This window comes from Streptomyces sp. NPDC018610 (assembly GCF_044391765.1).
Taxonomy (GTDB): domain Bacteria; phylum Actinomycetota; class Actinomycetes; order Streptomycetales; family Streptomycetaceae; genus Streptomyces.
In genome coordinates, this window is sequence record NZ_JBISAL010000006.1 from 337497 (window position 1) to 394159 (window position 56663).

General features: G+C 72.0%; 49 protein-coding genes, 1 tRNA gene and 1 riboswitch (2 of these 51 cut by a window edge). Of the genes, 29 read left to right on the plus strand and 21 right to left on the minus strand.

The genetic code is table 11. From position 1 onward, the window contains the following. Nucleotides 1-592: the 3' portion of a LuxR C-terminal-related transcriptional regulator gene (locus tag ACH5A8_RS17975; protein WP_399002975.1), read on the plus strand. It extends 80 nt beyond the left edge of the window; 592 of the gene's 672 nt are visible here — the last part of the coding sequence; the start codon falls outside the window, past its left edge; its stop codon occupies nucleotides 590-592. Between the two features lie 271 nt (nucleotides 593-863). On the opposite strand, the gene ACH5A8_RS17980 is transcribed toward ACH5A8_RS17975, so the two are convergent. Both ACH5A8_RS17980 and ACH5A8_RS17985 read right to left on the minus strand, forming a co-directional pair. Further along, nucleotides 864-1190, minus strand: a complete 327-nt coding sequence (locus ACH5A8_RS17980) for a hypothetical protein (protein WP_399002977.1) — start codon at nucleotides 1188-1190, stop codon at nucleotides 864-866. A gap of 21 nt (nucleotides 1191-1211) precedes the next feature. Continuing rightward, on the minus strand, nucleotides 1212-2903 hold the full coding sequence (locus ACH5A8_RS17985; protein WP_399002979.1) for a sodium:solute symporter family protein: 1692 nt from the start codon (nucleotides 2901-2903) through the stop codon (nucleotides 1212-1214). 247 nt (nucleotides 2904-3150) lie between these two features. Here ACH5A8_RS17985 and galT point away from each other — a divergent pair, with 247 nt between their 5' ends. From galT to galK, 3 genes are read left to right on the plus strand one after another with little or no spacing between them, the layout of a single operon-like run. Then, on the plus strand, nucleotides 3151-4212 hold the full coding sequence (galT, locus tag ACH5A8_RS17990) for a galactose-1-phosphate uridylyltransferase (protein ID WP_399002981.1): 1062 nt from the start codon (nucleotides 3151-3153) through the stop codon (nucleotides 4210-4212). Then, entirely contained in the window at nucleotides 4209-5177 is a 969-nt protein-coding gene (galE, locus tag ACH5A8_RS17995; protein ID WP_399002983.1) for a UDP-glucose 4-epimerase GalE, read from the plus strand. The genes galT and galE overlap by 4 nt, the downstream gene beginning before the upstream one ends. Further along, nucleotides 5177-6328 carry a galactokinase gene (gene galK / locus ACH5A8_RS18000; protein WP_399002985.1) on the plus strand — a complete coding sequence of 384 codons (1152 nt, stop codon included), beginning with the start codon at nucleotides 5177-5179 and terminating at the stop codon, nucleotides 6326-6328. Before galE ends, galK begins: the two co-directional genes overlap by 1 nt. A 116-nt stretch (nucleotides 6329-6444) precedes the next feature. On the opposite strand, the gene ACH5A8_RS18005 is transcribed toward galK, so the two are convergent. Then, the gene (locus ACH5A8_RS18005; protein ID WP_399002987.1) at nucleotides 6445-7041 is read right to left on the minus strand and encodes an ALF repeat-containing protein; all 597 of its coding nucleotides are present in this window, start codon (nucleotides 7039-7041) and stop codon (nucleotides 6445-6447) included. Nucleotides 7042-7335: 294 nt separating this feature from the next. Between ACH5A8_RS18005 and ACH5A8_RS18010 the strand changes: the two genes are divergently transcribed. The 3 genes from ACH5A8_RS18010 to ACH5A8_RS18020 all read left to right on the plus strand — a co-directional run bounded on the left by ACH5A8_RS18010 (nucleotide 7336) and on the right by ACH5A8_RS18020 (nucleotide 11116). Further along, entirely contained in the window at nucleotides 7336-8040 is a 705-nt protein-coding gene (locus ACH5A8_RS18010) for an adenosylcobinamide amidohydrolase (RefSeq protein ID WP_399002989.1), read from the plus strand. Nucleotides 8041-8487: 447 nt separating this feature from the next. Next, entirely contained in the window at nucleotides 8488-8934 is a 447-nt protein-coding gene (locus tag ACH5A8_RS18015; protein ID WP_396318754.1) for a hypothetical protein, read from the plus strand. Between the two features lie 4 nt (nucleotides 8935-8938). Next, complete coding sequence (locus tag ACH5A8_RS18020; RefSeq protein WP_399002991.1) at nucleotides 8939-11116, plus strand: hypothetical protein; 2178 nt, start codon at nucleotides 8939-8941, stop codon at nucleotides 11114-11116. A 1127-nt stretch (nucleotides 11117-12243) separates the two neighbouring features. Here ACH5A8_RS18020 and ACH5A8_RS18025 read toward each other — a convergent pair. Continuing rightward, on the minus strand, nucleotides 12244-12687 hold the full coding sequence (locus ACH5A8_RS18025; protein ID WP_399002993.1) for a GNAT family N-acetyltransferase: 444 nt from the start codon (nucleotides 12685-12687) through the stop codon (nucleotides 12244-12246). Between the two features lie 288 nt (nucleotides 12688-12975). On the opposite strand from ACH5A8_RS18025, the gene ACH5A8_RS18030 reads away from it, so the two are divergent. Then, nucleotides 12976-13752, plus strand: coding sequence for a LuxR C-terminal-related transcriptional regulator (locus ACH5A8_RS18030; RefSeq protein ID WP_399002995.1), 777 nt, complete (start codon nucleotides 12976-12978; stop codon nucleotides 13750-13752). Nucleotides 13753-13795: 43 nt separating this feature from the next. On the opposite strand, the gene tamR is transcribed toward ACH5A8_RS18030, so the two are convergent. Continuing rightward, nucleotides 13796-14293 carry a MarR family transcriptional regulator TamR gene (gene tamR / locus ACH5A8_RS18035; RefSeq protein WP_396318971.1) on the minus strand — a complete coding sequence of 166 codons (498 nt, stop codon included), beginning with the start codon at nucleotides 14291-14293 and terminating at the stop codon, nucleotides 13796-13798. 128 nt (nucleotides 14294-14421) lie between these two features. On the opposite strand from tamR, the gene ACH5A8_RS18040 reads away from it, so the two are divergent. Both ACH5A8_RS18040 and ACH5A8_RS18045 read left to right on the plus strand, forming a co-directional pair. After that, a complete protein-coding gene (locus tag ACH5A8_RS18040; RefSeq protein WP_399002997.1) occupies nucleotides 14422-15249 on the plus strand; it encodes a trans-aconitate 2-methyltransferase in 828 nt (275 codons plus the stop codon). A gap of 3 nt (nucleotides 15250-15252) precedes the next feature. Then, complete coding sequence (locus ACH5A8_RS18045) at nucleotides 15253-15615, plus strand: glyoxalase (protein ID WP_399002999.1); 363 nt, start codon at nucleotides 15253-15255, stop codon at nucleotides 15613-15615. A gap of 2 nt (nucleotides 15616-15617) precedes the next feature. On the opposite strand, the gene ACH5A8_RS18050 is transcribed toward ACH5A8_RS18045, so the two are convergent. From ACH5A8_RS18050 to ACH5A8_RS18065, 4 genes are all read right to left on the minus strand, one after another. Then, nucleotides 15618-15869 (minus strand): type II toxin-antitoxin system RelE/ParE family toxin, encoded by a 252-nt coding sequence (locus ACH5A8_RS18050; protein WP_399003001.1) that lies wholly within the window; start codon nucleotides 15867-15869, stop codon nucleotides 15618-15620. Then, entirely contained in the window at nucleotides 15866-16117 is a 252-nt protein-coding gene (locus ACH5A8_RS18055; protein WP_399003003.1) for a type II toxin-antitoxin system Phd/YefM family antitoxin, read from the minus strand. The genes ACH5A8_RS18050 and ACH5A8_RS18055 overlap by 4 nt, the downstream gene beginning before the upstream one ends. 99 nt (nucleotides 16118-16216) lie before the next feature. Further along, complete coding sequence (locus tag ACH5A8_RS18060; protein ID WP_399003005.1) at nucleotides 16217-16891, minus strand: TetR family transcriptional regulator; 675 nt, start codon at nucleotides 16889-16891, stop codon at nucleotides 16217-16219. Beyond that, a complete protein-coding gene (locus ACH5A8_RS18065; RefSeq protein ID WP_399003007.1) occupies nucleotides 16888-17898 on the minus strand; it encodes an acyl-CoA desaturase in 1011 nt (336 codons plus the stop codon). Before ACH5A8_RS18065 ends, ACH5A8_RS18060 begins: the two co-directional genes overlap by 4 nt. 294 nt (nucleotides 17899-18192) lie before the next feature. Between ACH5A8_RS18065 and ppc the strand changes: the two genes are divergently transcribed. Continuing rightward, nucleotides 18193-20934 (plus strand): phosphoenolpyruvate carboxylase, encoded by a 2742-nt coding sequence (ppc, locus tag ACH5A8_RS18070; protein ID WP_399003009.1) that lies wholly within the window; start codon nucleotides 18193-18195, stop codon nucleotides 20932-20934. 161 nt (nucleotides 20935-21095) lie between these two features. Here ppc and ACH5A8_RS18075 read toward each other — a convergent pair whose 3' ends face one another. The 7 genes from ACH5A8_RS18075 to ACH5A8_RS18105 form a co-directional block, all read right to left on the minus strand. After that, the gene (locus ACH5A8_RS18075) at nucleotides 21096-21656 is read right to left on the minus strand and encodes a hypothetical protein (protein ID WP_399003011.1); all 561 of its coding nucleotides are present in this window, start codon (nucleotides 21654-21656) and stop codon (nucleotides 21096-21098) included. Nucleotides 21657-21708: 52 nt separating this feature from the next. Then, on the minus strand, nucleotides 21709-22320 hold the full coding sequence (gene pth / locus ACH5A8_RS18080) for an aminoacyl-tRNA hydrolase (RefSeq protein WP_399003013.1): 612 nt from the start codon (nucleotides 22318-22320) through the stop codon (nucleotides 21709-21711). A gap of 73 nt (nucleotides 22321-22393) precedes the next feature. Then, on the minus strand, nucleotides 22394-22990 hold the full coding sequence (locus tag ACH5A8_RS18085) for a 50S ribosomal protein L25/general stress protein Ctc (RefSeq protein ID WP_399003015.1): 597 nt from the start codon (nucleotides 22988-22990) through the stop codon (nucleotides 22394-22396). Between the two features lie 191 nt (nucleotides 22991-23181). Further along, a complete protein-coding gene (locus ACH5A8_RS18090) occupies nucleotides 23182-24156 on the minus strand; it encodes a ribose-phosphate diphosphokinase (protein WP_009189048.1) in 975 nt (324 codons plus the stop codon). Nucleotides 24157-24302: 146 nt separating this feature from the next. Beyond that, entirely contained in the window at nucleotides 24303-25751 is a 1449-nt protein-coding gene (gene glmU, locus ACH5A8_RS18095) for a bifunctional UDP-N-acetylglucosamine diphosphorylase/glucosamine-1-phosphate N-acetyltransferase GlmU (RefSeq protein ID WP_399003017.1), read from the minus strand. 112 nt (nucleotides 25752-25863) lie between these two features. Beyond that, nucleotides 25864-25936 (minus strand) — tRNA-Gln (locus tag ACH5A8_RS18100). Nucleotides 25937-25944: 8 nt separating this feature from the next. Then, complete coding sequence (locus ACH5A8_RS18105) at nucleotides 25945-26826, minus strand: hypothetical protein (protein WP_399003019.1); 882 nt, start codon at nucleotides 26824-26826, stop codon at nucleotides 25945-25947. 166 nt (nucleotides 26827-26992) lie between these two features. Here ACH5A8_RS18105 and ACH5A8_RS18110 point away from each other — a divergent pair, with 166 nt between their 5' ends. Continuing rightward, nucleotides 26993-28324: a sensor histidine kinase gene (locus tag ACH5A8_RS18110; protein ID WP_399003021.1), complete on the plus strand. Its 1332-nt coding sequence runs from the start codon at nucleotides 26993-26995 to the stop codon at nucleotides 28322-28324. Nucleotides 28325-28531: 207 nt separating this feature from the next. Here ACH5A8_RS18110 and ACH5A8_RS18115 read toward each other — a convergent pair whose 3' ends face one another. Continuing rightward, nucleotides 28532-29065, minus strand: coding sequence for an SUKH-3 domain-containing protein (locus tag ACH5A8_RS18115; protein WP_399003023.1), 534 nt, complete (start codon nucleotides 29063-29065; stop codon nucleotides 28532-28534). Between the two features lie 93 nt (nucleotides 29066-29158). Beyond that, entirely contained in the window at nucleotides 29159-29683 is a 525-nt protein-coding gene (locus ACH5A8_RS18120; RefSeq protein ID WP_399003025.1) for a YwqJ-related putative deaminase, read from the minus strand. Between the two features lie 371 nt (nucleotides 29684-30054). On the opposite strand from ACH5A8_RS18120, the gene ACH5A8_RS18125 reads away from it, so the two are divergent. The 7 genes from ACH5A8_RS18125 (at nucleotide 30055) to ACH5A8_RS18155 (ending at nucleotide 44136) form a co-directional block, all read left to right on the plus strand. After that, nucleotides 30055-31080 carry an SMI1/KNR4 family protein gene (locus ACH5A8_RS18125; protein ID WP_396318839.1) on the plus strand — a complete coding sequence of 342 codons (1026 nt, stop codon included), beginning with the start codon at nucleotides 30055-30057 and terminating at the stop codon, nucleotides 31078-31080. 9 nt (nucleotides 31081-31089) lie between these two features. Then, nucleotides 31090-33963: an SUKH-4 family immunity protein gene (locus tag ACH5A8_RS18130; RefSeq protein ID WP_399003027.1), complete on the plus strand. Its 2874-nt coding sequence runs from the start codon at nucleotides 31090-31092 to the stop codon at nucleotides 33961-33963. Nucleotides 33964-34169: 206 nt separating this feature from the next. Then, nucleotides 34170-35099: a cellulose-binding protein gene (locus ACH5A8_RS18135; protein ID WP_399003029.1), complete on the plus strand. Its 930-nt coding sequence runs from the start codon at nucleotides 34170-34172 to the stop codon at nucleotides 35097-35099. Between the two features lie 542 nt (nucleotides 35100-35641). Continuing rightward, nucleotides 35642-36430: an ABC transporter ATP-binding protein gene (locus ACH5A8_RS18140; RefSeq protein ID WP_399003031.1), complete on the plus strand. Its 789-nt coding sequence runs from the start codon at nucleotides 35642-35644 to the stop codon at nucleotides 36428-36430. Then, nucleotides 36427-39006, plus strand: coding sequence for an ABC transporter permease (locus ACH5A8_RS18145; RefSeq protein WP_399003033.1), 2580 nt, complete (start codon nucleotides 36427-36429; stop codon nucleotides 39004-39006). Before ACH5A8_RS18140 ends, ACH5A8_RS18145 begins: the two co-directional genes overlap by 4 nt. A gap of 549 nt (nucleotides 39007-39555) precedes the next feature. Continuing rightward, complete coding sequence (mfd, locus tag ACH5A8_RS18150; protein WP_399003035.1) at nucleotides 39556-43110, plus strand: transcription-repair coupling factor; 3555 nt, start codon at nucleotides 39556-39558, stop codon at nucleotides 43108-43110. Between the two features lie 198 nt (nucleotides 43111-43308). Next, on the plus strand, nucleotides 43309-44136 hold the full coding sequence (locus ACH5A8_RS18155; RefSeq protein WP_399003037.1) for an HNH endonuclease family protein: 828 nt from the start codon (nucleotides 43309-43311) through the stop codon (nucleotides 44134-44136). Nucleotides 44137-44283: 147 nt separating this feature from the next. Here ACH5A8_RS18155 and ACH5A8_RS18160 read toward each other — a convergent pair whose 3' ends face one another. From ACH5A8_RS18160 to ACH5A8_RS18170, 3 genes are all read right to left on the minus strand, one after another. Next, nucleotides 44284-44727 (minus strand): hypothetical protein, encoded by a 444-nt coding sequence (locus ACH5A8_RS18160; RefSeq protein ID WP_399003039.1) that lies wholly within the window; start codon nucleotides 44725-44727, stop codon nucleotides 44284-44286. Nucleotides 44728-44940: 213 nt separating this feature from the next. Continuing rightward, nucleotides 44941-45303 (minus strand): hypothetical protein, encoded by a 363-nt coding sequence (locus ACH5A8_RS18165; RefSeq protein WP_399003041.1) that lies wholly within the window; start codon nucleotides 45301-45303, stop codon nucleotides 44941-44943. A gap of 64 nt (nucleotides 45304-45367) precedes the next feature. After that, complete coding sequence (locus tag ACH5A8_RS18170; RefSeq protein ID WP_399003043.1) at nucleotides 45368-46081, minus strand: hypothetical protein; 714 nt, start codon at nucleotides 46079-46081, stop codon at nucleotides 45368-45370. A 413-nt stretch (nucleotides 46082-46494) separates the two neighbouring features. Here ACH5A8_RS18170 and ACH5A8_RS18175 point away from each other — a divergent pair, with 413 nt between their 5' ends. The 10 genes from ACH5A8_RS18175 to ACH5A8_RS18220 form a co-directional block, all read left to right on the plus strand. Beyond that, nucleotides 46495-47325 carry a glycoside hydrolase domain-containing protein gene (locus ACH5A8_RS18175; protein WP_399003045.1) on the plus strand — a complete coding sequence of 277 codons (831 nt, stop codon included), beginning with the start codon at nucleotides 46495-46497 and terminating at the stop codon, nucleotides 47323-47325. Between the two features lie 181 nt (nucleotides 47326-47506). Beyond that, complete coding sequence (locus ACH5A8_RS18180) at nucleotides 47507-48139, plus strand: SurA N-terminal domain-containing protein (protein WP_399003047.1); 633 nt, start codon at nucleotides 47507-47509, stop codon at nucleotides 48137-48139. A 113-nt stretch (nucleotides 48140-48252) separates the two neighbouring features. After that, complete coding sequence (locus tag ACH5A8_RS18185; RefSeq protein ID WP_399003049.1) at nucleotides 48253-49230, plus strand: nucleoside triphosphate pyrophosphohydrolase; 978 nt, start codon at nucleotides 48253-48255, stop codon at nucleotides 49228-49230. A gap of 219 nt (nucleotides 49231-49449) precedes the next feature. Further along, nucleotides 49450-50850: a cytochrome P450 gene (locus ACH5A8_RS18190; RefSeq protein WP_399003051.1), complete on the plus strand. Its 1401-nt coding sequence runs from the start codon at nucleotides 49450-49452 to the stop codon at nucleotides 50848-50850. Nucleotides 50851-51009: 159 nt separating this feature from the next. After that, complete coding sequence (locus ACH5A8_RS18195; protein ID WP_399003053.1) at nucleotides 51010-52146, plus strand: transglycosylase family protein; 1137 nt, start codon at nucleotides 51010-51012, stop codon at nucleotides 52144-52146. A 182-nt stretch (nucleotides 52147-52328) separates the two neighbouring features. Next, a riboswitch (cyclic di-AMP (ydaO/yuaA leader) is annotated at nucleotides 52329-52495 on the plus strand. A gap of 4 nt (nucleotides 52496-52499) precedes the next feature. After that, on the plus strand, nucleotides 52500-53219 hold the full coding sequence (locus ACH5A8_RS18200; RefSeq protein ID WP_399003055.1) for a transglycosylase family protein: 720 nt from the start codon (nucleotides 52500-52502) through the stop codon (nucleotides 53217-53219). Nucleotides 53220-53566: 347 nt separating this feature from the next. Next, entirely contained in the window at nucleotides 53567-54874 is a 1308-nt protein-coding gene (gene eno, locus ACH5A8_RS18205) for a phosphopyruvate hydratase (protein WP_399003057.1), read from the plus strand. Nucleotides 54875-55033: 159 nt separating this feature from the next. Next, complete coding sequence (locus ACH5A8_RS18210; RefSeq protein WP_399003198.1) at nucleotides 55034-55507, plus strand: septum formation initiator family protein; 474 nt, start codon at nucleotides 55034-55036, stop codon at nucleotides 55505-55507. Nucleotides 55508-55526: 19 nt separating this feature from the next. Beyond that, nucleotides 55527-56093, plus strand: coding sequence for a DUF501 domain-containing protein (locus ACH5A8_RS18215; protein WP_399003059.1), 567 nt, complete (start codon nucleotides 55527-55529; stop codon nucleotides 56091-56093). Next, nucleotides 56090-56663 carry the 5' portion of an exopolyphosphatase gene (locus ACH5A8_RS18220; RefSeq protein WP_399003061.1) on the plus strand. 368 nt of this gene lie beyond the right edge of the window, so only the first 574 of its 942 coding nucleotides appear in the window; its start codon is at nucleotides 56090-56092; its stop codon lies off the right edge, out of view. The genes ACH5A8_RS18215 and ACH5A8_RS18220 overlap by 4 nt, the downstream gene beginning before the upstream one ends.

Genomic DNA, 56663 nt, shown 5'->3' on the forward strand with positions numbered 1-56663 from the left:
CCGGGTGCTGGCCGCGGCGGCGCCGGCCGCGGGCGCGGCGGAGCTGGTGATCAGCCGTGCGCCGGAGGTGTGCCTGCTGGGCACGGCGGCGCCGGCCGAGCCGGGCGCCTTCGACCCGGTCACGCGGATCAAGCGGGAGCGCCCGCAGGTGGCGGTGGTGGTCCTCGGCCCCGTGCCCTCCCCGCGCGGCATCGCGGCGGCCTTCGCGGCGGGGGCCTCCGGCTACGTACGCCATGACGAGCGGATCGAGGGCGTGGAGCGGGCCATCATGAAGGCGAGGGCGGGTGAGGCCGCGATCGCGCCCGGCCTCCTGCAAGGGGCCTTCGCCGAGCTGCTGAACCCGGCCGCCGAACCGGACGACGAGGGCCGCCGGTTGCTGCGGCTGCTCACCCCGCGCGAGGTGGAGGTGCTGGTCAGGGTCGCCGAGGGCGAGGACACCCGGGTGATCGCGGCCGGCATGGGCATAGCCCCGAGCACCGCCCGCACCCATGTCCAGCGGGTCCTGATGAAGCTCGGCGTGGGCTCCCGCCTGGAAGCGGCCGCCCTGGCGGCCCGCACCGGCCTCCTGGACCGCACACCACCCCGCCCCTGACTCCGGCACCCCACCCCGCCCCCCGCCGCCCTGCCCCGCCACCGCACCGCCGGCCGTCCGCCGGCCGCCCGCGCCGCCGCGCGTCCCCGCCCGCTCACCCGCGGGCCTGCGTGCCGCGCGGGGCGGCACGGGTGGGCGCGGGCGGCGCCCCGTCATCGCCGGGCCGCGTGGAACTCCCCGGCCGGCGGCCGTGGCCACTTCGGCGCCCCCGCCCCGAGGACGGCACCCGCGACGCGAGGTGCCGTCCCGAGCCGCGCCCGTCGGCGCCGGCTCACTCGGACTTCGGCGCCTCCGGCGCCTGGATCGGCCGCAGCTTCAGCCACACCAGGAAGAACACCCCGAGGACCAGCATCCCGATCCCCGTCCACAGGTTGATGTTCACCCCCTGCGCCTTGTCGATCGCGTCCTGCGAGTCGGTGATCCCCGTGATCGTCACGATGACCCCGTACAACACGAACAGCCCGCCGATGATCCGCCGCAGATCGAAGATCCGCGCGGCCGTCGCCGACTTGCCCTCCAGCTCGGTGACTTCCCGCTGGACGTCCTGCTCGGAGTGACCGGAGCGCTCGGACCGTCCGGGGTTCTCAGACTGTGACATGGTCTCTCAATCCTCCCGCGGTCAGAACGAGAACGGGATGTAGCAGACGGCGGCGAGGACGACGGCGCCCCACCCGAGCAGCGCCGGCCGGCGGTACCAGGCCTCGTCGCCGGGCGCCGGCGCCTCCGCCATGCCCGGCGAGGCGGTGCCGTAGACCAGCCCCCGCAGCTCCTCGGCGGGCTTGGGCCTGGTGAACAGCGACACCGCCACCATGACCACCGCGCCCGCGACGAACCCGGCGATCGCGGAGACGAAGTTGGCGCCCTGGTCGGTGGGGATGTCGACGATGCCCTTCTTGTAGAGCACGAAGTAGTTCACCATCGCGGCCGTCGTACCGGCCAGCAGCCCCCAGAAGCCGGACTTCACGGACGCCCGCTTCCAGAACATGCCGACGACGAAGACGACGAACATCGGCACGTTGAAGAAGGAGAACAGCGTCTGCAGGTAGCTCATGATGTTCGAGAACGACGACGCCAGGAACGCCGTGCCGACCGAGGCCAGCACGCCGATCGCGGTGATCAGCCGCCCGAACCGCACGTAGTACGCGTCCTCGCGGTCCTTGACGACGTACTTCGCCCAGATGTCGTTGGTGAACACGGTGTTGAACGACGACACGTTGGCGGCCATGCCGGCCATGAACGCGGCGAGCAGACCGGTCACCGCGATGCCGAGCACGCCGTTGGGCAGCAGCTCCTGCATGAGGTAGGGGATCGCGTCGTTGTACTGGAGCCCGGAGGTGGAGGAGCCGATGTTCGGCACCAGCGCGGCGGCGACCAGGCCCGGGATCATCACCAGGAAGACGATGAAGATCTTCGGGAAGGCGGCGATCAGCGGGGTGCGCTGCGCGGCGGACAGGTTCTTCGCGGACAGCGCCCGCTGCACCTCGGCGAAGTTGGTCGTCCAGTAGCCGAAGGACAGCACGAAGCCGAGACCGAGGACGATGGTCAGCCAGTTCGCGCCGAGCGGGTTGGCGTGGCCGATGCCGGTGCCGCCCCAGGCGGAGGTGAAGTCGTCGCCGTGGGCGGCGTTCAGCTTGTGGGTCAGGCCGTCCCAGCCGCCGACCTTCTTCAGGCTGAGCACGACGAGGGGGATGAGCGCCGCGAGGATCACGAAGAACTGCAGCACCTCGTTGTAGATCGCCGACGACAGGCCGCCGAGGGTGATGTAGGCGAGGACGAAGAAGCCCGCGACCACGATCGCCACCCACTGCGGCCAGCCCAGCAGCGCCTCGACGACGATCGCGAGGGCGTAGAGGTTCACGCCTGCGATCAGGATGGCCGCGAAGGCGAACAGGATCGAACTGAGCAGGTGGGCGCCCTTGTCGAAGCGCAGCAGCAGGAACTCGGGGACCGAGCGCACCTTGGAGCCGTAGTAGAAGGGCATCATCACCAGGCCGAGGAAGACCATGGCGGGGATGGCGCCGATCCAGTACCAGTGCACCGTGTACGCGCCGTACTGGGCGCTGTTGGCGGCCATGCCGAGGATCTCGGTGGCGGCCAGGTTGGCGGAGATGAACGCCAGACCGGTGATCCAGGCGGGCAGGGAGCGCCCGGACAGGAAGAAGTCGAGGCTGGTCCTGACCGAGCGACGGGCGGCGAAGCCGATGCCCAGGACCACGGCGAAGTAGATGCCGAGGATCGTGTAGTCGAGGCCGTTGGTGGGGAGACGTAGCTCCGCCGCAAGGTACGCGGGTGCGTATGGGGGGGTTTGCATGAGAACTCGCTTCGTCGCGCGAACTGATCCAGCGGGGAACCTACGCCTCCGCGTTCATAAATTGAACACTTTTGTTGGTTGTCTTTGTTTGATTGTGATGTAGCCGTCGGCGTGACCTTTCGGCACGCCACCACGCCCGCGCCCCGAACCCTTCGATGATTGGTTGTGACGTGTTATGTTTGATTGTGTTGAGTGATTGGGTGATCGGGTGCGGTGACCCGGGCTTGGACCGACAGGGAGTCCGACAGTGAAGAAGACCTCGACCCGGCTGGCCGACGGTCGTGAGCTCATCTACTACGACCTGCGTGACGACACCGTCCGCGACGCCGTCGACCGGCGTCCGCTGGAGCCGACCGTCACCACCTCCGAGATCCGCCCCGACGTGCTGCTCGGCGACGCGGTCGCCGTGGCCTCGCACCGCCAGGGCCGCACCTACCACCCGCCGGCCGACGAGTGCCCCCTGTGCCCGACCCGGGGCGAGCGGCTCACCGAGATCCCCGACGCGTCGTACGACGTCGTGGTCTTCGAGAACCGCTTCCCCTCGCTGGCCGGCGACTCGGGCCGCTGCGAGGTGGTCTGCTTCACCTCCGACCACGAGGCGTCCTTCGCCGACCTGACCGAGCGGCAGGCACGGCTGGTCCTCGAGGCGTGGACCGACCGGACGTCGGAGCTGTCGCATCTGCCCTCCGTCGAGCAGGTGTTCTGTTTCGAGAATCGTGGCGCCGAGATCGGCGTGACCCTGGGTCACCCGCACGGCCAGATCTACGCCTACCCCTTCACCACCCCGCGCACCGCGCGCATGCTGCGCTCGCTCGCCGCCCACAAGGAGGCGACCGGCGGACAGAACCTCTTCGACGCCGTCCTCGAACGGGAGCTCGCCGGCGAGCGGGTCGTCCTGGAGAGCGAGCACTGGGCGGCCTTCGTGCCGTACGCCGCGCACTGGCCCTACGAGGTCCACCTCTACCCCAAGCGCCGCGTCCCCGACCTGCTCGCGCTCGACGAGGCGGCGCGCACAGAGTTTCCCCAGGTGTATCTGGAACTGTTGAGGCGCTTCGACCGGATCTTCGGCGAGGGTGAGCCCCCGACCCCGTACATCGCGGCCTGGCACCAGGCCCCGTTCGGCGCGTCGGCGGAGTCCGAGGGCGTGGTCCGCGAGGACTTCGCGCTCCACCTCGAGCTTTTCACCATCCGCCGCACTTCCGGCAAGCTGAAGTTCCTCGCGGGTTCCGAGTCCGGCATGAACGTGTTCATCAACGACGTGCCGCCGGAGCGCGCGGCCGAGCGACTGCGAGAGGTAGCGAGTTCATGAGCGGGAAGTACCTGGTGACGGGCGGCGCGGGATACGTCGGGAGCGTGGTCGCCCAGCACCTGCTGGAGGCCGGCCACGAGGTCGTGGTCCTGGACAACCTCACGACGGGCTTCCGCGAGGGCGTCCCGGCCGGCGCCGCCTTCATCGAGGGCGACATCCGCGATGCCGCCAAATGGCTGGACGTCTCCTTCGACGCGGTGCTGCACTTCGCGGCCTTCTCGCAGGTGGGCGAGTCGGTGGTGAAGCCGGAGAAGTACTGGGACAACAACGTCGGCGGCACCATGGCGCTGCTCGGCGCGATGCGCGCGGCCGGCGTGCGCAAGCTGGTCTTCTCCTCCACGGCGGCGACCTACGGCGAGCCGGTGAACACGCCGATCACCGAGTCCGACCCGACGGCCCCGACCTCGCCCTACGGCGCGTCCAAGCTGGCCGTCGACCACATGATCACCGGCGAGGCGGCGGCCCACGGCCTGGGCGCGGTCTCGCTGCGCTACTTCAACGTGGCGGGCGCCTACGGCGCGTACGGCGAGCGCCACCAGCCCGAGTCGCACCTGATCCCGCTGGTCCTCCAGGTCGCCCAGGGCAGCCGCGACGCGATCTCCGTCTACGGCGACGACTACCCGACCCCGGACGGCACCTGCGTGCGCGACTACATCCACGTCGCCGACCTGGCCGAGGCGCACCTGCTCGCGCTGAAGGCCGCCGCCCCGGGCGAGCACCTGATCTGCAACCTCGGCAACGGCAACGGCTTCTCGGTCCGCGAGGTGATCGAGACCGTTCGGCAGGTCACCGGTCACCCGATCCCCGAGGTCACCGCCCCGCGCCGGGCCGGCGACCCGGCGGTCCTGGTGGCCTCCGCCGCCACGGCCCGCGACAAGCTCGGCTGGAACCCGTCCCGCGCGGACCTCGCGGGCATCGTCGCGGACGCCTGGGAGTTCGCGCAGAACATCACGAGGGAGCAGTAGTGGGGGCACAAGAGGTCCGGGACGGCTTCACCGCGCTCTACGGCGCCGAGCCCGACGGAGTCTGGGCGGCGCCGGGCCGCGTCAACCTCATCGGCGAGCACACCGACTACAACGACGGCTTCGTCATGCCGTTCGCGCTGCCGCACGAGACGGTCGCGGCGGTGGCCCGCCGGGACGACGGCGTGCTGCGCCTGCACTCGGCGGACGTACCCGGCGGCCCGGTCGAACTGCGGGTGGCCGACCTGGCCCCCGGCCGTGACCAGGACTGGACGGCGTACCCGGCGGGCGTGGTGTGGGCGCTGCGCGAGGCGGGCCACGAGGTCTCGGGCGCGGACGTGCACCTGACCTCGACGGTGCCGTCCGGCGCGGGCCTGTCCTCCTCGGCGGCCCTGGAGGTCGTGGTCGCCCTCGCCCTCGACGACCTGTACGAACTCGGTCTGAAGGGTTGGCAGCTGGCCCGCCTGTGCCAGCGCGCCGAGAACGTCTACGTCGGCGCGCCGACCGGCATCATGGACCAGACCGCCTCGGCCTGCTGCACGGCGGGCCACGCGCTGTTCCTGGACACCCGCGACCTGTCGCAGCGTCAGATCCCCTTCGACCTGGCGGCCGAGGGCATGCGTCTCCTCGTCGTCGACACCCGCGTCAAGCACGCCCACAGCGACGGCGAGTACGGCAAGCGCCGCGCCGGCTGCGAGAAGGGCGCGGCGCTGCTCGGCGTCGACGCCCTGCGGGACGTCCCCTTCGCCGGGCTGGACGAGGCGCTGGCCCGGCTCGACGACGAGCCGGAGGTACGCCGCCTGGTCCGCCACATCGTCACGGAGAACGAGCGCGTCGAACGGGTCGTCGCGCTCCTGGAGTCGGGCGAGACCCGCGCGATCGGCCCGGCCTTGACCGAGGGCCACGCCTCGCTGCGCGACGACTTCCGCATCTCCTGCCCGGAACTGGATCTTGCCGTCGACACGGCGCTGGCCGCCGGCGCGCTCGGCGCCCGCATGACCGGCGGCGGCTTCGGCGGCTCGGCGATCGTCCTCGCGGAGGAGACCGACGTCCCGTCGATCACGAAGGCCGTCGAAGAGGCCTTCACCGCGGCGGACTTCACGTCCCCGCGCGTCTTCGAGGCGGTGCCTTCGGCGGGGGCGCGACGGGTGTGACACCCGGCGGGCCGACGTCACGTCCGGCGCCGTGCACACCCACGGCGCCGGCCGACACGACGGGCCCGCGAGCCCCTGTGTGATCCACCGAGGATTGCGGGACAGCCCTTAGAGGCTTAGAGGTCCACCTCGTACTGGCCGACCTCCAGGAAGTGGCGCAGCGCCTCCGGGGAGCCGTCGTCCAGGACCTGATTCACCGCGGCGCGCAGGGCGGGGCTGATGCCGGGCCGGGCGAGGATGGCGACGATCGCGACGCTGTCGTCCTCGGCCTGGGCGAGGCGGTAGCCGGTGGTGAGGAAGGCGCGGAGGGCTTCGGGGGAGCCGTCGGTGAGGGCCTTCTCGGCCTCCCGGTGGACGGCCTTGCCGCTTTCGGGCTGGGCGAGGACGCGGAAGATGGCGACGCTGTCGTCCTCGGCCTGGGCGAGGCGGTAGCCGGTCTTCAGGAAGGCGCGCATGTCCTCGACCGTGCCGTCCAGGGCCTTGTCCGCCGCGTAGCGGACGCCCTTGCCGGTGTCCGGGGCGGCCAGGACGCGCAGGATCGCGATGCGCAGGTCCTCCTCCGGCATCGTGTCGTACGGCGAGGACTCATCCGGGGCGGCCGTCGCGGTGACGGACGGCGTCGTCGCCCCGGCGGCGAAGGCCGGGGTCGACAGGAGCAGCGCCGGGGCCAGGGCGATCGCGGCCGCGGTCAGTGCCGCACGGGTCGGTCTCATGGGAATCCACCTGCTGTCGAGAAGTCGTCGGGCACGGAGCACCGGCCGGACACGCGCAACAGGACGGAACACAGCGCTGCTCGGCGCGCGATCCGGGTGCGACCGGCCGGGGCGCGCTCATCGTGCCCGGCGGCGGCGCCCGGGTTCATTGCCCGGACCCCGCAGTCTTCACCGGCGCTTCGTTGCCGACCCGAGGCCGTGAGGGGCTTCCCCGGCGGGGTGCCCCGGCGAGCGGGGGAGGCGACCGCCGCTCGCATACGATCGCCCGGTCCCCCTCCGAAGGAGCCACGCCCGGTGACCGCCACCCTCCCCGCGTCCGCCACGACCACCGGCCCGCGCTCCGCGCGGCTGCTGACCCGCTCGGAGGACGGTGAGCGGCTGCACGCGCTGCTGTGGGCACCGGGACCGGGCTGGCGGATGATCAGCAGCGCGGTGCTCGGCGGCGGGATCGGCGAGCGCGGCTGGGTGCTCAACGCCCAGGTCGCCCACGGCTACCGCCGCACCGACCCGGACCGCCACCTCGCCGAACTGGCCACCGGGGCGGGGGCGGAGGGACCGGGCGTGGGGCTGATGACGGCGGCCGACGTCTCGCGCCACGGCCATGCACAGGACGGCGGCGTGGAGGCGGTCGCCACGGCGGGCATCGGCGTACGCGGCTGGGCCGCCTCCCCGGCCGAGGGCACCGTCCTGCCCCCGCGGCCGGGCACGATCAACATCGTCGCCGCCCTGCCCGTGGCGCTGACCGACGCCGCCCTGGTCAACGCGGTCGCCACCGCCACGGAGGCCAAGGTCCAGGCCCTCCTCGACGCCGGTCACGACTGCTCCGGCACCCCCACGGACGCCGTGTGCGTCGCCGCCCGCGTCCCCGGCCCCGGCACCGACCTCCACTCCTTCGCCGGCCCCCGCTCCCTGTGGGGCGCCCGACTGGCCAGGGCGGTCCACGGCGCGGTACTCGCCGCCGCACCGCCCCACCGGGCCCCGAGCGCCACGTCCGCGTGACCGACGGACCGCGTCACCGCGGCCGTTCGGGGAAGGGCACCGCCCACCTCGCCTACAGCGGCGGCGCGAGCGGCGAGTTCACCATCAAGAGCGTCAGCTGTGCCGTGATGAGTGAAGAGCTCACCGCCATCACCACACGGGACGTCGACGACGCCTCCTCCTCGACCCCGGCGTTCACCGCCGCGATGACTCGTCGACACGGATGCGGTCCGGTGCGGGGTCTCGTCCGCCATGGGCGACTGTCCGCGGTGGGTGCAGCGAGGCCTCAGGTTTTCGGCCTCCATATCGATCTCGCGTGCGGTCAACGTGTTCGGAACCGCACTGCCCTTTCCAGCCAGGCACTGAGCGGTCAACCAGTCATGGCGGCCAGGCGAACTGATGCTCCCGGTAATGTGCATGGGCGCATCGCTCTGTCCGGCGGTGCGGTGTCGAAAACGGGGGCCACACATGGCATGGGACGAGTGGGAACAACTGAAGGCGCAGGCAGCCAGGCGTCATTCCACGCGGATGCAGCTGAATCACATCCCGAACGACCCGGGGGAGGGGGGCGGCCGGGGTGATCTAGTAGCTGGGCACAAGGACCTCGAAGCGGTCGGCAAGGCGGCTCATGACCTGTTCGACCACTTCACGGACTACAGCGGTCATGCCCGCGTGGCCTCCGAGGCGGCAGCGGGGGGACTCAAGGGTGAGGGATTCGCCCTGGGGGGTGCGCTGGAGTATGTGACGCAGCGGTGGAGCGAGCAGACGAAGACGCTGCTGGATTCCTGTGCCCACATTTCGAACCACTTGCGGTTCACCCAGAACCAGCACGCCGCCGACGAGTCCTACATCGCAGGCGCGGTCAGCAGCATCGCGACCCTCGACAAGGGTTTCGACGACCGGAAGGGCCACTGACGCGATGGACCTCGACGCACTGCGCCACGGCAACTTCTCCAAGCTCGGTGAAGCGGTCACCGACTGGGAGCAGATGACGAAGAAGCTCGCGGACCTGAAAAAGGATGCCGAGGACAACCTCAAGGCGAAGGCTGACAAGGCGAACTGGGAGGGTGTCAACGCCGGCGTCAGCCGTGAGTTCATCGCGAAAACCGCTGCCGAGTTCGCTGACGCGCACACCCAGGCCGACTCGATCGCGAAGATTCTCAGTGATACGCGCGGGGAGCTCATCAGCTGTCGGACCCAGTTGAACGATGCGATCAGGCGAGCGACTGAGCAGCACCTGACTGTGGTTGATACAGGCGATGGCGCGTTCACCGTCGCAGGGAACACCAGGCCCGACTGGGCGTCCGACCCGAGCGGCAAGACCGGCGTGACGGATCAGAAGGTGGTGGATGCTTTCTGCAGCGAGATTCAGGGCATTCTGACCAAGGCGACACAGAGTGACAACACCGCCGCACAAGCCCTGCAGCTCATCGTCGACCAAGCCAAATACGGCTTTTCCGACGCCGCATACGTGGACCGTGACGAAGCTGCCGAGGCCGTCGCTGCTGCCGAGAAGTTGGCGAAGATGGCGAAGAAGCCGGATTCCATGTCTCTGGACGACATCGCCGCATTCAACCGTACGATGGCAAAATACCGCGACGACCCCCTGTTCGCGGAGCAGTTCGCGAAGCAACTGGGGGGCAGGGGGACGCTGCAATTCTGGACAGAGATGTCCCAGGCCCACGCGGGTGTCAGGGGATCAGAACTGGACACGATGAAGGACCTGCAGAAGAATTTGAGCCTGACCCTGGCTACGGCGTCCTTCTCGGACTCGGACGGCATGCAGGCCTGGAAGAAGGATCTGATCGCCGAGCGCAACACCAGCTTCCATTCCACAGGCTCCTCCGGTGCGATCGGGGCTCTCGGCTCCCAGGTGATCAGCAGCCTCATGCACCAAGGTCAGTTCGACACGGAGTTCCTCGACGACTACCGGGAGAAGCTGTTCAAGGCGGACAAGGCGGCGGGAAACTCCGGCACCCACGACCTCTGGGTCAAGGGCTACGACTCCCTGGACCTCGACTTCGGTGACGGCAATGGCCGGGATCCGCTGAAGGGCTTGTTCGACGGACTCTCCCACAACCCAGAGGCAGCCGAGCATGCCTTTGAGTCGAAGTCGGACCTGGAGCACATGCTCGGCACGACCAGGTACACGGACCGGGGGGAGTCCCTTGGCCGTGCTCTGGAGAGTGCCGTCACCGGAGTCGCGGTCGGTGACACCTCCTCGAGCGCGCCACCACACAGCACGGCACAGGTCCAGATCATGGCGAACATCATGGAGGCCGTGGCTCAGCCTGACGGAGGTGCGGATCTCCCGAGCAAGGGGTTGGGCGAGAGCTTCGGGAACATGGCTGCTGCTTACATGCCGGAGATAAGCCAGGCACTGTCCGGCAGCAAATCAGGATCTGTCTTTCTTACGGGAAGTGAAGCGCCAGAGGCTTTCAGAGGAGGCGGTGTCGCTGATGTAGTGAGGTTCCTTTCCTTGACATCTGCAGATCCTGCGGGAAGAGCGGGGATCATCTATGGTGAAAGCATCTACACCGGTGGACTCCTTGAGGCGCACCTTTCCGACCCGTCTCTCTTCGATGGTACGCGGGATCAGGTTCTCAAGGATATCGGTAAAAATGCGGGCATCATCGAGGGTATTGTTGGACATTCCGTTGCCGACGGTGAAGTGAAGGGCTTCATCGACGGCGAGAAGGACTATAACGATGCGTTGAAGCAAAAGGGCGACTTTGCCAAGAACTGGGTCCAGATCGCCTTCTCCGGCCTAGAGGTTCCCGAGCACCTGGGTGGCAAGATCATGGGATCGGCTGTCGGGGGAATGGGTGGCGCCGTCGCCGATTCGGCTATTGACCGCCTGATGGATGGGCAGCAGGCGGAAGGCGCCAAAGACGCGGGTCTGTATGTGAGCGCCAAGGACCTCTATGCGATGCGAGATTCCGTCAGCCTACAGACGCAGTGGTCGACTGAAGATGCTCTTGCTCGGCATCATGTGGATCTGCCAAAGGACGGAACCGATGGCACTATTCGCGATGCTGTGAATGAAGGCTGGGATGCCAGTAGTCAACTTCTGAGTAACGCGAAGGAGCGGCCTTGATGAAGAATTCGCGGGGTCGGGAAGTGCCGCCCTCCCGGCCTGGCATAAAAACGGTCATCCTCCTCCTGGTGGCTTTCGGGGTGTTTTGTGGAGCCGGATGGGCGTTTCTAAATAAAGGCCTATATCTCCTCCCGGAGAGAATGTGTGAAGGTACGCTCGATCGCGACGCAGTGGAGCAGGTGCTGCCGCGTGCGCGATCTGCTGACAGCGGATCCAGTGATCGAAGTGCCGAGCATGGTCGGACTTTTTCGTGTTACGTCACCACCAGCAATCATTCGAACCTCTCCGGAGGGGCACAGGTTCAGTCGACGTCCAGTGAGAAGTGGCTCAACTACTATCGTGGTTCGAGAGGGGGCAGGGAAATAATCCGCGTAACTTCGGGCGACATGCAAGCCTTGGCTCAAATCGATTCGAGTGCCGGGACGTCATCGGTATACATACCCTGCGTTCCGCTCGGTGTTTCCTCCGCCGGTGCATCGCAGCCGTACGCGGTTGTCGGAGAGGCCCGGGTTTATGGCCGAGCCAAGGCGTCGGGCGTACGGCTGCATCAGACCTTGACCGACTTCTCCTACCGGCTTGCCCAGCACGCCTACGAGCTATCCGGGTGCAAAGCCCCCCGCGCTTTCCCCGAGGAACTGCCCCGCTACAAGGAGCAGTGATGGACGAGGACGAGATCCGGTCCCGTTTCGACGGGCGGGGGTCGGTCGAGATCCGGGGCGAGGTGTCGGTCAGGGCGCGGGCCGAGGCGATCGCGCGCGTGCTCGGATATCGGCTGGTCGCCATCGAACGTCAGCAGGGACCGAACATCGGTCTGGTCTCTCCCGGTTACCGTCCGCCCGCCCGTGTGCGGCTGCTCTTCCGGCGCGATGACGACCCCCGGGGGCGCCGTAGGGCCGAGCTGGCTGTGGAGCGGTTGCGGGCGGGCGGCTCGTTGATGCCGGAGGTGGAAGAGCCCCCGCCCCCGCCTCTGACGCCAGGGCCGCTCGCGCCCCGTCCCCGGCGGTCGCTGGAGCCGCGGCCTCCGCCGCCCGTCGGGCCGCCCAGGCTCCGGATCCCGCCCCGGCCGCCCTGTCCGCCGCCGCCTTCCCCGCCTCCTGCGCTGTCACCGTCCGAGCACTGACGCCCCCTCACCCCAGCGGCTTGACCAGGGTGTACTCCGTCAGGCCCGGGGGGTAGTCCGGGAGGGCGCAGATGACTTTGTAGCCGTGGCGGCGGTAGAAGGCGGGGGCCTGGAAGTCCCAGGTCTCCAGGCGGGCGCCGGTGCAGTCGCGGCGGTCGCGGGCGATGCGTTCGGCGCGGGCGAGGAGGCGGGAGCCGAGGCCCGCTCCGCGGTGGCGGGCGTCGACCCAGAGGTACGTCACGTGCAGCCAGGTCGTCCAGGTGTGGCCGACCAGGCCGCCCGCCAGGGCGCCCGCCGGATCCAGCGCCCAGACGTGGAGCGGGACCTCGCGTTCCCCGGGCGTGCCGCGCAGCGCCGCCAGCACGGGTGACGCCGCCGTGTTCGTGTCGCGCAGCCGGGAGCGGAGCAGATCGCGGCGCTCCTTGTCGACTTCCGCCTCGATACGGAACATGCGGCACACCCTAGACGCGCGGGCCGGTCAGTTCTGCGAATTGCCTTCCCCTCCCGGCGGGCGCCCGTACTCTGAGGAGCGGTGCCGGTGGGGGCCGGCGCCGATCAGGGGGCGAGACAGTCGGGTACGGCGCCCGTCGTGGGGGTAGCAATTCCGCGTGGCGGCGGCCGTGCGGTCGTGCCGGCCCCGGGCGTCGTACCCGCGCCGGCCGGCGGCAGCGCGCCGGCGTCGGCTCCTTCGATGACGGGAATCCCCTGCTCCGCCGGGAGTCTGGGGGAGGGGGGTTCAGTGGTTCGAGTCCGAGTCCTGGTCGTCGACGACCACCGCATCTTCGCCGAGTCGCTCGCCGCGGCGCTGGCGGCCGAGCCGGACGTCGACGTGTCCGCGGCCGGCTCCGGCCCCGCGGCGCTGCGCTGCCTGGAGCGTGCCGCCGCCGAGGGCCGCCGCTTCGACGTGCTGCTCGTCGACGCCGACCTCGGCGGGACCGTGCCCGGCGAGCGGGCCGCCGCCCCCGTCCAGGGGGGCGACGCCGACGGGCTGGTGGACGGGATCTCCCTGGTGGCCGCGGTGCGGACCGCCCATCCGGGGGTACGGACCGTCGTGCTCGCCGAGAAGGACGACCCGCGCCGGGCCGCGCTCGCCCTGCAGGCCGGCGCCTCGGGCTGGGTGGCCAAGGACTGCTCGCTGTCGCGGCTGCTCACCGTGATCCGGGGCGTGCTGCGCGACGAGACGCATCTGCCGCCGGCCCTGCTCACCGGCGTGCTGCGCGAACTGACCGCGGCCCGCAAGCACCGCACCGAGAGCGAGCGGCTGGTGGAGTCGCTGACCCCGCGCGAGCGGGAGGTGCTGCGCTGCATGGTGGCGGGACTGGGTCGTAAGGCCGTCGCCGAGCGGCTGTACCTCTCCCCGCACACCGTCCGCACCCATATGCAGAACGTGCTGGGGAAGCTCGGCGTGCACTCCACGCTGGCCGCCGTCGCACTGGCCCGCCGCGCCGGGGTCGGCCCGGCCGACCTGGGCGCCGTCGGCGGACGCGTCGGGGTGCGGGAGAGCAGCAGCGCCTGAGTCCTTCGGACAGCGGCCGGACCAGGACCTCGCGGTCCGTTCCTCAGCCCGGGATGTTGTCGAACGGCGCCGTCAACTGCCGTAGCAGACCCGCCAGTTCCGCGCGCTGGGCGGCGGACAGTTCACCGAGGATCGCCCGCTCCTGGGCCAGCAGGCCCGCCAGGGACTGGTCCGCGCGGTCGCGGCCCTCGTCCGTGAGCCTGACCAGCACCCCGCGCCGGTCGCTGGGATCGGGTAGCCGTTCGACCAGGCCCTTCTTCGCCAGCCGGTCGATACGGTTCGTCATCGTGCCCGAGGTGACCAGGGTCTGGGTCAGCAGCTGTCCGGGGGAGAGCTGGTACGGCGCCCCCGCGCGACGGAGCGCGGTCAGCACGTCGAACTCCCAGGGCTCCAGGCTGTGCTCGGAGAACGCCAGCCGACGCGCCCGGTCCAGGTGCCGCGCCAGCCTGCTGACCCGGCTGAGCACCTCGAGCGGTTCCACGTCGAGGTCCGGGCGCTCCCGCCGCCACGCCGCGACCAGCCGATCGACCTCGTCCTCCATGCGATCAGTGTAGTGGTTGTGTCGACGTGAAGTCTCTTGATGTCAACATTCTTGACATGGAGAGATGTTGGAGGCGACAGTGGTGATCCACCGAGCGTGTCACCGACGACGAGCCCGAGGAGGCCGCCATGTCCGAGTCCAGCGCCGCACGCCCCGTCTGGGACCCCGCGCAGTACCTGCGCCACGCCGGCCACCGGGCCCGCCCGTTCGCCGATCTCCTCGCCCGGATCCCCTCCCCGCCGGCCGGCGCGCCCCGCGTCGCCGACCTCGGCTGCGGCCCCGGCAACGTCACCGCGCACCTCGCCGACCGCTGGCCCGCCGCGCACATCACCGGGTTCGACAACTCGCCCGAGATGCTGGACAAGGCGGTGGTGGACCACGAGGGCCCGACACCGGGCGGCGGCCGCCTCGACTTCGCCCACGCCGACGTCCGCACCTGGACGCCCGCGGAGCCGTACGACCTGATCGTCAGCAACGCCACCCTCCAGTGGGTGCCCGGCCACGCCGGCCGGTTCGCCGACTGGGTGGCGGCCCTCAGGCCGGGCGGCGCCTTCGCCTTCCAGGTCCCCGGCAACTTCTCCGCCCCCAGCCACGAGCTGATGCGCGTCCTCGCCGGGTCCGCCCGCTGGCGCGACCGTCTCGACGGCGTCCTGCGCCACGCCGACGCCGTCCTGACGCCCGAGGAGTACCTGGAACGGCTCACCTCCCTCGGCTGCGCCGCGGACGTGTGGGAGACGACGTACATCCATCTGCTCCCCGGCGAGGACCCGGTGCTGGACTGGGTGAAGGGGACCGGGCTGCGGCCCGTGCTCACCGCGCTGGCCGACGACCCGGAAGCCCGCGAGGCGTTCCTCGCCGAGTACCGGGCCGCCCTGCGCGAGGCCTACCCGGCCGGGCCGCACGGCACCCCGTTCCCGTTCCGCCGCGTCTTCGCCGTCGCCGTCAAGGAGGGCTGAGGCATGCTCGCCGCCGTCGACCACGTCCAGCTCGCCGCGCCGCCCGGTTCCGAGGGCGACCTCAGGGCGTACTACGCCGGTGTCCTCGGGATGACCGAGATCCCCAAACCGCCGGTCCTCGCGGCGCGCGGCGGCTGCTGGTTCCAGGCCGGGTCCGTGCGGCTCCACCTGGGGGTCGAGGAGGACTTCCGGCCCGCGAGGAAGGCCCACCCGGGGCTGCGGGTGACCGGCATCGAGGCGTACGCCGCCCTCCTGGCCGAGCGCGGCGCGCCGGTGACCTGGGACGACGACCTCCCCGGCCACCGGCGCTTCTACTCCGAGGACCCGGTGGGCAACCGCCTGGAGTTCCTGGAAGCGACCGGGTGACCTCAGGAGGGGGTGCGGCCCAGGTGGGCCACGAGGATGTGGATCACCTGGTCGTCGATCCGGTACAGCACGCGATAGCGACCGATGCGAAGTCGCCTGGCCCCCGGCCCGTATGCGGTGGAGCCGGCGGGCCGTGGCGACTCGGCCAGCGCGTCGACCGCCTCGTAGACGGTGGCGAGGCCGGTCGGGTCGTCCTTGAGGAAGCGGAGTGCCGCGTCCGTGGCGCTCGGCTCCCAGATGATGCGGTGGGTCACGGGCGCAGCCCCAGCATGCGTCCGACCTCTTCGTGGGGGATGCCTTCGCCCAGCTTGCCCTCGGCCTGGCGCCGCTCGTAGTCGGCCAGCGCCAAGGCGTCCTCGAGATCCTCTATCACCTGCGGTGACACCAGCAGTGCGGCCACGTGCCCGTGGTCGGTGAGGGCGATGGTCTCGCGGCTGTGGGCGGCCCGGCGGACCAGGTCGCCGAGCTGGGAACGGGCAGCGCTGATCGCGATCTCAGTCATATGCGAATCATGCCACAAGATTAATCTGGTGCCCCCTAGGTAACACTCGAGCGGGTGACATCCAACCCGATGACCACCCGACCGAGTGACAGACCTGTCTCAGCTCTTCCGGTGCCCTATCAGCCGCGGCCTCGGCTCCAGGCCGTCCAGGCCGTGCCAGGCCAGGTTCACCAGGTGCGCGGCGACCTCCGCCTTCTTCGGGCGGCGCACGTCCAGCCACCACTGGCCGGTCAGCGCGACCATCCCGACCAGGGCCTGGGCGTACAGCGGCGCGAGCTTCGGGTCGAAGCCGCGGGACTTGAACTCGCGGCCCAGGATGTCCTCCACCTGGGTGGCGATGTCGGAGATCAGCGAGGCGAAGGAGCCCGTGGACTGCGGGATGGGGGAGTCGCGCACCAGGATGCGGAAGCCGTCCGTGTACTCCTCGATGTAGTCCAGGAGCGCGAAGGCGGCCTGCTCGCACAGCTCGCGGGGGTGCCCGGCCGTCAGCGAGCTGGTCACCATGTCCAGCAGCCGCCGCATCTCGCGGTCCACCACCACCGCGTACAGGCCCTCCTTGCCGCCGAAGTGCTCGTACACCACCGGTTTGGACACCCCGGCCTTCGCCGCGATCTCCTCCACCGACGTGCCCTCGAACCCCTTCGCCGCGAACAGGGTGCGACCGATCTCCAGCAGCTGCTGGCGGCGCTCGGCGCCGGTCATCCGGGTGCGGCGCGCACGCCGCGGCTTGTCATTGCTGGGAGTGCTGGAGTCGGTCGCCACGGCGTCAATCATGCCGCCTTCGCTGTTTCCCTCCGGCGGCGGGAGCCGCGTTCGTCGGTGTTGCGGCGGGAATCGATACGCGAGCGTGACGGCCAGCGCACGTCGTAGGCCCAGCCCAGCCGCTCGCACCAGCGGATGATCCGCGCCGAGGAGTCCAGCTGCCCGCGCTCCACACCGTGCCGGGCCGAGGTCGGGTCGGCGTGGTGCAGGTTGTGCCAGGACTCGCCGCACGACAGGATCGCCAGCCACCACACGTTGCCCGAACGGTCCCGCGACTTGAACGGCCGCTTGCCCACCGCGTGGCAGATCGAGTTGATCGACCAGGTCACGTGGTGCAGCAGAGCCACCCGGACGAGTGAACCCCAGAAGAACGCGGTGAACGCGCCCCACCACGACATGGTCGCCAGCCCGCCGATCAGCGGCGGCAGCCCCAGCGACACGATCGTCCACAGCACGAACTGCCGGGAGATCCGCCGCATCGCCGGGTCCCTGATCAGGTCCGGCGCGTACTTTTCCTGCGGGGTCTGCTCCTCGTCGAACATCCAGCCCACATGGGCCCACCACAGGCCCTTGAGCAGCGCCGGCACCGTCTCCCCGTAGCGCCACGGCGAGTGCGGATCGCCCTCGTGGTCGGAGAACTTGTGGTGCCGGCGGTGATCGGCCACCCAGCGCACCAGCGGCCCCTCCACCGCCATCGACCCGGCGATCGCCAGCGCGATCTTCAAAGGCCGCCTCGCCTTGAAGGAACCGTGCGTGAAGTGCCGGTGGAAACCGATGGTGATGCCGTGGCAGCCCAGGAAGTAGAAGAAGACCAGCAGACCGAGATCCAGCCAGCTCACCCCCCACCCCCACGCCAGCGGCACCGCGGCGAGCAGCGCCAGGAACGGAACGGTGATGAACAGCAGCAGCGTGATCTGCTCGATCGAACGCTTCTGCTCGCCGCCCAGGGTCGCGGAGGGCGTCGTGCCGTCCGCCGCCCCCGCGGCGTCGTCGATCACATCGGAGGAGCTTGTGGTCATGGGCGTCCCCTGTGGGGTCGAGGGCAGTGACAGTGCCGGAGGCCCTTTCCGGGAGCCCCCGACTTCCTACGGTTGCGTAACCTACGGCAACGTAAGTATGGCAGTGCGTCGCCGCCCGGCAAGAGCCCCTGGCCTGCGCGTCACGCCCGACACCTAGACTTGGTACCGGTCGGACAGCGCGGTCCGCTGAAGAAGATGACTTCCCGGATGCCCGGCCCGTATGCGGCCCTCGCCGCGCGGCACCCTTCCGGGTCCCCCTCCAGACGAGCTTCAACACTGCAAGGAGCCGCACCTGTGAGCAGTGCCGACGACCAGACCACGACCAGCAGCGAGCTGCGCGCCGACATCCGCCGACTGGGCGACCTGCTAGGGGAGACCCTGGTCAGGCAGGAGGGCCCCGAGCTCCTCGACCTGGTCGAGAAGGTCCGCCGCCTCACCAGAGAGGACGGCGAAGCCGCCGCCGAACTGCTGCGCGGCACCGAACTGGAGACGGCGGCCAAGCTGGTCCGCGCCTTCTCCACCTACTTCCACCTCGCCAACGTCACCGAACAGGTCCACCGCGGCAAGGAACTGCGCGCCCGCCGCGCCGCCGAGGGCGGACTGCTCGCCCGCACCGCCGACCGGCTCAAGGACGCCGACCCCGAGCACCTGCGCCAGAGCGTCCAACACCTCAACGTCCGCCCGGTGTTCACCGCGCACCCCACCGAGGCCGCCCGCCGCTCGGTGCTCAACAAGCTCCGGCGCATCGCCGCGCTCCTGGAGACCCCGGTCATCGAGTCCGACCGCCGCCGCCTGGACACCCGGCTGGCCGAGAACATCGACCTCGTCTGGCAGACCGACGAACTGCGCGTCGTACGCCCCGAACCCACCGACGAGGCCCGCAACGCCATCTACTACCTGGACGAACTCCACGCCGGCGCCGTCGGCGACGTCCTGGAGGACCTCACCGCGGAACTGGAGCGCGTCGGCGTCAAGCTCCCCGACGACACCCGCCCGCTCACCTTCGGCACCTGGATCGGCGGCGACCGCGACGGCAACCCCAACGTCACCCCCCAGGTCACCTGGGACGTGCTGATCCTCCAGCACGAGCACGGCATCAACGACGCCCTCGACATGGTCGACGAGCTGCGCGGTCTGCTGTCCAACTCCATCCGCTACACCGGCGCCACCGAGGAACTGCTCGCTTCCCTCCAGGCCGACCTGGAGAACCTCCCCGAGATCAGCCCCCGCTACAAGCGGCTCAACGCCGAGGAGCCCTACCGGCTCAAGGCCACCTGCATCCGGCAGAAGCTCGTCAACACCAAGCGCCGCCTGGCCCGCTCCACCGCCCACGAGGACGGCCGCGACTACCTCGGCACCGCCGAACTCCTCGCCGACCTGCGCCTGCTCCAGGACTCGCTGCGCCAGCACCGCGGCGGACTGTTCGCCGACGGCCGGCTCGCCCGGACCATCCGCACCCTGGCCGCCTTCGGCCTCCAGCTCGCCACCATGGACGTCCGCGAACACGCCGACGCCCACCACCACGCCCTCGGCCAGCTGTTCGACCGGCTCGGCGAGGAGTCCTGGCGCTACGCCGACATGCCCCGCGAGTACCGCGCCAAGCTGCTCGCCAAGGAGCTGCGTTCCAGGCGGCCGCTCGCCCCGACCCCCGCCCCCGTGGACGCGGCCGGCGCCAAGACCCTCGGCGTCTTCGAGACCGTCAAGCGCGCCCTGAGCGTCTTCGGACCCGAGGTCATCGAGTCCTACATCATCTCGATGTGCCAGGGCGCCGACGACGTCTTCGCCGCCGCCGTCCTCGCCCGCGAGGCCGGCCTCATCGACCTGCACGCCGGCTGGGCCAGGATCGGCATCGTGCCGCTGCTGGAGACCACCGACGAGCTGAAGGCCGCCGACACCATCCTGGAGGACATGCTCTCCGACCCGTCCTACCGGCGCCTGGTCGCGCTGCGCGGGGACGTGCAGGAGGTCATGCTCGGCTACTCCGACTCCTCCAAGTTCGGCGGCATCACCACCTCCCAGTGGGAGATCCACCGCGCCCAGCGCCGGCTGCGCGACGTCGCCCACCGCTACGGCGTGCGCCTGCGCCTCTTCCACGGCCGCGGCGGCACCGTCGGCCGCGGCGGCGGCCCCTCGCACGACGCGATCCTCGCCCAGCCCTGGGGCACCCTGGAGGGCGAGATCAAGGTGACCGAGCAGGGCGAGGTCATCTCCGACAAGTACCTGATCCCCTCCCTCGCGCGGGAGAACCTGGAGCTGACGGTCGCCGCCACCCTCCAGGCGTCCGCCCTGCACACCGCGCCCCGCCAGTCCGACGAGGCGCTGGCCCGCTGGGACGCGGCCATGGACGTCGTCTCCGACGCCGCCCACGCCGCCTACCGCCGGCTCGTCGAGGACCCCGACCTGCCGACGTACTTCCTCGCCTCCACGCCGGTCGACCAGCTCGCCGAGCTGCACCTGGGCTCGCGGCCCTCCCGCCGCCCCGGCTCGGGCGTCTCGCTCGACGGCCTGCGCGCCATCCCGTGGGTGTTCGGCTGGACCCAGTCCCGGCAGATCGTGCCCGGCTGGTTCGGCGTCGGCTCCGGACTGAAGGCACTGCGCGAGGCGGGCCTGCGGCAGGAGGGGGACACGGTGCTCGACGAGATGCACGAACAGTGGCACTTCTTCCGCAACTTCATCTCCAACGTCGAGATGACCCTCGCCAAGACCGACCTGCGCATCGCCCAGCACTACGTCGACACCCTCGTCCCCGACGAGCTGAAGCACGTCTTCGACGTCATCAAGGCCGAGCACGAACTCACCGTGGCCGAGGTGCTGCGCGTCACCGGTGAGAGCGAACTGCTGGACGCCACGCCCGTGCTGAAGCAGACCTTCGCCATCCGCGACGCCTACCTCGACCCGATCTCCTACCTCCAGGTCGCCCTGCTCAAGCGGCAGCGCGACGCGGCGGCGGCGGGCCAGGAGGCCGACCCGCTGCTCGCGCGGGCGCTGCTCCTCACCGTCAACGGCGTGGCGGCCGGCCTGCGCAACACCGGCTGAGCCCCGCACACACCAGGACGCCCCCGGTCCGTACGAACGCTCGTACGGACCGGGGGCGTCCCCATGTCTCACGCGTCTCGCGTGCGTCTCCAGGCGCCTCACGGTCTCGCGGTGCGGAGCGCGGGACCACGGCCGGCCCGCGACCACGGCCGGCCCGCGGCTCACAGGGCCAGGAACGCCGCCGTCAGCAGGGCGACGCCCGATCCGCCCAGCACCCAGGCCGCCCGCATGCGCCGCAGCCCGCCCGCCACCACGACGGACGCCAGCAGCAGCGCACCGCCCAGCGGCGCCCACGCGTACAGGACCCCGGCCGCGCCCGACCTGAACACCTCGTCGGTGCCCGGCTTCACCACCACGTCGTACGCCCGCCCCTTGCGCACCGCCGCCGAGTCGATCTCCACCCGGCCGCGCGCCGTGGACCCCGGCGTACGCGGCGTGTACGGCCCGCTGCACGCGCTCCGCGTGCACGCCGTCACCTCGACCGTCCCGCGCTCGCGCCCCTTGGTCAGCATCACGTACGGCGCGGTGCTCCAGGACGCCCACACGCCCGCGACCAGGATCAGCACCGCGACCGCGCCCATCGAGGCGACCCGTCCCAAGCGCAGCGCGGCGGACGAGGCGGCGCGGGCGGCGGCGCGGGGCGGACGGCCCCTACCGGCGGTCGTACGGCCCCGGCGGGGACGGCGGGCGGTGGCTGCGGCGGCAGGCATGGCCGGGATCATTGGCCATACCTACACGCCTGGTCAACTCGCGGGCGCGAGGCACCCGGACAAGTCAGGAGTTGTACGCACTCTGCGCCCGCTCCAGACCCTCGGCGAGCAGGCACTCCACCGCGTCCGCCGCCCGGTCCACGAAGTAGTCCAGCTCCTTGCGCTCGGCCGAGGAGAAGTCCTTCAGCACGAAGTCGGCGACCTGCATCCGGCCCGGCGGACGCCCGATCCCGAACCGCACCCGGTGGTAGTCGGCGCCCATCGCCTTCGTCATCGACTTCAGACCGTTGTGCCCGTTGTCGCCGCCGCCCAGCTTCAGCCGCAGCACCCCGTAGTCGATGTCCAGCTCGTCGTGGACGGCCACCACATGGGCGAGGGGGACCTTGTAGAAGTCGCGCAGCGCGTTCACCGGGCCGCCCGACAGGTTCATGTAGGACATCGGCTTGGCCAGCACCACCCGGCGGCTGCCGGGCCCCGGCGGGCCGATCCGCCCCTCCACGACCTGCGCCTGCGCCTTGCCGGCCCGCTTGAACCGGCCCCCCATGCGGTCGGCCAGCAGATCCGCCACCATGAACCCCACGTTGTGCCGGTTCATGGCGTACTCCGGTCCGGGATTGCCGAGCCCCACGATCAGCCAGGGGTCGCTCGCGGAAGTCGCCGGGGTGGTCACGTCCATCTCTCCTTGATGCGCGCCGGCCGCCGCTCCCCGGGGGAAGCAGCGGCCGGACGGGAAACGACGAGGGTGGGGATCAGGCCTCCGCGGCCTCTTCGCCCTCGCCCTCGGCACCCTCCGGGGCCTCCTCGGCCTGCGCGGCCAGGACCTGGAGGACGACCGCGTCCTCGTCGACGGCCAGCGAGACGCCGCTGGGCAGGACGATGTCCTTGGCGTGGACGGAGGCGCCGGCCTCCAGGCCCTCCACGGACACGGTGACCTGCTCGGGGATGTGCGTGGCCTCGGCCTCGACCGGCAGGGCGGCCAGGACGTGCTCCAGCAGGTTGCCGCCCGGGGCCAGCTCGCCCTCGGTGACGACCGGGACCTCGACGGTGACCTTCTCGCCGCGCTTGACCAGCAGCAGGTCGACGTGCTCCAGGAAGCCCTTCAGCGGGTCGCGCTGCACGGCCTTCGGGATCGCCAGCTCGTTGGTCTTGCCGTCGATGTCCAGGGAGATCAGGACGTTCGGCGTGCGCAGCGCCAGCAGCAGCTCGTGGCCCGGAAGGGTCAGGTGCAGCGGCTCGGAGCCGTGGCCGTACAGGACACCGGGGACCTTGTTGTCACGGCGGATGCGGCGCGCGGCGCCCTTGCCGAACTCGCTGCGCGTGGCGGCGGAGATCTTCACCTCGGACATGCTCATCACTCCTCGTAGAAGTAGGGACTGTGGTCACCCGGCCACGAACGGCCTGCTACGAAGAGCGCGTCGATTACGGACCGCCGTATCCGCGAAAACGGGTACGGCCTCCCTCGCCGAGCAACTGGGACAGTCTACTCGGCAGGGGAGGCCGAACCCAAAACGATCTAGGACGATCGCCAGAGTGATCGTTACTGCTCGTCGAACAGGCTCGTCACCGAACCGTCCTGGAACACCTCGCGCACCGCGCTCGCGATCGTCGGCGCGATCGACAGCACCGTGATCTTGTCCAGCTCCAGCTCGCCCGGGGTGGGCAGCGTGTCCGTGAAGACGAACTCGCTCACCTTGGAGTTCTTCAGCCGGTCGGCGGCCGGACCCGACAGCACACCGTGCGTGGCCGTCACGATGACGTCCTCGGCGCCGTGCGCGAACAGCGCGTCGGCGGCGGCGCAGATGGTGCCGCCGGTGTCGATCATGTCGTCCACCAGGACGCAGATGCGGCCCTCGACGTCACCGACGACCTCGTGCACGGTGACCTGGTTCGCCACGTCCTTGTCGCGCCGCTTGTGCACGATCGCCAGCGGCGCGCCGAGGCGGTCGCACCAGCGGTCGGCGACCCGCACCCGGCCGGCGTCCGGGGAGACGATCGTGAGCTTGGCGCGGTCCACCTTGCTGCCCACGTAGTCCGCCAGCAGCGGCAGCGCGAACAGGTGGTCGACCGGACCGTCGAAGAAGCCCTGGATCTGGTCGGTGTGCAGGTCGACCGCGAGGATCCGGTCGGCGCCCGCGGTCTTCATCAGGTCGGCCACCAGACGCGCCGAGATGGGTTCACGCCCGCGGTGCTTCTTGTCCTGCCGCGCGTAACCGTAGAACGGCACGATGACCGTGATGGAGCGGGCCGACGCGCGCTTGAGCGCGTCGATCATGATCAGCTGCTCCATGATCCACTTGTTGATCGGAGCGGTGTGGCTCTGGATCAGGAAGCAGTCCGCGCCGCGGGCCGACTCCTGATACCGCACGTAGATCTCGCCGTTCGCGAAGTCGAACGCCTTCGTCGGGACGACCCCGACACCCAGCTCGTGGGCGATCGCCTCGGCAAGCTCGGGGTGGGCGCGGCCGGAGAAGAACATCATCTTCTTCTCGCCGGTCGTCTTGATCCCGGTCACAGCACTGTCTCCTCAGAGGGTGTTCGCAGCTGGATGTCGAGATGACCTCGTCAACCGTGTCAACCGTGCGCGAGAGGCCGTCTCAGCTGGTGGGGTGCGGGTGTGCACTTATCACGGTACGCCGTCCCAGACGCACCTGTTTCCGGTCAGGCTTCGCCTTCCGCCTTCGGGGACGCCGCCTCGGCTGCCTTCGCGGCCGCGCTGCCGGGCCGCTTGCGAGCCACCCAACCCTCGATATTCCGCTGCTGGCCGCGGGCCACGGCCAGCGAACCCGGCGGCACGCTCTTCGTGATCACGGAGCCGGCGGCGGTGTAGGCGCCGTCCCCGATCGTGACAGGAGCCACAAACATGTTGTCCGAACCGGTCTTGCAGTGCGACCCGACGGTGGTGTGGTGCTTGCTCTCCCCGTCGTAGTTCACGAACACGCTCGCGGCGCCGATGTTCGTGTACTCGCCGATCGTCGCGTCGCCCACGTACGACAGGTGCGGCACCTTCGTGCCCTCGCCGATCCGCGCGTTCTTCGTCTCGACATACGTGCCGACCTTCGACTTCAGGCCGAGCCGGGTTCCCGGCCGCAGATACGCGTACGGCCCCACGGACGCCTCCGGGCCGACCACGGCGCTGTCGGAGACGGTGTTGTCCACCCGCGCCCCCGCCCCGACCCGGGTGTCGGTCAGCCGGCTGTTCGGGCCCACCACGGCGCCCTCGGCCAGATGCGTAGCACCGTGCAGCTGCGTGCCCGGCAGCACGGTGACGTCCTGCTCGAACGTCACCGTCACGTCCACCCACGTCGTCGCCGGGTCCACGACGGTCACCCCGGTGAGCATCGCGGCGGTCAGCAGCCGGTCGTTGAGGGTGCGTCGCGCCTCGGCGAGCTGCACCCGGTTGTTGATGCCCGCGATCTCCCGGTGGTCGCCGGCCACGCTGGCGCCGACTCGGTGCCCGGCCTCGCGCAGGATGCCGAGGACGTCGGTGAGGTACTCCTCGCCCTGGCTGTTGTTCGTGCGGACCTTGCCCAGCGCGTCGGCGAGCAGCCGCCCGTCGAAGGCGAACACCCCGGAGTTGATCTCCCGGATCGCCCGCTCGGCCTCGGTGGCGTCCTTGTGCTCCACGATCGCCGTCACGGCGCCGGTCGCGGCGTCGCGCACGATCCGGCCGTACCCGGTGGCGTCCGGCACCTCGGCGGTCAGCACCGTGACGGCGTTGCCGTCCTCGGTGTGGGCGGCGGCCAGGGCGCGCAGGGTCTCGCCGGTGAGCAGCGGGGTGTCGCCGCAGACCACGACGACCGTCCCGTCGAGGGCCCCGCCGAGTTCCTCCAGCCCCATGCGGACGGCGTGGCCGGTGCCCTTCTGCTTCTCCTGCACGGCGGTGCGCGCCTGGGCGTCGACCTCGGCGAGGTGCGCGGTCACCTTCTCCCGGGCGTGCCCGACCACGACGACCAGGTTCTCCGGGTTCAACTCACGCGCGGCGGCCAGTACATGGCCGACCAGGGAACGGCCGCAGATCTCGTGCAGGACCTTGGGTGTGGCCGACTTCATACGGGTGCCCTCACCCGCTGCGAGAACGACGACGGCTGCCGGGCGGATGGCGCTCACGGGATGCCCTTCGGCTTTGGGTGGGGTGGACATCCGCAGGATACCGGGGCGGTCGTGGGGGGAGACGAGAGCGGGTCCTGACCGTGTAGGAAGCAGGACCCGGATCGAGCAGCTCCGCCAGCTGGATTCGAACCAGCACTACAGGGCTTCAAAGGCCCGCGGGCTACCAGTTACCCCATGGCGGATGGCTGCGTCAGACCTTACCCGAGGACGGGGGTGCTGTGGTCTCGCGGACCGCACGTGCCATGCCCGCCCACCAGCCCTCGATGCGACGGTACAGCTCGGCGCACTGGAGGACGCTGATCACGAGGCAGCCGCGATAGTCCTCGCCGACGTTCTTGCGGGTGGTCTTGGGATTGTGCTTCTTGAGTGTGGTCCTCATGAACAGAGAGGCGTCGACCTTGAGCAGGCCGGCCCAGTAGCGCTCGGCGCCCTCGACGTCGCCCGTCTCGTGAATCATCACGCGGTACCGCCGACGCTCTGGTTCGACGCCGAGCAGGTCCAGCCAACTCCGGAAGATTCGGATGACACTCGGGTCACTGTTGATGAACTGGACGTTTTCGCGCCTCGCGTACGACTTGTCCTTGGCGCCTTCGGCCCAGTAGAGAGCGACACCGGTCAGGAACAGTTCCCGGTCGCTCATCGCGCCGATTTCACTCGTGGCCGCTGCCTTGGTCTGCTGCCTCTTCTCGTCCCGCACCGCCAGTTCGTGCTCCCATCTCTTCCGTGCCGCCAGCTTCGCCTGCTCCGAGGGGTCGCGCCGCTCCGGCCTCGGCAGATCCCGCACCCACAGGGAGACCGAACTCTTCGAGCACCCCAGCTCGACCTGGATCTGGTCGTAGGTCCACCCCTGGAGGCGAAGCTCGCGGGCCCTGTCACGCAGGTCGTCCTTCGCGTTCGGGCGCTTCGTCCACTCCGGAGCGGGCTCGCCCTCCAGGAGCCGGTTGAGGATGTCGTTGTTGTCGACGTGCAAACGGTCGCGAATCTGCCGTCGGCTGAGCCCGTCGCGCCGCAGCGCCACCGCCTTCTCGCGCAGGCCCTCGAAGTCGGCGTACTTGCTGTGTGAATGTGCCATGGGCATACCGTCCGGGTGGAATGCCTGGTTCCGAGGTCGAACGGGGGATGTTCAGCAGTTCGAGGGATGCCGGACGGTTTCGCTGGTTTTCGATTACGGAGTGTGGTGGGTGCCCGCAGGCGAAACTCGCCGGAAAAGCCGGTGCGGCCGCCCGTAGGCTGGGGGCATGACCACGACGGGGGAAGAGCACCCCACGGCCCTGACCGGGCCGTGGTGGTGGACACGGTGGCGCAGTGCGCTGTTCGACGGGAGCCTGGCGCTGGTGTCGGCCGCGGAGTGCGCGGCGGAGGGAGTGCCGTTCGCGCGGGACGCGGGGATCCCGCTCTCCGCCGGTCTGGTGTTCGGACTGCTGGCCGGCTCCGTGCTGCTGATCCGGCGGCGCTGGCCGATAGCCGTGGTGCTGGTGGCGATCGCCGTCACGCCGGCCCAGATGGGCTTCCTCATGGGCATCGTCGGCCTCTACACCCTCGCCGCCTGCGAGCTGCCGCGCCGGATCATCGCGGCGCTGGCCGGGATGTCGCTGCTCGGCACGATGATCGTGACGTTCGTGCGGGTGCGGCAGGACATGGCCCGGGGGGACTTCACCCTGGGCGACTGGTTCGTCCCGTTCGCCGCCGTCACCACCTCGCTCGGCCTCACCGCGCCGCCGCTCCTGCTCGGCCTGTACGTCGGCGCGCGGCGGCGGCTCATGGAGTCCCTGCGCGAGCGGGCGGACAGCCTGGAGCGGGAGCTGCAACTGCTCGCGGAGCGGGCGGAGGAGCGGGCGGAGTGGGCCCGCAACGAGGAACGGACGCGGATCGCCCGGGAGATGCACGACGTGGTCGCGCACCGGGTGAGCCTGATGGTGGTGCACGCCGCCGCGTTGCAGGCGGTGGCGCGCAAGGATCCCGAGAAGGCCGTGAGGAACGCCGCGCTCGTGGGCGACATGGGACGGCAGGCGCTGACCGAACTGCGGGAGATGCTCGGGGTGCTGCGCAGCGGGGAGCCGCGGGAGCGGCAGCGCCGCGAGCGCGCCTCCGCGGCCGTGCCGCTGGTCGCGGTGCGGGCGGCCGCCGCTGCCGCCGCCTCCCGGGCCGCCGGTGGACCGGGCGGCGCGGACGGGCCGTGCCTGGCCGAGCTGGAGGAACTGGTCGGCCAGTCGGCGGCGGCGGGGATGGTCGTGGACCTGTCGGTGCAGGGGGAGGTGCGGGTGTACGGGGCGGAGATCGAGCAGACCGCGTACCGCGTGGTGCAGGAGGCGCTGACCAACGTCCACAAGCACGCGGCGGGGGCGAAGACGTACGTGCGGCTCGCGCACCGCGTGACGGAGATCGCGATGCAGGTGGAGAACGAGCCGCCGCCGGAGCAGGCGTCGGCGCCGTCGGTGCGGCTGCCGTCCGGCGGGAACGGACTGGTCGGGATGAAGGAGCGGGTCCTCGCGCTGGGCGGTGTGTTCGTGTCGGGGCCGACGGACGCGGGGGGCTTCAGGGTGTCCGCGGTGATTCCGGCGGCGTCGTAGGCGGGGGTCGTGGGCGCGGGTCGTGGGCGGGCGCCGTGGGCGTCGTGGCGCGCGGACGTGGTTCACCGTCCTCGTCCCCGACGGCCGGCGGTGACCCCGGCGTCGTCGTGACAGGCGCTGTTTCCGCCGTGGTCCGATCGTGGGCCGCAGGCGCCGTGCCCGCTGGTGACTTCGGCGCCGCGGTCCGGCCGTCCGGGCGGCCGGGGGTCAGCCGGCGGTCAGGCGTACGGGCGTGATGCCGGAGACCAGGGCCGCCAGGGCCTGGTCGATGTCGGGGCCGAGGTACCAGTCGCCGGTGTGGTCGAGCGCGTAGACGCGGCCCTCGGCGTCGATGGCGAGGAGGGCCTGGGTGTCCGTCTCGGCGCCGAGGGGGCAGACCTCGGTGTCGAGGGCGCGGCCGAGGTCGCCGAGGGTGCGGGCCAGGTGCAGGCCGTGCAGCGGGTCGAGGTGCAGGTCGACGGGGGCGATCTGGCGGCCGGGGCCGGTGGGGGTCAGGTGCAGGCCGCCGAACTCCGCCCAGGCCTCCACGGCCGCCGGGAAGACGCTGTGCCGGTGCCCGGCCGGGGAGGAGTGCTCGCGCAGGGCGTCGGCCCAGATCTCGGCCTGCTTTATGTCCCAGCGTCCGGGCTGCCAGCCGGCGGCGCGCAGGGCGGCGTCCACGGGTACGGCGAAGCGCGGTGCGGGTGCCCCCTGCTCCGGCGGGGCCGGGAGCTTGGCGGAGGGGTTGCGGTCGGCGTGCATCTGCCCTTCGTTCGTCGAGGCGGTGTGGGTCGTGCGGGGGGGGGGGGGGGGGTGGGCGCCGGGGCCGGGCCCGACGGGCGCCCGCCCCTGCCGTCAGCCGGCGTCTTGCGACGGGTCGACGACGCGGACGCCGAAGTGGGCGCTGAGCGCGGTGCAGGCGCGGCAGGGGGCGGCGAAGCTGCCGTGCAGCGGGTCGCCGTCCTCGCGGATGCGGCGGGCGGTGAGCTTGGCCTGCTTCAGGGCCTTGCGGGCCTCGCCGTTGGTCATGGGTTTGCGGGCGGCGCGTTTGCTGCGGGCGGCCTCGGCGGCGGTGATGTGCCGGGAGATGAGGATGGTCTCGGCGCAGCGCCCGGTGAAGCGGTCGCGCTGGGCGCTGGTGAGGGTGTCGAGGAAGTCCTGGACGAGGGGGTGCAGCGCGGGCGGTTCGTCGCCGCGGGCCGCGGTGCCGGTGAGCGTGGCGCCGCGCACGGACAGGGCGGCGGCGATGGCGGGCAGTATGCCGTCGCGGCGGTGCCGGAGGGCGGGGGCGTGGGGCGTCTCGGTGCTGCTCCAGCCGATCCTCGGGTCTCCGGAGGCGTCGGCCCGCGGTCCCGTCTGCGTCGCGTTCATGATCATCATTCCCCTCCGGAGCATCCCCCCGAAGGACACAGAGTGCCAAATCGCGTGGCCGCTGCGGAAGCTGGGGCGGTGCGACACGCCCTGTTCGGGGCGGTGCGTCACGGTGGGGTGACGGCTGGTCACGGCGGGCGCGGTCCGGGACGGCCGTGCGGTGGGCCCGCGAGGCGCGCGCGGCCGGGCGGGTGACGGGCCGGGGGCCGGTGGCCCGGTGACCGGCGCCGTCGTACCGCATAGGCTGTCGGCACGCCGGCGCGCCGTGGTGCGTGCGGTCGACGCGTAGGAGATGAAGTAATCGATACGGGTCCTGGCGTGCCGGAGCGGAAGCGGCCGGCCGTCGCGGGCCGTACAGAGTGCCGCAGGGGGCAACCGCCATGACGACAGGTCGGCTCGGGCTGGGGGTTCCACCCGGCCGCCAGGCCGCAGGACAGGCCGCACCGCCGAACGCGGCCTACGCCGGGCAGATCGTGCACTTCCCGGACCCGGTCCGGGCGGCCCGTCACCCCAGGGGTGTGCGGGTGGACGAGCGTGGTTACCCCGACTTCTCGCCGTACGCGCGGGCGGCGGTGGAGATCGCCGAGCCGCCGGAGGGCTTCGGCGTCGACGAACTGCGGCTGACGGACTACGTCTCGGCCAACGCGGCGCTGGCGGCGTCCGGGCACGAGCTGTGGGACACGGTGCCGAGCGTGGCGACCCCGCACGGCTGGACCTGGCACCACGTCGCGGGCGGCCGGCGTCTGGAGCTGGTCCCGGTCGAGGTGAAGGCGCTGCTGCGTCACCACGGCGGCATCGCGACCGCGAACGTCGACCAGGCGAAGCGGGGCACCCGTCCGCTGCAGGAGACGCGGCCGGCCCACTTCGGGCTGCCGAAGTCGGGCGTGGCGGTTTCCGAGGAGCAGGTCCAGGCGGTCGAGGAGGACCTCGGCTACCGGCTGCCGGGCGCGTACCGGTCGTTCCTCAAGGCGGCGGGTGGCTGCGCGCCCGTCGGGACCGCGCTGGACGCGGAGTTGGGGCTGCTGATCGACCAGCCGTTCTTCACGGTGCGCGACGAGGCGGCGGTCAACGACCTGGTGTACGTCAACAAGTGTCTGCGCGACCACCTCACGAAGGACTACCTCGGGGTGGCGTTCGCGCAGGGCGGGCTGCTCGCCGTGAAGGTGAAGGGCGAGCGGGCCGGTTCGGTGTGGTTCTGCGCGTACGACGACGTGCGGGACGTGGATCCGTCGTGGCCGCAGACGGAGCGCGTGGAGCGGCTGCTGCTGCCGTGCGGCGCGGACTTCGACGCGTTCCTGTCCCGGCTGGCGGGCTCTCCGCCCGAGCTGGAGACGGTGGCGAACCTGATGGTGGACGGCGGCTTCGCGCGCGTCGTCCCCGTCTCTTCCGTGTCGGTCGGGGAGTGAGCTGAAGCGATGGTGACGTTCGCGCAGGCGCAGGAGCGCGCGGAGGAGTGGGTCAACGGCGATGTGCCGTCGTACCAGCACCGTGAGGTGCGGGTGCGGGAGTTCGAACTCGGTTTCGTGGTGTGGGCCGAGGACCGCGCGGAGGGCCCGCGTTCGGACGGGGGCGCGCAGCGGCTGGTCATCGCGCGGGACAGCGGCGAGGCCACGCTGTGGCCCGCGTTGCCGGTGGGCGAGGTGATCCGCCGGTACGAGGAGGAGTACGGCCGTCCGGACACCGTCGAGGACGCCGCCCCGCCGCCCGCCGCCCGGGTGGACCTCAACCAGACGTCGTTCCTGCTGACTCCGCCGGAGTGGCTGCAGGAGGCCGCGGACCGGCTGGGCATTCCGGACGGGCGGGAGGGGACCGGTGCGGGTGCGGATGCGCCTGCGGGCTCCGGTTCCGGGGCCGGTCCGGGCGTCGGTGCGGGCTCTGGCGCGGCTGCTGGTGCCGGTGTGAGTGCGGGCGCGGGACCGGTGGCCGACGGTGGGCTGCCCCGGACGCAGGCGGGGGTGCCGGCGGGCGCGTCCGCGGACGCGGGGCCCGGCGCCCCGAAGGCGCCCGCCGGGGCGACCCCGTGGGCCGGGACGGACACCAACGCCGATGCCGGGGAAGACCGTTCCGTGCCGCTGCCCGCGACCGTGTTCGCGCCGCCGCTGAGCGACACGGACGGCGACGCCGCGCCGCCCGCCGCCGCGCCGGACGCCAAGACGGCGCTGATGGCCGGCGGCAGTCACCTCCCGCGCACGGCGCTGGCGCCGGCGCTCGACGGCGCCGACGCGCCGGGCGCACCGAGCGCGCCGGGCGGTTGGTCCGCGCAGGCCGTGCCCCCGGGTGCGCCCGGCGCGCCCCAGGGCAGCGTGCCGCCGCCCCCGCCGCCGACGGGACCGTCGTACGGCGCCCCACAGGGACCCGGCGTGCCGGGCGCCCCGGCCGCTCCGGACACCCCACCGGCCCCGGTCCCGGGAGGGCCCGGCACTCCGCCTCCTCCTCCACCGCCGACCGCGGTTCCGGGAACTCCGCCCCCGCCGGCCCCTGGCGGCCCGGGGACTCCGCCTCCCCCGCCGGTTCCGGGTGGGCCGGGGACTCCACCGCCCGGTGGAGCGCCGTTCGGACACCCGCAGGGCTCCGCCGGCGCGTCGGCGACCCCGCCGCCGGGCGGGCGGCCCCTGCCGCCGAACGCCGGTGACATCGCCGACGCCGCGACGAGCAAGGCCGCGCCCCCGCCGCGCCGTGGCCGGAGCGGCTCCAACCCGCCTCCGCCGCCCGGTGTCCCCGGCGTGCCGGCCGCGCGGCCGGGCGGTGTCCCGGCGACACCTCCGCCCGGTACGCCCGCCGCGCCCGGTGCGGCGGGCGGGTACGTGCCGACCCGGTTCGTCTCGTCGCTCGGCCCCGAGGGCCCCGAGGGCGCGGCGGTCCCGCAGCCCCCGGGCGCCCCGCAGCCGCCGGCCGCGCCGGGAACCCCCGGAGCACCCGGGGCCCCCGGCACGCCCGGGAGCACTCCGCCGGGCGGGGTGCACCACGCCGCCACGATGCTGGCCGACCCGAACCAGCCCGGCGCCCCGCGACCGCCGGGCGCCCCGGCTGCCCCCGGCGCACCGGGTGCCCCCGGGGCCGGGCAGGGCGCCGTGCACCACGCGGCGACCATGCTGGCCGGCCCGCCGCAGGGCGGTCCGTCCGGTCCGGGCGTGCCGCCGCCCCCGCCCCCGCCCCCGGGCGTACCGGGCCCGGCGGCCCCGCCGCCTCCGCCCCCGCCCGGTGCTCCCGGTACGCCTCCGGGCGTCCCGCAGCCCATGCCGCCGGGCGCGATGCCGCCGCCCGGCCCGCCCGTCGCCGGGCCGCCCCCGGCGTACGGCTACCCGCCGCAGGGGCAGCCGACGGTCGGTCCCGGCTACCAGGCCGTGCTGCGCTACCGCGCGCAGGACGGTTCCGAGCAGCAGCTGATCCGGCGTTCGGCGCCGGGCACGCCGCACCCGGAGTGGCAGATCTTCCACGAGCTGCGCGCCATGAACGTGCCGCCGGACCAGGTGCTGGAGCTGCACACCGAGCTGGAGTCGTGCCGGCTGCCGGGCGCGTACTGCGCGCGGATGATCTCCGAGCAGTGGCCGCAGGCGCGGATCACGTCGATCGCGCCGTACGGCACCGATCACGCGAGCCGTCAGCAGGGCATGCAGCAACTCCTGGCCCATCAGGGTGAGTTGCACCAGGTGGCGGACGGTCCGGCCCGTCCGGGCCCGGTGCGCGCGCCGCTGCCGCCGGTGCAGCCCGCGCCGCCGCTGCCCCCGGAGGGCATCGCCCAGGAGCTGGGCGCGGCCTTCGGGCCGGGTGTCTTCCGGTTCGAGCAGGCGGCGGTGTCCCGCCAGGGCGTGCCGCCGGTCGTGGCGCACACGCTGGTGGTGGCGGGCCTGCCGCTGGACATGGGGCCGTTCTTCTGGGCGCAGGCCCAGCCGGGTCGGCCGGTGCCGACGCTGGCTGAGCTGGCGGCCGAGCGCGGGGTGCGGCCGGCGCCGGACGCGGGCTCGTACCTCGTGATGGGCAGCGACTTCGGCAAGGCGATCTGCGTGCAGTACGGCACGGCCGCCATCGTGGCGGTGCCGGTGGAGGCGGGGCCGGGCGGTGCGCCCGTGCCGCCGCAGTTCGTGAACACCGGCCTGCCGGAGTTCGCGCGCTGCCTGGCGCTGCTGGGGCGGATGTGGCGGCTGCGCTACGGCCTGAACCAGGAGCAGGCGGGCCGCTGGACCGTCGACTTCCAGGCCCAGCTCGCCGCCCTCGACCCGGCGGCGCTCGGCTCGCCGGAGAGCTGGTGGTCGGTGCTGCTGGAGCAGATGTGGGACGGACTGCTCTGAGCGGGTGAACACCTGACGGCGTGTGGGGCCGGGCCCGGTCGTACGACCGGGCCCGGCCCTTCGGCATGCCCGGGCGTCCGCCCGCCGGTCACTCGTCCGGAGTGTCGCGTTATGTACATTTCCGTCCTATACATCAAGATGTCCGCTACATCATCATGACGCGTCCATCTGGTCGGGATCCCGGGATCCGGCGGAGAGGGTTCAGGATGAGCAGCGCCCCCAGGTCATCGGCGTCGTCCGTGCCGTCCGCGGCGTCGGCGTCGCCGCACGGCTTCGTCGTCGTACGCGGTCGCGGCTACCGTCCCGACCAGGTGGACGCGTACGCGGACGCCCTCTCCGGGAGCCGGGACGCGGCCTGGGAGCGCGCCGCCCGGCTGACGGTCCTCGCCAAGCACATGGAGGCGGAGGCCGAGACCCTGCGGGAGGCGGTCGCCCACCTCGGCGAGCAGGACTACGAGTCGCTGGGGCCGGCCGCCCGGCGGCTGTACGAGCTGGGGCGGCAGGAGGCCGACGCCGTACGGGACCGGGCGCGGCGCGAGGCGCGGCGTACGGCGGAGGCGGCGCGCACCGGCGCCGAGGCCGTGCTCCAGGAGGCGCGGGTGTACGCCGACACGGTCCGCGCGCAGGCCGAGGAGCAGGCCCGGCGCCGGCTGCGGGCGGCCCAGGCGGCGGCCGAGGAGGTGCGGATCTCGGTGCGGCACGAGGTGAAGGGGTACCGCGGCGAGGCGCTGGCGGCGCTGCGCGAGGCGCGCCGGCGCACCTCCCGGATGCTGGCCGAGCAGGGCCGCGAGCACGCCGCACGGCTGGCCGCGGCGGAACGGGAACAGGCCGGACGGCTGGCCGCGGCGGAGGCGGAGCACGCCGTGCGGCTGGCGGCCGTCGAGGCGTCGCTGGCCGAGGCGGAGCAGATGCTCGCCGACGCGCGGGAGGCCGCGCGGCGGGGGCCCGACGAGGCGCGGGCGCGGGCGGCGGAGGTGCTCGCCGAGGCGCGGCGGCGCGCGGAGCGGACCGCCCTGGAGACGGAACGGCTGCTGCGCGAGCACGGCGAGATGTGGGACGACGTACGCGCCCAGATGGACACCGTCCAGGACAGCATCACGACACTGACGGGACGACAGGCCCGGGTGCCGCAGTGACCTGACCTCGGCCGGTCCCGCGCCGCCCGCTCCGACGCGGCGGGAGGGTGGAGGGCCGATGAGGCGGTGGGTGGAGGCGACCCTGAGAAAAGGTCCACCCGTCGGTGGACAGCCCCTAGGGGTTGCTCCGTACTCGGGGTGGGGGAGGGTTCGTACCGGCGGAGGACGTGGAGCCCCCGGGTGCGTCCTTAACCTGGCTTCACGCCGCTGGGGGGCGGCCAGCCGCACCGAGGGGGGTGGGGTTTTCCCCCGCGGAAGACTGCGCTGGGCACCAGCGCGCGGGCGGCCCGTTCCGGACAGACTCGTCGACGTACCGATCGGCGCCCGCAACGGGCCGGGACCGGCGCCGGCACGGACGCGGGAACCGGTCCGGGACCGGTCGCTTACGGACAAGGGAACCGGCCGGGCGCCGACACCGCCGGACACGGACACCGGCGTACGGAAGCGACGCGCCGTCGTACGACCCGATCCGCCGCACCATCGCAGCACCACCACCGCTCACCGGGCACGCGCCCGCATCCGACCGACATAGGAGACTTACCGTGACATCGGCTGTGACCATTCCCAGGCACGGGGGTACTGGAGGGACTACGGCCGTTGCCGCGCGGGCGCGGCAGGTCGTGAAGGCCTACGGGGCCGGGGAGACCCGTGTCGTCGCGCTCGACCACGTCGACGTGGACATCGCCCGCGGCCAGTTCACCGCGATCATGGGCCCCTCCGGGTCCGGCAAGTCCACCCTGATGCACTGCCTGGCCGGCCTCGACACCGTGACGAGCGGTCACATACACCTGGCCGACACCGAGATCACCGGTCTGAAGGACAAGAAGCTCACGCAGCTGCGCCGGGACCGGATCGGTTTCATCTTCCAGGCGTTCAACCTGCTGCCGACGCTCAGCGCGATCGAGAACATCACGCTGCCCATGGACATAGCCGGCCGCAAGCCGGACCGGCAGTGGCTGGACCGGGTGGTGGAGACCGTCGGTCTGGCCGGCCGCCTCAAGCACCGGCCCAACCAGCTCTCCGGCGGCCAGCAGCAGCGCGTCGCCGTGGCCCGTGCGCTGGCCGCCCGGCCCGAGATCATCTTCGGCGACGAGCCGACCGGCAACCTCGACTCGCGGGCCGGGGCGGAGGTCCTCGGCTTCCTGCGCCGCTCCGTGGACGAGCTCGGGCAGACCATCGTGATGGTCACCCACGACCCGGTCGCCGCCTCCTACGCCGACCGGGTGCTCTACCTCGCCGACGGCCGCATCGTCGACGAGATGTACCGGCCGACCGCCGAAGCCGTCCTGGACCGGATGAAGGACTTCGACGCCCGGGGGCGCACGTCATGACCGTGCTGAAGACCTCGATGCGCAACTTCTTCGCGCACAAGGGGCGCATGGCGCTGTCGGCGGTGGCGGTGCTGCTCTCGGTGGCGTTCGTCTGCGGGACGCTCGTCTTCACCGACACGATGAACACCACGTTCGACAAGCTGTTCGCCGCCACCGCCTCCGATGTGACGGTCAGCGCGAAGAGCGCCTCGGACAGCGGTGAGACCACCTCCGGCAACGGCAAGCCGCCGGTCGTCGCGGCGAGCGTGCTCGGCAAGGTGCGCGGCGCCGCCGGCGTGAAGTCCGCCGAGGGCTCGGTGGCCTCCACCTCCGTGACGGTCGTCGACGCCGACAAGGACAGCCTCTCGCCCACCAGCGGCGGCCCCACCATCGTCAGCAGCTGGGGCGCCAACGACGCCCGCACCATGAAGATCGTGACCGGCGCCGCGCCCGAGGGCCCGGACCAGGTCATGGTCGACGAGGACACCGCCGACAAGCACCACCTGAAGCTCGGCGACGAGATCGCCCTGATCAGCGTGGTCGGCACCCACCCGGCGAAGGTCTCCGGCATCGCCGCCTTCACCGTCACCAACCCCGGCGCGGCGATCTTCTACGTGGACACGAAGACCGCGCAGCGAACCCTGGTCGGCCGGACCGACGTGTACACGAACGTCAACGTCACCGCCGCCGCGGGCGTCAGCGACGCGCAGCTGAAGAAGAACGTGACGGCGGTGCTCGGCGCCGGCTACAAGGTGCAGACCGCCAAGGAGGTCTCCGACGCCAACCGCAAGGAGCTCGGCGGCGTCCTGAACGTGATGAAGTACGCGATGCTCGGCTTCGCCGGGATCGCCTTCCTCGTCGGCATCTTCCTGATCATCAACACCTTCTCCATGCTGGTCGCCCAGCGCACCCGGGAGATCGGCCTGATGCGGGCCATCGGCTCCTCCCGCAAGCAGGTCAACCGCTCGGTGCTCGTCGAGGCGCTGCTGCTCGGCGTGGTCGGCTCGGTCCTCGGCGTCGGCGCGGGCGTCGGCATCGCGGTCGGACTGATGAAGCTCATGGGCGCCATGGACATGCACCTGTCCACCGACGACCTGACCGTCGCCTGGACCACCCCGGTGGCCGGTCTCGTCCTCGGCGTCGTCGTCACCGTGCTCGCCGCCTACCTGCCGGCCCGCCGCGCCGGCAAGATCTCGCCGATGGCCGCGCTGCGCGACGCCGGCGCCCCGGCCGACGCCCGCGCCGGACGGATCCGGGCCGTGCTCGGCGTGCTCCTCACCGGCGCCGGCGGCGCGTCGCTGTACACGGCGGCCTCGGCGGACCAGGCGAGCGACGGCTCGCTGTGGCTGGGGCTGGGCGTGGTGCTGACCCTGATCGGCTTCGTCGTCGTCGGCCCGCTGCTGGCGGGAGGCCTGGTCCGGATCCTCGGCGCGGTGCTGCTGCGGGTCTTCGGCCCCATCGGCCGGATGGCCGAGCGCAACGCGCTGCGCAACCCGCGCCGCACCGGCGCCACCGGCGCCGCCCTGATGATCGGCCTGGCCCTGGTGGCCTGCCTGTCGGTGGTCGGCTCCTCCATGGTGGCCTCGGCCACCGACCAGCTCGACAAGACCGTCGGCACGGACTTCATCATCCAGTCCGACCGGGGGCAGCTGATCACCCCGCAGGCCGTCGCGGCCGTGAAGTCGGTGCCCGACCTGGAGCGGGTCACCGAGTACCGGGTGCTCGACGTCGACCTGACCACGCCCGACGGCAAGGTGTCCAAGAAGGAGACGGTCAACGCCGCCGACCCGTCGTACGCGAAGGACCTGCGCACCAAGACGGTGGCCGGCGATCTCGCGGACGCCTACCGCGCCGACTCGATGTCCGTCTTCCAGGGCTTCGCCGAGGACCACGGCCTCAAGATCGGCTCCAAGGTCTCGGTCGGCTTCAAGGACGGCCGTACGGCCCGGCTCACCGTCCGCGCCATCACCAGCGACGACGTCGTGGTCGACAAGGGCGCGATGTACGTCTCCATCGCCACCGTCGCACGGTACGTGCCCGCCGACCGGATGCCGCTGGACGTCCTGGTCTTCGGCACCGCCAAGGACGGGCGGCAGGACGCCGCGTACACCGCGCTCAAGACGAAGCTGCACGACTACCCGCAGTACACCGTGCGCGACCAGGCCGACTACAAGCAGGCCCTGAAGGACCAGATCGGGCAGCTGCTCGACCTGATCTACGGCCTGCTCGCCCTCGCGATCATCGTCGCGGTCCTCGGCGTGGTGAACACCCTGGCGCTGTCGGTGGTGGAGCGCACCCGGGAGATCGGCCTGATGCGGGCCATCGGCCTCTCGCGGCGGCAGCTGCGCCGGATGATCCGCCTGGAGTCGGTGGTGATCGCCCTCTTCGGCGCGCTGCTCGGCCTGGGCCTGGGCATGGGCTGGGGCGCCACCGCGCAGAAGCTCCTCGCCCTGGAGGGCCTGCACGTCCTCGACATCCCCTGGCCCACCATCATCGGCGTCTTCGTCGGCTCGGCCTTCGTCGGCCTCTTCGCCGCCCTGGTCCCGGCCTTCCGGGCGGGCCGGATGAACGTCCTGAACGCGATCGCGACGGAATAGCGCGACGGCGGGGTCCGTGCGCCGACGGGGGTGGGCACGGGCTGCGGGACAGGCGCGGGGCCGGGAAGTCTTCTGGGACTTCCCGGCCCCGCGCCGTCGTCGGCGGCACCAGGACCTCTCGTCCGGATCAGGCCAGGGCACGCGGGCCCGGCCCGTTCCGGACAGGAGGCCCTGTTCGGCAGCCGCCGATCCCGGCTCGGGCGGCGGCGCCCCGGGCTCGGCGGTCCGGCCCTGCGCGGCGACCGACCGGAGCAGGAGCCCGGCGGCCACGATGGCGACGCAGACGATCACGAGCTGCCGCCACGACCGCTCCCTGCCGCCCGCCCGACCGGCCCTGTCGGCTCCGTGGGGCGTCGCCGCGCCCGTCGGCCCCCTCCGGCGCGAGCGCGGCCGGCCGACCCGGCCGCCGCACCGCCACGGCCGTCGTCCACAGCCGTCCGTCGGCCCCCTCCCCGGCGTCGTACGCTGAGAGAGCCCCCGGCCCGTCGCACGAGTCGGGCTCTTCGCGTTGTCCACATCAGCCCTGTCACCCCGGACGGAAGCCCCGCCATGAGCCTGCACGGTCTGCTCGACGCCGTCGTCAAGGATCCCGCCCTCGCGGAAGCGATCACCGCCGCGGCGGACGGCAACCGCACGCACGTCGACGTGGTCGGGCCGCCCGCGGCCCGGCCCTTCGCGATCGCCGCCCTCGCCCGCGAGTCCGGCCGCCCCGTCCTCGCCGTGACGGCGACCGGGCGGGAGGCCGAGGACCTGGCCGCGGCCCTGCGCTCGCTGCTGCCGCCGGAGGGCGTCGTCGAGTACCCCTCCTGGGAGACGCTGCCGCACGAACGGCTCAGCCCCCGCAGCGACACCGTGGGCCGTCGTCTCGCCGTGCTGCGCCGCCTCGCCCACCCGCGCGCCGACGACCCGGAGACCGGCCCGGTCTCCGTCGTCGTCGCGCCCGTGCGCTCCGTGCTCCAGCCGCAGGTCAAGGGGCTCGGCGACCTGGAACCGGTGGCCCTGCGCACCGGCCAGAGCGCCGACCTGAACGAGGTGGTGGAGGCTTTGGCCGCCGCCGCGTACGCGCGCGTGGAACTGGTCGAGAAGCGCGGCGAGTTCGCCGTGCGCGGCGGCATCCTCGACGTGTTCCCGCCCACCGAGGAACACCCCCTGCGCATCGAGTTCTGGGGCGACGACGTCGAGGAGATCCGCTACTTCAAGGTCGCCGACCAGCGCTCCCTGGAAGTCGCCGAGCACGGCCTGTGGGCCCCGCCCTGCCGTGAGCTGCTGCTCACCGACGACGTCCGCGGCCGGGCCCGCGCCCTGGCCGAGCAGCACCCGGAACTCGGCGAACTGCTCGGCAAGATCGCCGAGGGCATCGCCGTCGAGGGCATGGAGTCCCTCGCCCCCGTCCTCGTCGACGACATGGAGCTGCTGCTCGACGTGCTGCCCAAGGGCGCGATGGCGCTCGTGTGCGACCCCGAGCGGGTGCGCACCCGTGCCGCCGACCTGGTGGCGACCTCGCAGGAGTTCCTCCAGGCGTCCTGGGCCGCCACCGCCGGCGGTGGCGAGGCGCCCATCGACGTCGGCGCGGCCTCCCTGTGGTCCATCGCCGACGTCCGGGACCGGGCGCGCGAGCTGGACATGATGTGGTGGTCCGTCTCGCCGTTCGCCGCCGAGGAGAGCGCGGACGACGGCGACACCCTCAAGCTGGGCATGCACGCGCCCGACACCTACCGCGGCGACACCGCCAAGGCGCTCGCCGACACCAAGGGCTGGCTCGCCGACGGCTGGCGCACCGTCTACGTGACCGAGGGCCACGGCCCGGCCGCCCGCACGGTGGAGGTGCTCGGCGCGGAGGGCATCGCCGCCCGCCTCGCCGTCACCGACGGCCGCACCGGCGACCTCGGCGAACTGACCCCGTCGGTGGTGCACGTGGCCTGCGGCTGCGTCGACACCGGATTCGTCGACCCCGTCCTCAAGCTGGCCGTGCTCACCGAGACCGACCTGTCCGGCCAGCGCACCGCGAGCCGCGACGGCGCCCGGATGCCGGCCCGCCGCCGCAAGACCATCGACCCGCTCACCCTGGAGTCGGGCGACTACATCGTCCACGAGCAGCACGGCGTGGGCCGCTACATCGAGATGGCGCAGCGCACCGTGCAGGGCGCCACCCGCGAGTACCTGGTGGTGGAGTACGCCCCCGCCAAGCGCGGCCAGCCCGGCGACCGCCTCTACATCCCCACCGACCAGCTGGAGCAGATCACCAAGTACGTCGGCGGCGAGGCGCCCACCCTGCACCGGCTCGGCGGCGCCGACTGGACCAAGACCAAGGCGCGCGCGAAGAAGGCGGTCAAGGAGATCGCCGCCGACCTGATCAAGCTGTACTCCGCCCGCATGGCGGCCCCCGGCCACACCTTCGGCCCCGACACGCCCTGGCAGCGCGAGCTGGAGGACGCCTTCCCCTACGCGGAGACGCCCGACCAGCTGACCACCATCGCCGAGGTCAAGGAGGACATGGAGAAGTCGGTCCCGATGGACCGGCTGATCTGCGGCGACGTCGGCTACGGCAAGACCGAGATCGCGGTCCGCGCCGCCTTCAAGGCCGTCCAGGACGGCAAGCAGGTCGCCGTCCTGGTCCCCACCACCCTGCTGGTGCAGCAGCACTTCGGGACGTTCTCCGAGCGCTACGCCCAGTTCCCGGTGAACGTGAAGGCGCTCTCCCGCTTCCAGACCGAGACCGAGGCCAAGGCCGTCCTGGAGGGCCTGAGCGAGGGCTCGGTGGACGTCGTCATCGGCACCCACCGCCTGTTCTCCTCCCAGACCAAGTTCAAGGACCTCGGCCTGGTCATCGTCGACGAGGAGCAGCGCTTCGGCGTCGAGCACAAGGAGCAGCTGAAGAAGCTGCGCGCCAATGTCGACGTGCTCACCATGTCCGCCACGCCGATCCCCAGAACCCTGGAGATGGCGGTCACCGGCATCCGCGAGATGTCCACCATCACCACCCCGCCCGAGGAGCGCCACCCGGTGCTCACCTTCGTCGGGCCCTACGAGGAGAAGCAGATCGGCGCGGCCGTCCGCCGCGAACTGCTGCGCGAGGGCCAGGTCTTCTACATCCACAACCGGGTGGAGTCCATCGACCGGGCCGCCGCCCGGCTGCGCGAGATCGTCCCCGAGGCGCGGATCGCCATCGCCCACGGCCAGATGTCCGAACAGGCCCTGGAGCAGGTGGTCGTGGACTTCTGGGAGAAGAAGTTCGACGTGCTGGTCTCCACGACGATCGTCGAGTCCGGCATCGATATCTCCAACGCCAACACCCTCATCGTGGAGCGCGGCGACAACTTCGGCCTCTCCCAGCTGCACCAGCTGCGCGGCCGCGTCGGACGCGGCAGGGAGCGCGGCTACGCCTACTTCCTCTACCCGCCGGAGAAGCCGCTCACGGAGACCGCCCACGAGCGCCTGGCCACCATCGCCCAGCACACCGAGATGGGCGCGGGCATGTACGTGGCGATGAAGGACCTGGAGATCCGCGGCGCCGGCAACCTGCTGGGCGGCGAGCAGTCCGGGCACATCGCGGGCGTCGGCTTCGACCTGTACGTCCGGATGGTCGGCGAGGCCGTCGCCGACTACCGGCGGCAGCTGGAGACGGGCGGCGTCGAGGAGGAGCCGCCGCTCGAGGTCAAGATCGAGCTGCCCGTCGACGCGCACGTCCCGCACGACTACGCGCCCGGCGAGCGGCTGCGCCTGCAGGCCTACCGCTCCATCGCCGCCGCGAACTCCGAGGAGGACGTCAAGGCCGTCCGCGAGGAACTCACCGACCGCTACGGCAAGTTGCCCGAGCCGGTGGAGAACCTGCTGCTGGTGGCGGGACTGCGCATGCTGGCCCGCGCGTGCGGGGTCGGCGAGATCGTCCTCCAGGGCAACAACATCCGTTTCGCGCCGGTGGAGTTGCGCGAGTCGCAGGAGCTGCGCCTCAAGCGCCTCTACCCGGGCACGGTCATCAAGCCGGCCGTCCATCAGGTCCTCGTCCCCCGCCCCAAGACGGCGAAGGTCGGCGGCAAGCCGCTGGTCGGCCGCGAACTGCTCGGCTGGGTGGGCGAGTTCCTGGCCTCCGTCCTGGGGTCGTAGCGTGGGGGAGGGGGCGCGGGCGGCCGATCGCCCGCGCCCCCCGCGGTGTCGTACGGAACACCGGCGATACACCCCATCTGCTCCTTTTGCCTCTTCGCGCCCCAAGTGGGCCGTACTTGCTCCTGGTTACGGTGGGCACAGGAAAGACAGGCCCGCACGCACCAGGGACGGTGGGTCCGCGAAGGCGAGGGAGGGTTCATGGGCGTAGAGGTGTGCCATGGCCGCGAGGAACAGGTGGGGCGCCGCGGAGCACGGCGCCCCCTGGTGCGCACCGGGCTCGCGGTGTGCGCCGCGGCGGCCCTGGTCGCCGGCTGCGAGGGCGGCGTCGACGACGCCGGCGGTTCCGCGGGAAGCGGGGTGCGCGGCGGCGCGCCGGCGCCCGCCTCGGACGGGCACGCCGTCAGCCCGCTGAAGAACCCGGACGGGACGAGACCGGGACTCGCGCCCCTGACGAGCGACGCCGACAAGGCCGCGGCCCGCAAGCTCATCGCGACCGTGGCGACGAAGGGCCGCGGCCCGAAGACCGGGTACGACCGGGACGAGTTCGGTTACGCCTGGATGGACACCGCCGACGGCGTCCCGTACGCGCACAACGGCTGCGACACCCGCAACGACCTGCTCAAGCGCGACGGCCAGAAGGTCGCCTTCCGCAAGGGTTCCAACTGCGTGGTCACCTCGATGACCCTGGCCGACCCGTACACGGGACGGACGATCCAGTGGACCAAGGCGCACGCCACGACCGTCCAGATAGACCACGTGATGCCGCTGTCCTACGACTGGCAGATGGGCGCCGCGCACTGGACGAAGGACAAGCGCGAGCAGATCGCCAACGATCCGCTGAACCTGATCCCCGTGGACGGCCCCGCCAACGGCGCCAAGAGCGACTCGGGCCCGGCGACCTGGCTGCCGCCGAGCAAGGGCATCCGGTGCGCGTACAGCGTGCGCTTCGCCCAGGTGTCGCTGAAGTACAAGCTGCCGGTGACGACCGCGGACAAGCGGATGATGCTGGAGCAGTGCGGCGGCTGACGGGCTGAGCCGGACCGGTCCGGGGTGAGCCGGACCGGACCGAGCCAGGGCCGGGAGGCGGCTTGGAACGGACCGGGCCGGGAGGCGGCTTGGAACGGACCGGGCCGGGAGGCGGCTTGGAACGGACCGGGCCGGGAGGCGGCCCGGTCAGACCGTCGCCGGCAGTTCCGCGACGAACCGCGGGCCGTCCGAGCGGTGCTGGACGGGGAAGGTGAGCTTCAGCCCCTTCTCCTGGCCCGCCACCGCCAGCCGCGTCACGTACTGCAGCCCCAGGAACGCCTTCTTCGAGTCACCCGCCGACACGTACGCCAGCGGCAGGTCCAGCACGACCGCGCCCGGCCGGCCCCCGCGGTTGCCGTCGAGGAACAGCACCCGACGGTCGGTCAGCGCGAGGTACATCGGGCGGGGCGTGACGGTCGCGACGACCGTCCCGGCGCTGAGCGCGCCGACCACGGCGGCGGTGACCGCGCGCCTGCGCAGGGAGACGGATCCGACGCCGGCCAGACTGGTCAGCCGCACCTGCTCGCCCGGGGCGAGCAGGGGAGCGACGGCGTCCAGCAGCTGACGGGCGCGTCGGGAGTTGAGAGCCATGGGAATACCTCCAGGGCAGGGCAGGGCAGAGCAGGGCGGGAGACGGGTACGGGAGAGCGGTGAAGCGGGAAGGGCGGAGAAGGCGGGAGGGAAGGTGACCGTCGGATCCCGCGCGCACAAGCCCGTGCCCGACGCCCGTACCGGCTCGGGTCGCCCTCGTACGGCCGTCCGTGCGGACAGCCGTACGACCGGCTCCGAGTGTCCGGGCCGGACTCAGCGGCCGTACGGGTAGCCGTACGGCCCCTGCGGCGCCGCGCCGTAGGGCGCCGGGGCGACCGGGGGCGTGCGCCGGTCGAACATGGCGAACAGCAGCATCAGCGCCGCGGCCAGCATGACCGTGATGAAGACCAGACCGAGGATCGCGTCGTCGGGGCCCTCGTCGGGCATGACGGCGATCCACGTCACCATCACGCCGTCGAACAGCGCGAACGACGCGAACGCGCCCCAGTCCGAGCCGCGGCCCCGGCGGATCGCCACGTACAGGAACGGCACCCACACCAGCAGGCCCAGCGAGGCCCATGCCAGGACCGACCAGGCGATCCGCTGGAACCAGCCGGCCTCCAGCCGCTTGTCCATCTCTACCCCCCAAGGCAGTGCAGGGGGCAAGGTTAAGCCACCGGGCGGTGCGCGCGGATGCCGGTCAGGCCGCCTCGCGCAGGGAAGCGACGATGCGCCGCGTCAGCTTCGTCGCGCTGGCCGCGCCGTTGTCGTGACCGGCCGTCGACATCACGCTGACGACGTCGGTGCCGACGCGGGCGGCGACGAGGGTGGTGCCGTTGCCCCAGGCGCTGTCGGTCAGGGTGAGCGTGTAGGCGGCGTCGCCCAGGGCGGGGGTGGAGCGGCCGGTGACCGTCACCTTCGAGTGCGTGTCGGCGTCCGGGAAGCCCGTGCAGGCCGCGGCCGTCCTCGCCAGGTCCGCCAGCACGTCGCCCGCCGTGGTGCCCCGGTAGGCGTCGATCTCCTGGCCGATGTCCTCGGAGGTGTCCTTGTCGACGTAGTCGTTCTGCGCGAAGGAGCCCCCGTCGATCCCCGTGATGCCGATCCAGCCGGTGCCGTTCAGCCGGGTGCAGTCGCGCTTGGCCGTCGGGGCCGTCGACGGGGGCGCGTAGGTGTCGCCGGAGTCCCTGGCCGCGCTCGGGTCGACGGCGAAGCCGGCGCCGAAGTACGACGCCGGGGCGAGCGCCTGCTTCAACCGGGTGCCGGTGAGCAGACCGGCGTCCGGGTCCTTCGGCGCGCCCTTGGCCGGGGCCGTGCCGGACGCGGCCGGGCTGTCCCCGGAGGATCCGCAGGCCGCCAGTAGCAGGGGGAGCGCGGCGACGGCCAGGACGCGGGCGGCGCGGGACGGGATGTGCATGTGAGTCCTTCGAACGAGCCAGGGTGGCCAGCGGACCCTATGACGTCCGGCGATCGCACAGCTCACGCACAGGTCAGGACATGATCAACACTCGGTCAAGACCGGCGGGCCGACGACCCGGCGCCGCATCCGGGATCGGCGCGCCGACGGATTTTGCCGTTGCTTGGGCGAACCATGTGATGATCACGAGATTCCGTTTCCCGTACGCGGGGGCGGCGTCGGTTACCGTGCGATCCGCTCCGGGCGCCGGCGGCCGTTGTCACCGGACCGGCCGCACGCGCCGGAGCAGGGGGATCCGGAACGCTTTTCCGGCGGACGCACACCACCGGACCACCGGTGTGCGCCGCTCCGACACGCACGCGCGCACACCGGAGTGTCCGCTCGCGCGCGTACGCACAGAACTAGGGGTGGGGATGGCCGAGCACCGGCAGTCCAAGAAGCGCAGATACATCACGTGGGCGGTGGCCGGGGCCGCCGTCCTCGCCGGCGGCGGGATAGCCGCGCAGACCTCGATGGCCGCGACCACCTGGCCCGCGCAGAAGACGTTCACCGGCCGCGCCTTCGACACCTGCACCGCGCCGTCGCTGAACGCCATGAAGGCCTGGCGCACCGACAAGTACTACGGCGCCGCGGCCGTCTACGTCGGCGGCAAGAACCGCGGCTGCAACCAGCCCAACCTCACCGCCTCCTGGGTGAAGTCCGTCAGCGCGCAGGGCTGGAAGCTGGTCCCGATCTACGTCGGCGCCCAGCCGCCGTGCCAGACCGGCTCCAGCCCGGAGAAGATCAGCGCCTCCACCGCCACCTCCCTCGGCACCGCCGACGCCAAGGACGCCGTGGCCAAGGCCGCCGCGCTCGGCATGAAGGCCGGCAGCGCGATCTACCTCGACATGGAGCCGTACGACACGACGAACAAGTCGTGCAACGACGCCGTGCTCGCCTATGTGCGCTCCTTCGACAAGGAACTGCGCGCCAAGACCTACCGCGCCGGCTACTACGGCTTCACCAGCTCCAGCGCCAAGGCCATCGCCACCGCGAGCAACAAGACCGACCTGCCCGGCAACCTCTGGTACGCCCTGTGGGACGGCAAGGAGAGCGTCACCTCCGACTGGCCCTGGGGCGCCTCCCAGTTCACCGACCACAGCCGCGCCCACCAGTACAAGGTGAACAGCAAGGAGACCCGCGGCGGCTACACCCTCACCGTCGACCGCGACTGGTGGGACGCCCCCGTGGCGATCACGGGCTGACACCCGCGCCGGCGCCCGGCCGCCCGCCACCCGGAGGAGAAGCGGACCGGAGGCGGGCGGCGGTGCCCGAAGTCGCCGTGAATCGTTGGTCCAATGGCTTGGCCGGAGCCCGGCCGCTGCCTACCATCGATCACCGCAAGACTTTGTGCACCGCCGCACAAACTCTCCTCGGGAGGTTTCCTTGCACCGCCGCCGTCGCACCGCGCTCGTCCTGTCCGCCGCGATCGCCGCGGCGGCCCCTCTCCTGACCGCCTGCGGCAGCGACGCGCATCCGGGCGCCGCGGCCGTGGTGGGCGGACAGCGGATCACCGTCGCGCAGTTGCAGAGCCGGGTGGACGAGGTGCGCCGGGCGCAGCGCGCCGCGGTGCCCGACGAGACGCAGTACGAGCAGGCCGTCGCCCGCACCGGCACCCTCTCCCGGGACACCCTGCACCAGATGGTGCTCGACCGGGTGCTGGAGCGCGCCGCCCGGGACGCGGGCGTCACCGTCACCCGCCACGAGGTCCAGCGGCTGCGCGCCGGCCTGGAGCAGCAGGCGGGCGGCGCCCAGGCGCTGGAGACGGCCTGGCTGCAGCAGTACGGGGTGGCGCCGCAGCGCCTCGACGACAACCTCCGCCTCCAGGTCGAGGCCCAGAAGCTGGCCACGAAGCTGCACACCGACACCTCCCAGCCGGCCTTCTGGCAGGCCCTGTCCACCGCCTCCGGCGAACTGGACGTCGACCTCAACCCGCGCTACGGCGCCTGGGACGTCCGAAAGGGCGGCGTCGAGGCGAAGTCGCCGTGGCTGCGCGAGGTCACGTCGGCGGGGGCGTGACGGACGTACGACGCGACGGACGGCCTGTGGAAAACCCGTGACCCCGGACCCCGCGAGCGGGCCGGCGTGTGGACGACTCGGGGGGCCTCGGCGCGGTGGGCTACGTTCGAAGGGTGAACACCACCGCCCACGGCACCGAAGCCGCCCCCGGCCGCATCGTCCTGCTCACCACCAGCCACCGGGTCGCCCCCGGGCTGCTGTCCTGGCCCGCCTGGCAGGCGCTGCACGCCGCCGACCGGGTGCTGTGCGCGGACGGGGCGCACCCGCAGCTGCCGTACCTGCGTGAGGCGGGCGTCGCCGTGGCCGAGGCGGCGCCGACCGCCGAGGAACTGGTCGGCGCCTGCGCAGGCGGCCGCACGGTCGTGGTGGTGGCCACCGGCGAGGGCGAGCCGGCCCTCACCGACGGCCTCGCCCGCCTCGCCGGCTCCGGCCGGGTGAGCATGCCCGAACTGGAACTGCTCCCCGCCTCCTACGACCTGCCCGGCGCCCGCCTGCTCGACCTGGTGCAGGTCATGGACCGGATCCGCGCCGAGTGCCCCTGGTCGTCCCGCCAGACCCACGAGGGCCTGGCCAAGTACGCCATCGAGGAGGCGTACGAACTGGTCGAGTCCATCGAGGACGGCGACCGCGAGGAGCTGCGCGAGGAGCTCGGGGACGTCCTGCTCCAGGTCGTCTTCCACGCCCGTATCGCCGAGGAGGACGCCGAGGAGCCCTTCTCGATCGACGACGTGGCCGGCGGCATCGTCGCCAAGCTGATCCACCGCCACCCGCACGTCTTCGGCGACGAGAGCGCGACGACGCCGGAGGAGGTGAAGGAGCACTGGCTGCGCACCAAGGCCGAGGAGAAGCGCCGCGCCTCCGTGACGGACGGCGTCCCCCTCGGCCAGCCGGGCCTGGCCCTGGCCGCCAAGCTCTCCTCCCGCGCCCGCACGGCGGGCCTGAACGTCCCCCTGCCGAAGACGGAAGGCGTCGGCTACGAACTCCTGACCCTGGCCGCCGAGGCCGAGGCGCGGGGAGTGGACCCGGAAGCGGCCCTGAGAGCGGCGGCCCGGACATACCGGGACGCCATCCGAAAAGCAGAACAAGTCTGACCTCCAGCCCCCAAGCCTCCAGGACCTCCCGGGGCCCGAGGGCCCGAGGGGCGCGGACTGCGCGCCCAGCCCCCACCCTCCCGCGGAGAACGACGCCCCCCAGGGGGTCTGGGGGACACCCCCCAGGTCCGGGACGGGAAGGGGAGGCGGGGACGACCTCCCCCCAGGCGCCCCCTTGGCGCCCCTTCCCCCCGCACCCCCACGACTAGGGTCACCCCCATGCAGGACCAGCCACCCACCACCCCACCCGCACCCGCCACCCCACCGGGCCCCGCACCCGCCACCCCACCGGCACCGGCACCCCCGACCCCACCCGCAGCCCAAGAGGCACCCGCCCTCTTCACCTGGGACTTCGCGACCAACCCCTACCCCGCCTACGCCTGGCTCCGCGAACACGCTCCCGTACACCGCACCCGCCTCCCCAGCGGAGTGGACGCCTGGCTGGTCACCCGCCACACCGACGCGAAAGCGGCCCTCGCCGACCCCCGCCTCTCCAAGAACCCCGCCCACCACGACGAACCGGCCCACGCCAAGGGCAAGACCGGCATCCCCGGCGAGCGCAAGGCCGAGCTGATGACCCATCTGCTCAACATCGACCCGCCGGACCACACCCGTCTGCGCCGCCTGGTCAGCAAGGCCTTCACCCCCCGCCGCGTCGCCGAGTTCGCCCCCCGCGTCCAGCAGCTGACCGACGTCCTCATCGACCGCTTCGCCGAACGCGGCGGCGCCGACCTCATCCACGAGTTCGCCTTCCCGCTGCCCATCTACGCCATCTGCGACCTGCTCGGCGTCCCCCGCGAGGACCAGGACGACTTCCGCGACTGGGCGGGCATGATGATCCGCCACGGCAAGGGCCCCCGGGGCGGAGTGGCCCGCTCGGTCAAGAAGATGCGCGGCTATCTCGCCGACCTCATCCACCGGAAGCGGCTGGCGCTCCCCGCCGAGCCCACCCCCGGCGAGGACCTGATCTCCGCCCTCATCCGCGCCTCCGACCACGGCGAGCACCTCACCGAGAACGAGGTCGCCGCCATGGCGTTCATCCTCCTGTTCGCCGGCTTCGAGACCACCGTCAACCTCATCGGCAACGGCGTCCACGCGCTGCTCACCCACCCCGGCCAGCGCGACCGGCTGCAGCGGTCCCTCGCCGCCGGGGAGCGCGGCCTGCTGGAGACCGGGGTGGAGGAACTGCTGCGCTACGACGGCCCGGTGGAGATGGCCACCTGGCGGTTCGCCACCCGGCCGCTCACCCTCGGCGGGCAGGACATCGCCGTCGGCGACCCGGTGCTCGTGGTGCTCGCCGCCGCCGACCGGGACCCGGAGCGGTTCGCCGATCCGGACACCCTCGACCTCGCCCGCCGGGACAACCAGCATCTGGGCTACGGCCACGGCATCCACTACTGCCTCGGCGCCCCGCTCGCCCGTCTGGAGGGCCAGACCGCGCTGGCCACCCTCCTCACCCGGCTCCCGGACCTCGGCCTCGACGCCGACCCGGCGGAGCTGCGCTGGCGCGGCGGACTCATCATGCGCGGACTGCGGACCCTTCCCGTGCGTTTCACCCCGGCCCCGGCCGGTGACGCGGAGCCGGCCGGGGCCGGCACGGGTCCTTCCACGACTCCGTGACGAACGCAAAGCTGACACACGCTCAACTATGTGATCTTCACGTGATCTGTGTGGCATTAACTTGTGACAAGTGATCGGTAGCGGCTACCTTCACGCATCAGCGCGGCGGGCGGCTACCGGTCGCCGCGCGGTCACCGTCGTCGCGCGAAAGGTCTCCGCATGCTCTCCGGGAACGGTCGTCACCGTCGCCCCCGCCAGGCTCCGGCCCTCCTCGTCGCCGCCGGGGTCACCGGCTCCGCCATCGCCATCCCGCTCGTCGCCGCCTCGGGCGCCAGTGCGGCCGACGGCACCACGTGGGACAAGGTGGCGCAGTGCGAGACCGGCGGCTCCTGGAGCGCCGACAACGGCAACGGCTACTACGGCGGCCTGCTGCTGACCCAGGACGACTGGGAGAAGTACGGGGGCCTCTCGTACGCCGCCAGCGCCGACCAGGCCAGCCGGTCCCAGCAGATAGCCGTGGCCGAGAAGATCCTCGCCGACCGGGGCCCGGGCGTCTGGCCCACCTGCGCGCTGCTCGCCGGGCTCACCAAGGACTCCGGCGCCGCGGACGTCGACACGGGCGTGGGCGGCTCGCAGGACTCCTCCACCGCCCCGGAGAGCGGCGGGACGGACGCCGGCAAGTCGACCGGTTCGACGGGTTCGTCCAGTTCGACCGGAACCTCCCGTTCGGCCGACGCCGGTGACCCCGGCCCGTCCGACTCGTCACAGGGTTCGGGCAAGTCGACCGGTTCGTCCGGTTCTTCGGCCGACCAGGACGGCGCGTCCGGCACGCCCTCCGACGCGAAGCACGCGGCGGGCTCGTCGGACGAATCCACCACGAAGCACTCGGATTCCCCCTCTTCGTCCACCAAGAAGGACGACTCGGCCAAGTCCGACACATCCCCCGGCGCCGGCGCTCCGGGCGCGTCGCCCTCGACGGATGCCGGCGGCTACGGCGACTCGGGCTACGCGGACAACTCCCGTCAGGCCGTCGGCTCTTCGGCCCTCGTCGACACCGGGGCGCTGGGCGGCGGCCGGCACCGCGGCGGCAGCGCCGCCGAGGACCCCGCCGGCGTCCCCGCGACCGTCGCGGGCGGCAAGCACGCCTCCCGGGCCGACGGCGTCACGACCGACACGGTCGGCGGCTCCTACGTCGTCCGTTCCGGCGACTCCCTGGCCTCCATCGCCGACTCCCTTGACGTGGACGGCGGATGGCACGCGCTGTACGCCGCCAACAAGAGCGCGATCGGCTCCGACCCGGACCGCATCGTCGCCGGTCAGAGCCTGGATGTCCCTACCGAAAACGCCCAGAAGTAGGGCGAGTTCGCGTCACACTTCGCACTGAATGTCCCTTTCGGTGAAAGTGTGGGATGAGTCTCAGAAGCCCTGATCGTCTTTGAAATTCGCTCGATCGCGTGTCTACGGTCATGACCGCTCGTCACCGCGAGCCCCGGCTGCCGCAACGCCGAATCCTGCCAGCGGCCGTACGGGAACAGTCGTCGCGTCATGCGCCGCAGGCAGGAGCGGGGGACCCAAGGTAAGTCGCCGCGCCGGGCAGCAGACCGGAGCGGCTGGGGGTGAAGCCGTGCCTCATCGAGGGCACGGCCGGGCAACTCAACCGGCCCGAACCCGACAGCTCACCTCGCAGGCGTCGGTGAGGGGATCCATCCATGCTGTTTTCCAGCAAGGGCAAGCACCGTCGTCCCTCCAAGGCCACCCGCGCCATCGCGCTCGCCGGTGTCACCGGCGCCGCCGTGGCCGCCCCGCTGATGGCCGCGGGCAACGCCTCCGCCGCCACCGCCTCCGAGTGGGACGCGGTCGCCCAGTGCGAGTCCGGCGGCAACTGGTCGATCAACACCGGCAACGGCTTCTACGGCGGCCTGCAGTTCACCAACTCCACCTGGGCCGCGTACGGCGGCACCGCCTACGCCTCGCGCGCCGACCTGGCGGGCAAGTCGCAGCAGATCGCCGTCGCCGAGAAGGTCCTCGCGGGCCAGGGCAAGGGCGCCTGGCCGGTCTGCGGCAAGGGCCTGTCCGGCGCCGCGTACACCGGCGGCACGAGCTCCTCCTCGTCGTCGTCCTCGTCCTCCTCCTCGTCGTCCTCGTCGAGCAGCAGCTCCAAGAGCGGCACCGTCAACCGCTCCACCGAGCAGCAGAGCGCCAACCGCTCGGCGACGCGTCCGGCCCCGAAGAAGACCGTCACCACCCCGACCGGCAAGAAGGTCGAGAAGGGCGACGGCGAGTACAAGGTGGTCACCGGCGACACCCTCAGCACCATCGCCGCCGCGCACCACGTCCAGGGTGGCTGGGAGAAGCTGTTCCAGCTGAACAAGGACATCGTCGACGACGCCGACCTCATCTACCCGGGCCAGCAGCTGCACCTGAAGTGACAGCTCACCGGCAGCCCGGCCACAGGCCCCGCTCAGGCGTGAGCGCCACCATGGCACTCACGTAGGGCCTTTCCCCCGTCCCCACGGGCTCCCCGCCCCGGCGCGTTCCCCCCGTACGCGCCGGGGCGGGGCTTTTTCCGCTCCGCCTTCGCTCCCCGTCCCCGAGGGGCCTTTCTTCGCCCGCCGTTCGCGGTCCCGTCACCGGCCCCTTTGTTCCGAGCGGGAACAATGTGTACCGTCACCCTGTCCACGGGACGGTCGGTCGGCCGGTCGGCGCCCCGGGACGGTTAGGCTCTAGTCGCAAGGCTCACACGCCCCGCACTTCAAGCGTCACATCCAAGAAGGAGATGCTCGTGCCGTCCATCGACGTCGTCGTAGCCCGGGAAATCCTGGACTCCCGAGGCAACCCCACGGTCGAGGTCGAGGTCGGCCTCGACGACGGCAGCACGGGTCGTGCCGCCGTTCCGTCCGGCGCCTCCACCGGCGCCTTCGAGGCCATCGAACTGCGCGACGGTGACCCGAACCGCTACCAGGGCAAGGGCGTCGAGAAGGCCGTCCTCGCCGTGATCGAGCAGATCGGCCCGGAGCTGGTCGGCTACGACGCCACCGAGCAGCGCCTCATCGACCAGGCCATGTTCGACCTGGACGCCACCGACAACAAGGGCTCGCTGGGCGCCAACGCCATCCTCGGCGTCTCGCTCGCCGTCGCGCACGCCGCCTCCGAGGCCAGCGACCTGCCGCTCTTCCGCTACCTGGGCGGCCCCAACGCGCACCTGCTCCCGGTGCCGATGATGAACATCCTGAACGGCGGCTCGCACGCCGACTCCAACGTGGACATCCAGGAGTTCATGATCGCCCCGATCGGCGCGGAGTCCTTCTCCGAGGCCCTGCGCTGGGGCGCCGAGGTCTACCACACCCTGAAGAAGGTCCTGAAGACCAAGGGCCTGTCCACCGGCCTCGGCGACGAGGGCGGCTTCGCCCCGAACCTCGGCTCCAACCGCGAGGCCCTCGACCTCATCCTCGAGGCCGTCAAGGAAGCCGGCTACACCCCGGGCGAGCAGATCGCCCTCGCGCTCGACGTCGCCGCCTCCGAGTTCTACAAGGACGGCAAGTACCTCTTCGAGGGCAAGGAGCGCTCCGCCGCCGAGATGACGGAGTACTACGAGGAGCTGGTGGCGGCCTACCCGCTGGTCTCCATCGAGGACCCGCTGTTCGAGGACGACTGGGCCGGCTGGAAGATCATCACCGACAAGCTCGGCGAGAAGGTTCAGCTCGTCGGTGACGACCTGTTCGTCACCAACCCCGAGCGTCTGGCCCGCGGCATCGAGGAGGGCACCGCCAACGCCCTGCTGGTGAAGGTGAACCAGATCGGCTCGCTCACCGAGACCCTGGACGCCGTCGAGCTGGCCCAGCGCAACGGCTTCAAGTGCATGATGTCCCACCGCTCCGGCGAGACCGAGGACGTCACCATCGCCGACCTGGCCGTCGCCACCAACTGCGGCCAGATCAAGACCGGCGCCCCGGCCCGCTCCGAGCGCGTCGCCAAGTACAACCAGCTGCTGCGCATCGAGGAGATCCTCGACGACGCCGCGGTGTACGCCGGCCGCAGCGCGTTCCCGCGCTTCCGGGGCGGCGCCGGGATCTCCAAGGTCTGAGCCGCCCGCCGCTGGGCCGTGGGGAGTCACGGTTCAGCCAGTCGTACGTACGTCCCCGTACCCGGTCCCGTACCGTGTCCGGGGGCGTACTGCTGCACCAGGCACGGACTGCCGCGGCGGTACGCGCCTGTGGACGGACACGAACGGGAGGCGGGGACGATGGCCGTGCGGGACCGGGACCGGTTCTCCACCGCGACCAGGCTCAGGCTGCTCGGCGAGCAGACAGCGGCCCGCGTCTACCGCTCCCAGACCCGGCGTCAGGCGCGCCGCTCCCGGCTCACCGGGCGCGCCGCGCTGCTGGCGCTGGTGGTCTGCTCGATGGTGGTCGCCCTGGCGTACCCGATGCGGCAGTACGTCTCCCAGCGCGAGGGCATCGCCGACCTGAAGCGGCAGAAGCAGCAGGCGCAGCAGCGGGTCGAGCAACTGCGCGACCTCAAGGCGCGCTGGCAGGACGACGCGTACGCCGAGCAGCAGATCAGGCAGCGGCTGCACTACGTGCTGCCCGGGGAGACCGGCTACACGGTGGTCGACCCGGGTCCGGTCAAGCAGTCGCGCGCCGAACAGGGGACGGCCCGCCGCCCCTGGTACACCAATGTCTGGTACGGCGTCGACAAGGCCGACGCCGGCCAGTGAACGGATGAGAAAGACAGGCATGGAAACCCCTCCGCCGCCCACCGAGCGCACCGAACCCACCGAAGCGGACGTCGAGGCCTTCAGGCAGCAGCTCGGGCGGCCGCCGCGCGGGCTGCGCGCGATCGCGCACCGCTGCCCCTGCGGGCAGCCGGACGTCGTGGAGACGGCCCCGCGGCTGCCCGACGGCACGCCCTTCCCGACGCTGTACTACCTGACGTGCCCGCGCGCGAACTCGGCGATCGGCACGCTGGAGGCCGACGGCGTGATGAAGGAGATGACGGAGCGGCTGGCGGCCGATCCGGAGCTCGCGGCGGCGTACCGGGCCGCGCACGAGGACTACATCCGGCGCCGGGACGAGATCGAGGAGCTGACGGGCTTCCCGAGCGCGGGCGGCATGCCGGACCGGGTCAAGTGCCTGCACGTCCTGGTCGCCCACTCGCTGGCCGCCGGGCCGGGCGTGAACCCGCTGGGCGACGAGGCGATCGCGATGCTGCCCGAGTGGTGGCGCAAGGGTCCGTGCGTGACGGTTCCCGGGACGCCCGCGGGCGGGGAAGGTCCGACGGGGACGACGGAGGACGGCAAGTGACCAGGGTCGCCGCCATCGACTGCGGAACGAACTCCATCCGTCTGCTGATCGCGGACGCGAATCCCGAGACGGGCGAACTCGTCGACCTGGACCGGCGCATGACGATCGTGCGGCTGGGCCAGGGCGTCGACCGCACGGGCCGGCTCGCCCCCGAGGCGCTGGAGCGGACCTTCGCGGCCTGCCGCGACTACGCGGCGCTCATCGAGGAACACGGCGTCGAACGGCTGCGTTTCGTGGCCACCTCCGCATCCCGGGACGCGGAGAACCGGGACGAGTTCGTGCGCGGTGTCGTGGACATCCTCGGCGTCGAGCCGGAGGTGATCACCGGCGACCAGGAGGCGGAGTTCTCGTTCACGGGTGCGACCAAGGAGCTGACGGGACGCTCGGACCTCACGGGGCCGTACCTGGTGGTCGACATCGGCGGCGGCTCCACGGAGTTCGTCGTCGGTGAGGACCGCGTGCGCCGGGCGCGTTCGGTGGACGTGGGCTGCGTCCGGATGACCGAGCGTCACCTGGTCGTGGACGGGGTGGTGAGCGACCCGCCCGCCGAGGAGCGGATCGCCGCGATAA

Excerpts from the sequence above, each read along its gene's own strand:
- ACH5A8_RS17980 (WP_399002977.1), bottom strand. The coding sequence starts at position 1,190 with ATGTCACAGTCTGAGAACCCCGGACGGTCCGAGCGCTCCGGTCACTCC.
- ACH5A8_RS17985 (WP_399002979.1), bottom strand. The coding sequence starts at position 2,903 with ATGCAAACCCCCCCATACGCACCCGCGTACCTTGCGGCGGAGCTACGT.
- galE (WP_399002983.1), top strand. The coding sequence starts at position 4,209 with ATGAGCGGGAAGTACCTGGTGACGGGCGGCGCGGGATACGTCGGGAGC.
- ACH5A8_RS18005 (WP_399002987.1), bottom strand. The coding sequence starts at position 7,041 with ATGAGACCGACCCGTGCGGCACTGACCGCGGCCGCGATCGCCCTGGCC.
- ACH5A8_RS18015 (WP_396318754.1), top strand. The coding sequence starts at position 8,488 with ATGGCATGGGACGAGTGGGAACAACTGAAGGCGCAGGCAGCCAGGCGT.
- ACH5A8_RS18020 (WP_399002991.1), top strand. The coding sequence starts at position 8,939 with ATGGACCTCGACGCACTGCGCCACGGCAACTTCTCCAAGCTCGGTGAA.
- ACH5A8_RS18025 (WP_399002993.1), bottom strand. The coding sequence starts at position 12,687 with ATGTTCCGTATCGAGGCGGAAGTCGACAAGGAGCGCCGCGATCTGCTC.
- tamR (WP_396318971.1), bottom strand. The coding sequence starts at position 14,293 with ATGGAGGACGAGGTCGATCGGCTGGTCGCGGCGTGGCGGCGGGAGCGC.
- ACH5A8_RS18040 (WP_399002997.1), top strand. The coding sequence starts at position 14,422 with ATGTCCGAGTCCAGCGCCGCACGCCCCGTCTGGGACCCCGCGCAGTAC.
- ACH5A8_RS18045 (WP_399002999.1), top strand. The coding sequence starts at position 15,253 with ATGCTCGCCGCCGTCGACCACGTCCAGCTCGCCGCGCCGCCCGGTTCC.
- ACH5A8_RS18055 (WP_399003003.1), bottom strand. The coding sequence starts at position 16,117 with ATGACTGAGATCGCGATCAGCGCTGCCCGTTCCCAGCTCGGCGACCTG.
- ACH5A8_RS18060 (WP_399003005.1), bottom strand. The coding sequence starts at position 16,891 with ATGATTGACGCCGTGGCGACCGACTCCAGCACTCCCAGCAATGACAAG.
- ACH5A8_RS18065 (WP_399003007.1), bottom strand. The coding sequence starts at position 17,898 with ATGACCACAAGCTCCTCCGATGTGATCGACGACGCCGCGGGGGCGGCG.
- ACH5A8_RS18075 (WP_399003011.1), bottom strand. The coding sequence starts at position 21,656 with ATGATCCCGGCCATGCCTGCCGCCGCAGCCACCGCCCGCCGTCCCCGC.
- pth (WP_399003013.1), bottom strand. The coding sequence starts at position 22,320 with ATGGACGTGACCACCCCGGCGACTTCCGCGAGCGACCCCTGGCTGATC.
- ACH5A8_RS18085 (WP_399003015.1), bottom strand. The coding sequence starts at position 22,990 with ATGTCCGAGGTGAAGATCTCCGCCGCCACGCGCAGCGAGTTCGGCAAG.
- ACH5A8_RS18105 (WP_399003019.1), bottom strand. The coding sequence starts at position 26,826 with ATGGCACATTCACACAGCAAGTACGCCGACTTCGAGGGCCTGCGCGAG.
- ACH5A8_RS18110 (WP_399003021.1), top strand. The coding sequence starts at position 26,993 with ATGACCACGACGGGGGAAGAGCACCCCACGGCCCTGACCGGGCCGTGG.
- ACH5A8_RS18115 (WP_399003023.1), bottom strand. The coding sequence starts at position 29,065 with ATGCACGCCGACCGCAACCCCTCCGCCAAGCTCCCGGCCCCGCCGGAG.
- ACH5A8_RS18120 (WP_399003025.1), bottom strand. The coding sequence starts at position 29,683 with ATGATGATCATGAACGCGACGCAGACGGGACCGCGGGCCGACGCCTCC.
- ACH5A8_RS18125 (WP_396318839.1), top strand. The coding sequence starts at position 30,055 with ATGACGACAGGTCGGCTCGGGCTGGGGGTTCCACCCGGCCGCCAGGCC.
- ACH5A8_RS18130 (WP_399003027.1), top strand. The coding sequence starts at position 31,090 with ATGGTGACGTTCGCGCAGGCGCAGGAGCGCGCGGAGGAGTGGGTCAAC.
- ACH5A8_RS18135 (WP_399003029.1), top strand. The coding sequence starts at position 34,170 with ATGAGCAGCGCCCCCAGGTCATCGGCGTCGTCCGTGCCGTCCGCGGCG.
- ACH5A8_RS18145 (WP_399003033.1), top strand. The coding sequence starts at position 36,427 with ATGACCGTGCTGAAGACCTCGATGCGCAACTTCTTCGCGCACAAGGGG.
- mfd (WP_399003035.1), top strand. The coding sequence starts at position 39,556 with ATGAGCCTGCACGGTCTGCTCGACGCCGTCGTCAAGGATCCCGCCCTC.
- ACH5A8_RS18155 (WP_399003037.1), top strand. The coding sequence starts at position 43,309 with ATGGGCGTAGAGGTGTGCCATGGCCGCGAGGAACAGGTGGGGCGCCGC.
- ACH5A8_RS18160 (WP_399003039.1), bottom strand. The coding sequence starts at position 44,727 with ATGGCTCTCAACTCCCGACGCGCCCGTCAGCTGCTGGACGCCGTCGCT.
- ACH5A8_RS18165 (WP_399003041.1), bottom strand. The coding sequence starts at position 45,303 with ATGGACAAGCGGCTGGAGGCCGGCTGGTTCCAGCGGATCGCCTGGTCG.
- ACH5A8_RS18170 (WP_399003043.1), bottom strand. The coding sequence starts at position 46,081 with ATGCACATCCCGTCCCGCGCCGCCCGCGTCCTGGCCGTCGCCGCGCTC.
- ACH5A8_RS18175 (WP_399003045.1), top strand. The coding sequence starts at position 46,495 with ATGGCCGAGCACCGGCAGTCCAAGAAGCGCAGATACATCACGTGGGCG.
- ACH5A8_RS18190 (WP_399003051.1), top strand. The coding sequence starts at position 49,450 with ATGCAGGACCAGCCACCCACCACCCCACCCGCACCCGCCACCCCACCG.
- ACH5A8_RS18195 (WP_399003053.1), top strand. The coding sequence starts at position 51,010 with ATGCTCTCCGGGAACGGTCGTCACCGTCGCCCCCGCCAGGCTCCGGCC.
- ACH5A8_RS18200 (WP_399003055.1), top strand. The coding sequence starts at position 52,500 with ATGCTGTTTTCCAGCAAGGGCAAGCACCGTCGTCCCTCCAAGGCCACC.
- eno (WP_399003057.1), top strand. The coding sequence starts at position 53,567 with ATGCTCGTGCCGTCCATCGACGTCGTCGTAGCCCGGGAAATCCTGGAC.
- ACH5A8_RS18210 (WP_399003198.1), top strand. The coding sequence starts at position 55,034 with ATGGCCGTGCGGGACCGGGACCGGTTCTCCACCGCGACCAGGCTCAGG.
- ACH5A8_RS18215 (WP_399003059.1), top strand. The coding sequence starts at position 55,527 with ATGGAAACCCCTCCGCCGCCCACCGAGCGCACCGAACCCACCGAAGCG.